This is a genomic window from Escherichia sp. MOD1-EC6842 (assembly GCF_002965705.1).
In the GTDB taxonomy this organism is placed as follows: Bacteria; Pseudomonadota; Gammaproteobacteria; order Enterobacterales; family Enterobacteriaceae; genus Escherichia; species Escherichia ruysiae.
In genome coordinates this window covers 1-57,671 of the sequence record NZ_PTRF01000014.1, presented here as the reverse complement: position 1 = coordinate 57,671, position 57,671 = coordinate 1, and the positions used below count along the sequence as shown (strand labels likewise).

Annotated in this window: 54 protein-coding genes, 1 tRNA gene and 1 rRNA gene (1 of these 56 running past the window's edge); 28 read left to right on the top strand and 28 right to left on the bottom strand. The window is 50.1% G+C overall.

Translation table 11 applies throughout. The features are described 5' to 3' along the window. From nanR to zapE, 6 genes are all read right to left on the bottom strand, one after another. Positions 1–739 carry the 5' portion of a transcriptional regulator NanR gene (gene nanR / locus A7Z29_RS16680; RefSeq protein ID WP_000990910.1) on the bottom strand. It extends 44 nt beyond the left edge of the window, so 739 of the gene's 783 nt are visible here — the first part of the coding sequence; its start codon is at positions 737–739; the stop codon falls past the left edge of the window. Between the two features lie 117 nt (positions 740–856). Beyond that, on the bottom strand, positions 857–1,354 hold the full coding sequence (sspB, locus tag A7Z29_RS16675) for a ClpXP protease specificity-enhancing factor (protein WP_000366123.1): 498 nt from the start codon (positions 1,352–1,354) through the stop codon (positions 857–859). Between the two features lie 5 nt (positions 1,355–1,359). Then, the gene (sspA, locus tag A7Z29_RS16670; protein WP_000257293.1) at positions 1,360–1,998 is read right to left on the bottom strand and encodes a stringent starvation protein SspA; all 639 of its coding nucleotides are present in this window, start codon (positions 1,996–1,998) and stop codon (positions 1,360–1,362) included. 394 nt (positions 1,999–2,392) lie between these two features. Next, complete coding sequence (gene rpsI / locus A7Z29_RS16660; protein ID WP_000829818.1) at positions 2,393–2,785, bottom strand: 30S ribosomal protein S9; 393 nt, start codon at positions 2,783–2,785, stop codon at positions 2,393–2,395. A gap of 15 nt (positions 2,786–2,800) precedes the next feature. Further along, positions 2,801–3,229, bottom strand: a complete 429-nt coding sequence (rplM, locus tag A7Z29_RS16655; RefSeq protein WP_001517180.1) for a 50S ribosomal protein L13 — start codon at positions 3,227–3,229, stop codon at positions 2,801–2,803. A 218-nt stretch (positions 3,230–3,447) separates the two neighbouring features. Continuing rightward, positions 3,448–4,575: a cell division protein ZapE gene (zapE, locus tag A7Z29_RS16650; RefSeq protein ID WP_032226564.1), complete on the bottom strand. Its 1,128-nt coding sequence runs from the start codon at positions 4,573–4,575 to the stop codon at positions 3,448–3,450. A gap of 193 nt (positions 4,576–4,768) precedes the next feature. Between zapE and zapG the strand changes: the two genes are divergently transcribed. From zapG to degS, 3 genes are all read left to right on the top strand, one after another. Beyond that, positions 4,769–5,167, top strand: a complete 399-nt coding sequence (gene zapG, locus A7Z29_RS16645; protein WP_010345273.1) for a Z-ring associated protein ZapG — start codon at positions 4,769–4,771, stop codon at positions 5,165–5,167. 155 nt (positions 5,168–5,322) lie between these two features. Beyond that, a complete protein-coding gene (degQ, locus tag A7Z29_RS16640) occupies positions 5,323–6,690 on the top strand; it encodes a serine endoprotease DegQ (protein ID WP_000745039.1) in 1,368 nt (455 codons plus the stop codon). A gap of 89 nt (positions 6,691–6,779) precedes the next feature. Beyond that, complete coding sequence (degS, locus tag A7Z29_RS16635; protein ID WP_000497715.1) at positions 6,780–7,847, top strand: outer membrane-stress sensor serine endopeptidase DegS; 1,068 nt, start codon at positions 6,780–6,782, stop codon at positions 7,845–7,847. A gap of 61 nt (positions 7,848–7,908) precedes the next feature. Here degS and mdh read toward each other — a convergent pair whose 3' ends face one another. Continuing rightward, complete coding sequence (gene mdh, locus A7Z29_RS16630) at positions 7,909–8,847, bottom strand: malate dehydrogenase (protein WP_001295272.1); 939 nt, start codon at positions 8,845–8,847, stop codon at positions 7,909–7,911. A 434-nt stretch (positions 8,848–9,281) separates the two neighbouring features. Between mdh and argR the strand changes: the two genes are divergently transcribed. Both argR and yhcN read left to right on the top strand, forming a co-directional pair. Then, the gene (gene argR / locus A7Z29_RS16625) at positions 9,282–9,752 is read left to right on the top strand and encodes a transcriptional regulator ArgR (protein WP_001257843.1); all 471 of its coding nucleotides are present in this window, start codon (positions 9,282–9,284) and stop codon (positions 9,750–9,752) included. Between the two features lie 365 nt (positions 9,753–10,117). After that, positions 10,118–10,381: a peroxide/acid stress response protein YhcN gene (gene yhcN / locus A7Z29_RS16620; RefSeq protein ID WP_010345287.1), complete on the top strand. Its 264-nt coding sequence runs from the start codon at positions 10,118–10,120 to the stop codon at positions 10,379–10,381. A gap of 55 nt (positions 10,382–10,436) precedes the next feature. On the opposite strand, the gene A7Z29_RS16615 is transcribed toward yhcN, so the two are convergent. The 4 genes from A7Z29_RS16615 to aaeX all read right to left on the bottom strand — a co-directional run bounded on the left by A7Z29_RS16615 (position 10,437) and on the right by aaeX (position 13,917). Beyond that, the gene (locus A7Z29_RS16615; RefSeq protein WP_001029011.1) at positions 10,437–10,709 is read right to left on the bottom strand and encodes a barstar family protein; all 273 of its coding nucleotides are present in this window, start codon (positions 10,707–10,709) and stop codon (positions 10,437–10,439) included. Positions 10,710–10,800: 91 nt separating this feature from the next. Further along, positions 10,801–12,768, bottom strand: coding sequence for a p-hydroxybenzoic acid efflux pump subunit AaeB (gene aaeB / locus A7Z29_RS16610; RefSeq protein ID WP_000510934.1), 1,968 nt, complete (start codon positions 12,766–12,768; stop codon positions 10,801–10,803). Positions 12,769–12,773: 5 nt separating this feature from the next. Next, positions 12,774–13,706 (bottom strand): p-hydroxybenzoic acid efflux pump subunit AaeA, encoded by a 933-nt coding sequence (gene aaeA, locus A7Z29_RS16605; RefSeq protein ID WP_000854026.1) that lies wholly within the window; start codon positions 13,704–13,706, stop codon positions 12,774–12,776. 7 nt (positions 13,707–13,713) lie between these two features. Beyond that, the gene (gene aaeX / locus A7Z29_RS16600; RefSeq protein WP_000051841.1) at positions 13,714–13,917 is read right to left on the bottom strand and encodes a p-hydroxybenzoic acid efflux pump operon protein AaeX; all 204 of its coding nucleotides are present in this window, start codon (positions 13,915–13,917) and stop codon (positions 13,714–13,716) included. Between the two features lie 182 nt (positions 13,918–14,099). On the opposite strand from aaeX, the gene aaeR reads away from it, so the two are divergent. Next, positions 14,100–15,029, top strand: coding sequence for an HTH-type transcriptional activator AaeR (aaeR, locus tag A7Z29_RS16595; RefSeq protein WP_000440317.1), 930 nt, complete (start codon positions 14,100–14,102; stop codon positions 15,027–15,029). A gap of 73 nt (positions 15,030–15,102) precedes the next feature. Here aaeR and tldD read toward each other — a convergent pair whose 3' ends face one another. The 7 genes from tldD to mreB all read right to left on the bottom strand — a co-directional run bounded on the left by tldD (position 15,103) and on the right by mreB (position 25,333). Beyond that, positions 15,103–16,548 (bottom strand): metalloprotease TldD, encoded by a 1,446-nt coding sequence (gene tldD, locus A7Z29_RS16590; protein WP_000055925.1) that lies wholly within the window; start codon positions 16,546–16,548, stop codon positions 15,103–15,105. Between the two features lie 155 nt (positions 16,549–16,703). Continuing rightward, positions 16,704–20,504: an AsmA2 domain-containing protein YhdP gene (gene yhdP, locus A7Z29_RS16585; protein WP_105290497.1), complete on the bottom strand. Its 3,801-nt coding sequence runs from the start codon at positions 20,502–20,504 to the stop codon at positions 16,704–16,706. A 67-nt stretch (positions 20,505–20,571) separates the two neighbouring features. Further along, positions 20,572–22,041, bottom strand: coding sequence for a ribonuclease G (gene rng / locus A7Z29_RS16580; protein WP_000123197.1), 1,470 nt, complete (start codon positions 22,039–22,041; stop codon positions 20,572–20,574). Continuing rightward, complete coding sequence (yhdE, locus tag A7Z29_RS16575) at positions 22,031–22,624, bottom strand: nucleoside triphosphate pyrophosphatase YhdE (protein WP_000203083.1); 594 nt, start codon at positions 22,622–22,624, stop codon at positions 22,031–22,033. Before yhdE ends, rng begins: the two co-directional genes overlap by 11 nt. 8 nt (positions 22,625–22,632) lie before the next feature. Beyond that, complete coding sequence (gene mreD, locus A7Z29_RS16570; protein ID WP_000135265.1) at positions 22,633–23,121, bottom strand: rod shape-determining protein MreD; 489 nt, start codon at positions 23,119–23,121, stop codon at positions 22,633–22,635. Further along, positions 23,121–24,224: a rod shape-determining protein MreC gene (gene mreC / locus A7Z29_RS16565; RefSeq protein ID WP_105290496.1), complete on the bottom strand. Its 1,104-nt coding sequence runs from the start codon at positions 24,222–24,224 to the stop codon at positions 23,121–23,123. Before mreC ends, mreD begins: the two co-directional genes overlap by 1 nt. A 65-nt stretch (positions 24,225–24,289) precedes the next feature. Then, a complete protein-coding gene (gene mreB, locus A7Z29_RS16560) occupies positions 24,290–25,333 on the bottom strand; it encodes a rod shape-determining protein MreB (protein WP_000913396.1) in 1,044 nt (347 codons plus the stop codon). Positions 25,334–25,492: 159 nt separating this feature from the next. On the opposite strand from mreB, the gene A7Z29_RS16550 reads away from it, so the two are divergent. Next, positions 25,493–25,642, top strand: coding sequence for a hypothetical protein (locus tag A7Z29_RS16550; RefSeq protein WP_016159494.1), 150 nt, complete (start codon positions 25,493–25,495; stop codon positions 25,640–25,642). On the opposite strand, the gene csrD is transcribed toward A7Z29_RS16550, so the two are convergent. Further along, positions 25,639–27,579 (bottom strand): RNase E specificity factor CsrD, encoded by a 1,941-nt coding sequence (csrD, locus tag A7Z29_RS16545; RefSeq protein ID WP_001241425.1) that lies wholly within the window; start codon positions 27,577–27,579, stop codon positions 25,639–25,641. The genes A7Z29_RS16550 and csrD overlap by 4 nt on opposite strands. Positions 27,580–27,730: 151 nt before the next feature. Here csrD and acuI point away from each other — a divergent pair, with 151 nt between their 5' ends. From acuI to accC, 5 genes are all read left to right on the top strand, one after another. After that, positions 27,731–28,705, top strand: a complete 975-nt coding sequence (acuI, locus tag A7Z29_RS16540) for an acrylyl-CoA reductase (NADPH) (protein ID WP_001148446.1) — start codon at positions 27,731–27,733, stop codon at positions 28,703–28,705. Between the two features lie 97 nt (positions 28,706–28,802). Then, on the top strand, positions 28,803–29,807 hold the full coding sequence (gene msrP, locus A7Z29_RS16535; RefSeq protein WP_105290495.1) for a protein-methionine-sulfoxide reductase catalytic subunit MsrP: 1,005 nt from the start codon (positions 28,803–28,805) through the stop codon (positions 29,805–29,807). After that, on the top strand, positions 29,808–30,407 hold the full coding sequence (msrQ, locus tag A7Z29_RS16530; RefSeq protein WP_001240072.1) for a protein-methionine-sulfoxide reductase heme-binding subunit MsrQ: 600 nt from the start codon (positions 29,808–29,810) through the stop codon (positions 30,405–30,407). A 395-nt stretch (positions 30,408–30,802) separates the two neighbouring features. Beyond that, positions 30,803–31,273, top strand: a complete 471-nt coding sequence (gene accB / locus A7Z29_RS16525; protein WP_000354618.1) for an acetyl-CoA carboxylase biotin carboxyl carrier protein — start codon at positions 30,803–30,805, stop codon at positions 31,271–31,273. Positions 31,274–31,283: 10 nt separating this feature from the next. After that, entirely contained in the window at positions 31,284–32,633 is a 1,350-nt protein-coding gene (gene accC / locus A7Z29_RS16520; protein WP_000884623.1) for an acetyl-CoA carboxylase biotin carboxylase subunit, read from the top strand. An 85-nt stretch (positions 32,634–32,718) separates the two neighbouring features. On the opposite strand, the gene A7Z29_RS16515 is transcribed toward accC, so the two are convergent. Genes A7Z29_RS16515 through A7Z29_RS16490 form a run of 6 tightly spaced genes read right to left on the bottom strand, consistent with a single transcriptional unit; the run spans position 32,719 to position 39,076 of the window. Then, positions 32,719–33,765 carry an aldose 1-epimerase family protein gene (locus A7Z29_RS16515; protein ID WP_105290494.1) on the bottom strand — a complete coding sequence of 349 codons (1,047 nt, stop codon included), beginning with the start codon at positions 33,763–33,765 and terminating at the stop codon, positions 32,719–32,721. Then, entirely contained in the window at positions 33,762–34,724 is a 963-nt protein-coding gene (locus A7Z29_RS16510) for a sugar kinase (RefSeq protein WP_105290493.1), read from the bottom strand. Before A7Z29_RS16510 ends, A7Z29_RS16515 begins: the two co-directional genes overlap by 4 nt. Before the next feature lie 21 nt (positions 34,725–34,745). After that, on the bottom strand, positions 34,746–35,735 hold the full coding sequence (locus A7Z29_RS16505) for an ABC transporter permease (RefSeq protein ID WP_105290492.1): 990 nt from the start codon (positions 35,733–35,735) through the stop codon (positions 34,746–34,748). Continuing rightward, the gene (locus A7Z29_RS16500) at positions 35,736–37,235 is read right to left on the bottom strand and encodes a sugar ABC transporter ATP-binding protein (RefSeq protein WP_105290491.1); all 1,500 of its coding nucleotides are present in this window, start codon (positions 37,233–37,235) and stop codon (positions 35,736–35,738) included. Positions 37,236–37,295: 60 nt separating this feature from the next. Beyond that, positions 37,296–38,186 carry a substrate-binding domain-containing protein gene (locus tag A7Z29_RS16495; RefSeq protein WP_105290490.1) on the bottom strand — a complete coding sequence of 297 codons (891 nt, stop codon included), beginning with the start codon at positions 38,184–38,186 and terminating at the stop codon, positions 37,296–37,298. 35 nt (positions 38,187–38,221) lie between these two features. Further along, positions 38,222–39,076 carry a tagatose bisphosphate family class II aldolase gene (locus A7Z29_RS16490; protein WP_032226582.1) on the bottom strand — a complete coding sequence of 285 codons (855 nt, stop codon included), beginning with the start codon at positions 39,074–39,076 and terminating at the stop codon, positions 38,222–38,224. Between the two features lie 340 nt (positions 39,077–39,416). On the opposite strand from A7Z29_RS16490, the gene A7Z29_RS16485 reads away from it, so the two are divergent. The 9 genes from A7Z29_RS16485 to A7Z29_RS16445 all read left to right on the top strand — a co-directional run bounded on the left by A7Z29_RS16485 (position 39,417) and on the right by A7Z29_RS16445 (position 46,732). Then, positions 39,417–40,247: a DeoR/GlpR family DNA-binding transcription regulator gene (locus A7Z29_RS16485; protein WP_105290489.1), complete on the top strand. Its 831-nt coding sequence runs from the start codon at positions 39,417–39,419 to the stop codon at positions 40,245–40,247. A 31-nt stretch (positions 40,248–40,278) separates the two neighbouring features. Continuing rightward, positions 40,279–41,214, top strand: a complete 936-nt coding sequence (locus A7Z29_RS16480) for a sugar kinase (RefSeq protein WP_032226583.1) — start codon at positions 40,279–40,281, stop codon at positions 41,212–41,214. A gap of 92 nt (positions 41,215–41,306) precedes the next feature. Beyond that, positions 41,307–41,549 (top strand): YhdT family protein, encoded by a 243-nt coding sequence (locus tag A7Z29_RS16475; RefSeq protein WP_000381170.1) that lies wholly within the window; start codon positions 41,307–41,309, stop codon positions 41,547–41,549. Then, on the top strand, positions 41,539–42,990 hold the full coding sequence (gene panF / locus A7Z29_RS16470; RefSeq protein WP_001175701.1) for a sodium/pantothenate symporter: 1,452 nt from the start codon (positions 41,539–41,541) through the stop codon (positions 42,988–42,990). Before A7Z29_RS16475 ends, panF begins: the two co-directional genes overlap by 11 nt. Before the next feature lie 11 nt (positions 42,991–43,001). After that, positions 43,002–43,883, top strand: a complete 882-nt coding sequence (prmA, locus tag A7Z29_RS16465) for a 50S ribosomal protein L11 methyltransferase (RefSeq protein WP_105290488.1) — start codon at positions 43,002–43,004, stop codon at positions 43,881–43,883. A gap of 328 nt (positions 43,884–44,211) precedes the next feature. Then, positions 44,212–45,177, top strand: coding sequence for a tRNA dihydrouridine synthase DusB (gene dusB, locus A7Z29_RS16460; RefSeq protein ID WP_001219652.1), 966 nt, complete (start codon positions 44,212–44,214; stop codon positions 45,175–45,177). Between the two features lie 25 nt (positions 45,178–45,202). Further along, complete coding sequence (gene fis, locus A7Z29_RS16455; RefSeq protein ID WP_000462905.1) at positions 45,203–45,499, top strand: DNA-binding transcriptional regulator Fis; 297 nt, start codon at positions 45,203–45,205, stop codon at positions 45,497–45,499. Between the two features lie 85 nt (positions 45,500–45,584). After that, positions 45,585–46,469, top strand: a complete 885-nt coding sequence (gene yhdJ / locus A7Z29_RS16450) for an adenine-specific DNA-methyltransferase (protein ID WP_105290487.1) — start codon at positions 45,585–45,587, stop codon at positions 46,467–46,469. An 83-nt stretch (positions 46,470–46,552) separates the two neighbouring features. Beyond that, entirely contained in the window at positions 46,553–46,732 is a 180-nt protein-coding gene (locus tag A7Z29_RS16445; RefSeq protein ID WP_010345321.1) for a DUF2556 family protein, read from the top strand. Positions 46,733–46,734: 2 nt separating this feature from the next. Here A7Z29_RS16445 and envR read toward each other — a convergent pair whose 3' ends face one another. After that, positions 46,735–47,397, bottom strand: coding sequence for an acrEF/envCD operon transcriptional regulator (gene envR / locus A7Z29_RS16440; RefSeq protein ID WP_105290486.1), 663 nt, complete (start codon positions 47,395–47,397; stop codon positions 46,735–46,737). Between the two features lie 397 nt (positions 47,398–47,794). On the opposite strand from envR, the gene acrE reads away from it, so the two are divergent. The 7 genes from acrE (at position 47,795) to A7Z29_RS16395 (ending at position 57,125) form a co-directional block, all read left to right on the top strand. After that, a complete protein-coding gene (acrE, locus tag A7Z29_RS16430; RefSeq protein ID WP_105290485.1) occupies positions 47,795–48,952 on the top strand; it encodes a multidrug efflux RND transporter periplasmic adaptor subunit AcrE in 1,158 nt (385 codons plus the stop codon). Positions 48,953–48,963: 11 nt separating this feature from the next. Then, a complete protein-coding gene (gene acrF, locus A7Z29_RS16425) occupies positions 48,964–52,068 on the top strand; it encodes a multidrug efflux RND transporter permease subunit AcrF (RefSeq protein WP_032226586.1) in 3,105 nt (1,034 codons plus the stop codon). A 251-nt stretch (positions 52,069–52,319) separates the two neighbouring features. After that, the gene (locus tag A7Z29_RS16420; RefSeq protein WP_000825639.1) at positions 52,320–52,541 is read left to right on the top strand and encodes a putative periplasmic lipoprotein; all 222 of its coding nucleotides are present in this window, start codon (positions 52,320–52,322) and stop codon (positions 52,539–52,541) included. A 430-nt stretch (positions 52,542–52,971) separates the two neighbouring features. Continuing rightward, positions 52,972–53,997, top strand: coding sequence for an amino acid ABC transporter substrate-binding protein (locus A7Z29_RS16410; protein ID WP_000738598.1), 1,026 nt, complete (start codon positions 52,972–52,974; stop codon positions 53,995–53,997). Between the two features lie 67 nt (positions 53,998–54,064). Continuing rightward, positions 54,065–55,246 (top strand): amino acid ABC transporter permease, encoded by a 1,182-nt coding sequence (locus A7Z29_RS16405; protein WP_010345327.1) that lies wholly within the window; start codon positions 54,065–54,067, stop codon positions 55,244–55,246. Between the two features lie 9 nt (positions 55,247–55,255). Then, on the top strand, positions 55,256–56,359 hold the full coding sequence (locus tag A7Z29_RS16400; RefSeq protein WP_032226589.1) for an amino acid ABC transporter permease: 1,104 nt from the start codon (positions 55,256–55,258) through the stop codon (positions 56,357–56,359). Between the two features lie 7 nt (positions 56,360–56,366). Continuing rightward, entirely contained in the window at positions 56,367–57,125 is a 759-nt protein-coding gene (locus A7Z29_RS16395; RefSeq protein ID WP_000078344.1) for an amino acid ABC transporter ATP-binding protein, read from the top strand. A 231-nt stretch (positions 57,126–57,356) separates the two neighbouring features. On the opposite strand, the gene rrf is transcribed toward A7Z29_RS16395, so the two are convergent. After that, positions 57,357–57,472 (bottom strand): 5S ribosomal RNA (rrf, locus tag A7Z29_RS16390). Between the two features lie 39 nt (positions 57,473–57,511). Next, positions 57,512–57,587: transfer RNA gene (locus tag A7Z29_RS16385), tRNA-Thr, on the bottom strand. Positions 57,588–57,671 lie beyond the last annotated feature (84 nt).

Here is a 57,671-nt window from a genome sequence, read left to right as displayed (position 1 = left end):
CAGAAACGCTGTTGAGGTGCGATTGCAATGCGCGATCGGCTTCATCGGGATCGTGACGACGGATCGCATCAACGATCGCAATATGCTGCTGATAACTAACGTTGTTATGCTCGTGCAGCGCCTGATCGGCGACTGTCGGACGGGCGGCGATCAGCCAGTCGAGCAGAGCAACGTGGATCGCCATAAAGATCGGGTTCCCAGGGATCTCTGCCAGCACACGGTGGAAATCAACATCTGAACGAATAAACGCGGCGTTGTTATCCAGCGACTGACTGTTGATTTCCAGTGCTTTGGCCAGCAAATCAATTTGTTCATCGGTGGCATGTTCAGCCGCATAGCGCACCAGGCTGGACTCAAAGAACAGACGTAACTGTTCGAAATGGGCTATCCCGCCAGGATGGGAAAGAAAATCTTTTGCCATGCCGGAAAGCTCGCCGATGATGGTGTCCGCAGAAGGACGCGAGACACGAGCGCGTTCACCATTATTAATTTGTACCAGACCTTTGCGCTTTAACGCCGCCAACGCTTCACGTACCGAAGGACGCCCAACGTTAAAGAACGCCATAAGTTCGCGTTCAGATGGCAGTTGCTCACCTTCGCCAAATTCACGACGGCGGATCATCTGCTCCAGCTCTTCCTCCACCATTTCGGAGAGTTTTTTGCGCGCCAGTGGACGACGACGCAAGTTACGACCGATAGTAGCCGGAGAATCTTCTGCTTGCGGATCAAATGCGTTCATAGAGCTCTTTCTGGGAAAATATGTTGACGGATAATAGCGAAGTTATCGTAACACAGTATTAAAATCAGGCGAAAAGAAGGTAGATAGCAAAACAGGCCACATGGGCCTGTTTATCATTTATTTCACAACCCGCAATGCCGGGCGTCCACCGCGTGGAGGCTGTGGCGGTTCATCGTCAGGATGATGGTCATCATCGTGATCGGGCTTATCGCCATCAATAACCGACATAACGGTTTCATTATCTGCCGACGCTTCATCATCATTCATGATACTGGCATCTTCATCGTAGGCAGCTTCAGGCTCGAACATTGTTCCTGCGCCATTTTCGCGGGCGTAGATAGCCAGCACGGCAGCCAGCGGTACTGAAACCTGACGCGGAATGCCACCAAAGCGCGCGTTAAAACGCACTTCATCATTCGCCAGTTCCAGATTGCCAACCGCACGCGGCGCAATGTTGAGTACGATTTGCCCATCACGTGCATATTCCATAGGAACCTGCACGCCAGGGAGCGTCACATCCACCACCAGGTGCGGCGTGAGCTGGTTATCCAGCAACCACTCATAGAATGCACGCAGCAGATAGGGACGACGTGGTGTTAGCTGTGACAAATCCATACAGATTAACTCCGGCCCAGACGCATTTCACGTTCTGCTTCAGTTAAAGAAGCAAGGAAAGAGTCACGCTCAAAGACGCGGGTCATATAGCCTTTCAGCTCTTTCGCACCCGGGCCGCTAAACTCGATGCCCAGTTGCGGCAGACGCCACAGCAGCGGAGCAAGGTAGCAATCGACCAGGCTGAACTCATCGCTCAGGAAGTACGGCTTCTGACCGAAGACCGGCGCAATCGCCAGCAGTTCTTCGCGCAGTTGCTTACGTGCGGCATCGGCTTCAGAGGCTGAACCGTTGATGATGGTGTTCATCAGCGTGTACCAGTCTTTTTCGATACGGTGCATGTACAGACGGCTTTCACCGCGAGCTACCGGGTAAACAGGCATCAGTGGCGGATGCGGGAAACGCTCATCCAGATATTCCATAATGATGCGAGATTCCCACAGGGTCAGTTCACGATCCACCAGGGTCGGAACGCTCTGATTCGGGTTGAGGTCAATCAGATCCTGAGGCGGATTGTCCTTTTCCACGTGTTCGATCTCGAAACTTACACCTTTCTCAGCCAGCACAATGCGGACCTGATGGCTATAGATGTCAGTAGGACCGGAAAACAGCGTCATTACCGAACGTTTGTTGGCAGCGACAGCCATGAAAACCTCCAGGTATAGTCAGAATTTTTACTGCTACCAGCCACCAGGTGGCCAGTCAGAAGTTATGTTACCCAGTAAGGAACGACTCTCTTTGTTCGAAAATCAAACAAAAAATGAGCAATACCCGACATTTGGGCAGAAAATTGGATGATAGTTTACCAGATTTTGCGACCTTTGTGGTAAGTCGATACCAGAAATGGGGAAAAAGAGATGCGCTTTAGTCTGAAATGGTTGACTTAATCCCTTATCGGCGATGTTGTTTTTGTTTTACCTGCCTGTCAGGCGGTAGCAAAAAGCACCTTTCCATTTTTACGCTGATTCAGATTTTAGCCATAAAAAAACCCGCCGAAGCGGGTTTTTTTCGCAAATTGTATTCTGCCGGAGCAGAAAGCAATTAACGTTTGGAGAACTGCGGACGACGACGTGCTTTACGCAGACCGACTTTCTTACGTTCAACCTGACGAGCGTCACGAGTAACGAAGCCAGCTTTACGCAGTTCAGAACGCAGGGACTCGTCGTACTCCATCAGAGCGCGGGTGATACCGTGACGGATCGCACCAGCCTGACCAGAGATACCACCACCTTTAACGGTGATGTACAGATCCAGTTTCTCAACCATGTCGACCAGTTCCAGCGGCTGACGAACTACCATGCGGGCAGTTTCACGACCGAAGTACTGTTCCAGAGAACGTTGGTTGATAACGATTTTGCCGTTGCCCGGTTTGATGAAAACGCGAGCTGCGGAACTTTTGCGGCGACCAGTGCCGTAGTATTGATTTTCAGCCATTGCCTATAATCCCGATTAGATGTCAAGAACTTGCGGTTGCTGTGCCGCGTGGTTGTGCTCGTTACCCGCGTAAACTTTCAGTTTACGGAACATAGCACGACCCAGCGGGCCTTTTGGCAACATGCCTTTAACCGCGATTTCAATCACACGCTCAGGACGGCGAGCAATCATCTCTTCAAAGGTCGCTTGTTTGATACCACCGATGTGACCGGTGTGATGATAGTACACTTTGTCAGTACGCTTGTTGCCGGTTACAGCAACTTTGTCAGCGTTCAGAACGATGATGTAATCACCAGTATCTACGTGCGGAGTGTATTCCGCTTTATGCTTACCGCGCAGGCGCAGAGCCAGTTCGGAAGCCAGACGGCCCAGAGTTTTACCGGTCGCGTCAACAACATACCAGTCGCGTTTTACGGTTTCTGGTTTAGCTGTAAAAGTTTTCATTAAAAGCTTACCCAATAAATAGTTACACGTTGGTGAACACCCAAACGTCTTCAATTGTTGAGGTTCACACGACAAAGTCCGGCAAACCTACCCCTTCGAATAGCCTATGCCAGCACACAAAAAGTTTTGGGAAAAAAACTTTCTTGTAACGTGGGGTCGCAAGATTATAGAGAAGTCGGGGTCAAAGATCGACCCCTTTTTGTGATTTGTGACAGGTTTTAACCCGCCAAATGCTCGCGCTTCAAATACTCTTCGCTTTGCATCTCTTGCAGACGTGACAGGCAACGCTGGAACTCAAACTTCAGCCGCTCGCCCTGATAAATCTCATACAAAGGTACTTCCGCGCTCACCACCAGCTTGACATGGCGCTCGTAAAATTCATCCACCAGCGCAATGAAACGCCGCGCTTCACTCTCCATCAACCGCGTCATGACGGGCACATCAAACAACATCACCGTGTGAAACAGACGTGAGAGCGCAATATAGTCATGCTGGCTGCGGGCATCAACGCACAGCGTGGTAAATGACACCGCCAGCGTCTGGTTTTCTACGCCCATCGTCGCCAGCGGTCGATGATTGATTTCCAGCGTAGGGGCTTGTTCTCGTTTTGCACCTGCCAGCGCCAGCCACAGCTTATCCATCTGCTCACGCGTTTCATCATTAAGCGGCGACAGCCACAGATGCGCCTGAGTAAGGGTACGCAGCCGATAATCAACACCGGCGTCCACGTTCATAACATCACAATACTGTTTAATGGCATCAATTGCAGGAAGAAAACGCGCACGTTGCAGGCCATTGCGATAAAGCTCATCCGGTGGAATATTTGACGTCGCCACCAGCGTTATGCCGCGAGCAAACAATGCTTTCATCAGGCCACCCAGCAGCATGGCGTCGGTAATATCAGAAACAAAAAATTCATCAAAACAGAGCACGTCAGTTTCTGCTTTGAAACGATCAGCAATAATTTCCAGCGGATCGCTCTGCCCTTGCAATGCGGTTAATTCTTCATGCACCCGCAGCATAAAACGGTGAAAATGCAGCCGCTGTTTTCGCTCCCCAGGCAAACTTTGATAGAAAAGATCCATCAACCAGGTTTTTCCGCGCCCTACACCGCCCCACATATATAAGCCACGCACCGGCGCGTTGCTTGTATCTTCGCGCTTACCCCACAGCTTACCGACCCGTGCCATTAGCCCGTTAGCCCTGGCGACTGGCGGCGTGCTGTTGATTAATTCCTGGTAGATAATCTCCAGCCGACTGACGGCCTCTTTTTGTACGTCGTCGGGTTGATGGCTACCTTCATTGAGCGCCTTCAGGTATTGCGATGTTGGGGTAACGCTTTGCATGATGTTCTTGTTATTCCTTGAATAATCGGTGTGCCGTTGTTCACGGTTGACGAAAAAAAGGCCGTTCTACACTACGCGATATGCAGTCGGGATTCCACTTCTGTGGAATTAACGGTTATAGTGGCATAATCAGCCGCAGGCATGGAGCCTGAAGCCAACACCCTACGGAAACAAAAGACAACGGGAGATGTTCATGACCTGGGAATATGCGCTAATTGGGTTAGTCGTCGGCATCATTATTGGTGCTGTGGCCATGCGTTTTGGTAATCGTAAACTGCGCCAGCAACAGGCGTTGCAGTACGAACTTGAAAAAAATAAAGCTGAACTGGACGAGTATCGCGAAGAGCTGGTTAACCACTTTGCCCGCAGCGCGGAATTACTGGATACTATGGCGCACGACTATCGCCAGCTGTATCAACACATGGCGAAAAGCTCCAGCAGCCTGCTGCCGGAACTGTCTGCTGAAGCCAACCCGTTCCGCAATCGTCTGGCAGAATCTGAAGCCAGCAACGATCAGGCTCCGGTGCAGATGCCGCGTGACTATTCTGAAGGCGCATCCGGCCTGTTACGTACCGGCGCGAAGCGCGACTAATTTATTTTGCGGGCGCAGCCATTGCGCCCTCCTCTTCTCTTCTTCCCCCGACTATCATTTAATCTGGTGTCTCATTGTTTACCATCTGAAAATTCAATAACATCAAACTGTTTTGAATCTCTTTTTCTTATCATTCAGGTACGAGAGCAGGAATAATGAAAAAGCAAACCCAGCTGTTGAGTGCATTAGCGTTAAGTGTCGGGTTAACTCTCTCGGCGCCGTTTCAGGCCATCGCATCGATTCCCGGCCAGGTTGCCGGTCAAGCGCCACTGCCCAGTCTGGCGCCGATGCTGGAAAAAGTGCTTCCCGCAGTGGTCAGTGTTCGAGTCGAAGGAACCGCCAGCCAGGAGCAGAAAATTCCGGAAGAATTCAAAAAGTTTTTTGGTGATGATTTACCGGATCAGCCAGCGCAACCCTTCGAAGGTTTAGGTTCCGGCGTCATAATCAATGCCAATAAAGGTTATGTGCTGACCAACAATCACGTCATTAATCAGGCACAGAAAATCAGTATTCAGCTCAATGACGGGCGTGAGTTTGATGCGAAGCTGATTGGCGGTGATGAGCAGAGCGATATTGCCCTGTTGCAAATTCAGAATCCCGGCAAATTAACGCAAATTGCCATTGCCGACTCCGATAAACTGCGCGTCGGTGATTTTGCCGTCGCGGTCGGCAACCCGTTTGGTCTTGGGCAAACCGCCACCTCCGGGATTGTTTCCGCATTAGGCCGCAGCGGGTTAAATCTCGAAGGTCTGGAAAACTTTATTCAGACCGATGCCTCTATTAACCGTGGTAACTCCGGCGGTGCACTGTTAAACCTTAACGGTGAATTAATTGGCATCAACACCGCAATCCTTGCCCCGGGCGGCGGTAGCGTAGGAATTGGTTTTGCCATTCCGAGTAATATGGCGCGTACCCTGGCGCAGCAACTTATCGACTTTGGTGAAATCAAACGCGGCCTGTTAGGCATTAAAGGCACCGAAATGAGTGCCGATATCGCCAAAGCATTTAATTTAGACGTTCAGCGCGGCGCGTTTGTCAGCGAAGTGCTGCCAGGTTCTGGCTCGGCAAAAGCAGGCGTGAAAGCAGGCGATATTATTACCAGTCTCAACGGCAAACCGCTGAATAGCTTTGCTGAGTTGCGTTCCCGTATCGCGACCACCGAGCCGGGCACGAAAGTGAAACTCGGCCTGCTGCGTAACGGCAAACCGCTGGAAGTAGAAGTGACGCTCGATACCAGCACCTCATCGTCAGCCAGTGCCGAGATGATCACACCTGCGCTGGAAGGCGCGACGTTGAGTGACGGTCAGCTAAAAGATGGCGGCAAAGGTATTAAGATCGATGAGGTTGTCAAAGGAAGCCCCGCCGCTCAGGCTGGCTTGCAAAAAGATGATGTGATCATTGGCGTCAACCGCGATCGGGTGAATTCGATCGCTGAAATGCGCAAAGTGCTGGCGACAAAACCGGCCATCATCGCCCTGCAGATCGTACGTGGCAATGAGAGCATTTACCTGCTAATGCGTTAATGTCGTAAACCGGGCATCAGGCTGACGTGTGATGTCCGGTTAACTCGTGGTATGCTGCTGCCGTTCCCTTTTTTAATGACGCCTCCATCATGTTTGTGAAGCTCTTACGTTCCGTTGCGATTGGATTAATTGTCGGCGCTATTCTGCTGGTTGCCATGCCTTCGCTGCGCAGCATTAACCCGCTTTCCACACCGCAATTCGACAGTACCGATGAGACGCCTGCCAGCTATAATCTGGCGGTTCGCCGCGCCGCGCCAGCGGTAGTCAACGTTTATAACCGTGGTTTGAACACCGCCTCACACAATCAGCTTGAGATCCGTACACTGGGATCTGGCGTGATCATGGATCAACGCGGTTATATCATCACCAATAAACACGTGATCAACGACGCCGATCAGATCATCGTCGCCTTACAGGATGGTCGTGTTTTTGAAGCATTACTGGTGGGATCTGACTCTCTAACCGATCTGGCGGTGCTTAAAATTAATGCCACTGGTGGTTTACCCACTATTCCTATCAATTCACGACGCGTACCGCACATTGGCGATGTGGTGCTGGCGATCGGTAACCCGTATAACCTTGGGCAGACCATTACCCAGGGCATTATCAGTGCCACAGGTCGAATCGGCCTGAACCCGACCGGGCGGCAAAACTTCCTGCAAACTGATGCTTCCATTAACCACGGTAACTCCGGCGGCGCGCTGGTGAACTCGCTGGGTGAGCTTATGGGCATTAACACGCTGTCGTTTGATAAGAGTAACGATGGCGAAACGCCGGAAGGTATCGGCTTTGCGATTCCTTTCCAGTTAGCAACCAAAATTATGGATAAGCTGATCCGCGATGGTCGCGTGATCCGTGGATACATTGGCATTGGTGGACGAGAAATCGCACCTCTGCACGCGCAGGGCGGCGGTATCGATCAACTGCAAGGAATTGTGGTTAACGAAGTGTCACCTGATGGTCCGGCGGCTAACGCGGGTATCCAGGTCAACGATCTGATTATCTCGGTGGATAACAAACCAGCCATCTCCGCACTGGAGACGATGGATCAGGTTGCGGAAATCCGACCTGGCTCAGTGATCCCAGTTGTAGTGATGCGTGACGATAAGCAGCTAACGTTGCAGGTCACCATTCAGGAATATCCAGCGACTAATTAAGTCGTGCGCTCAAAACAAAAAACCGGAGTCTGTGCTCCGGTTTTTATTATCCGCTAATCAATTATTTATTAACGAACTCTTCGCCCAGGGCGATATCTTTCTTCAGCGTATCCAGCATACCTTCCAGCGCGTTCTGTTCAAATGCGCTCAGGGTGCCGATAGATTTACGCTCTTCCACGCCGTTTTTACCCAGCAGCAGCGGTTGAGAGAAGAAACGTGCGTACTGACCGTCGCCTTCAACGTAGGCACATTCTACAACGCCTTGTTCGCCCTGCAGTGCGCGAACCAGAGACAGACCAAAACGTGCAGCGGCCTGGCCCATAGACAGGGTTGCAGACCCGCCACCTGCTTTCGCTTCAACCACTTCAGTACCCGCGTTCTGGATACGTTTGGTCAAATCAGCCACTTCTTGTTCGGTGAAGCTTACGCCAGGAACCTGAGACAGCAGCGGCAGAATGGTAACACCAGAGTGACCGCCAATAACCGGCACTTCAACTTCGCCCGGCTGTTTGCCTTTCAGTTCCGCAACAAAGGTGTTGGAACGAATGATATCCAACGTGGTAACGCCGAACAGTTTGTTTTTGTCATAAACACCGGCTTTTTTCAGCACTTCTGCAGCGATAGCCACAGTGGTGTTCACCGGGTTAGTGATAATACCAATGCACGCTTTCGGGCAAGTTTTCGCAACTTGCTGTACCAGGTTTTTCACGATACCGGCGTTAACGTTAAACAGGTCAGAACGATCCATACCCGGTTTACGCGCAACACCAGCAGAAATAAGAACGACATCTGCGCCTTCCAGAGCAGGGGTCGCATCTTCACCAGAAAAACCTTTGATTTTCACAGCAGTAGGGATATGGCTCAGGTCGACGGCCACACCGGGAGTGACTGGAGCGATATCATACAGGGAGAGTTCTGAACCTGAAGGCAGTTGGGTTTTTAACAGTAGTGCAAGCGCCTGGCCGATACCACCAGCAGCGCCGAGGACTGCGACTTTCATCCTAAACTCCTTATTATATTGATAAACTAAGATATGTTGCTCCGCTGCCGCGACCTTAATCCACAAATTCCCTGTTTACAATGACCACTTCTCAAGAATGTGTAGTCACGCAAATTTGGCGTTTATGCATTTAATTGACGTAATCAGGGAGCTAACTTACGTAATTAACAGTCGCTTATGCATTAGGGCAACATTCCAACAGGTGGTGACAATATACCCTACCGTTCAGCCAAAACAACATCATTTTGATAACAATTAATTTACTTTTAAGCGAAATTTACATGCCGTGACGCAGGCATGTTTCTCAATAACGAAATTTGATAAAATCCCGCTCTTTCATAACATTATTTCAGCCTTCTCCAGGGCAGACTGTTTGCATAAAAATTCATCTGTATGCACAATAATGTTGTATCAACCACCATATCGGGTGACTTATGCGAAGCTCGGCTAAGCAAGAAGAATTAGTTAAAGCGTTTAAAGCGTTACTTAAAGAAGAGAAATTTAGCTCCCAGGGCGAAATTGTCGCCGCATTGCAGGAGCAAGGCTTTGACAATATTAACCAGTCTAAAGTCTCGCGGATGTTAACCAAGTTTGGTGCTGTACGTACCCGCAATGCCAAGATGGAAATGGTTTACTGCCTGCCAGCTGAACTGGGCGTACCAACCACCTCCAGTCCGCTGAAAAATCTGGTGCTGGATATCGACTACAATGACGCTGTTGTGGTGATTCATACCAGCCCTGGCGCGGCACAATTAATTGCGCGTCTGCTGGACTCTCTGGGCAAAGCAGAAGGTATTCTTGGCACCATTGCCGGTGATGACACCATCTTTACCACCCCTGCTAAAGGTTTTACCGTCAAAGACCTGTACGAAGCGATTTTAGAGCTGTTCGACCAGGAGCTTTAATCTCTACCCCGCCGCTTCTGGCGGCGGGAAAAATGCTGCATTCTCCTCTTATCCCCCTGCTTTCCCCTGTCATCTATTAACGAATAGTGCGCTTTGCTGCGACAAAACATTCACATATCGAATACATAGGGTAATAATCGCACATTATGCAAAAAAACGATATCATATTGAAATTAATGACATTTATAATGGTGCCCTATGTTTTTAATTCCACTTTGTTATAAAAATTAATATTTTTAACACTTTAAATCCAATAGAAACAGTTAGCGTGGTATTAATTAGCTAAATAATTAGTGTATACTTGATTTTGTGATATGGGTCACGAAACAAAGGCCCAGCTAAAAGATTATGTCGAGGTAAAAATCATGAAAATCAAAACCACTGTTGCTGTATTAAGCGTACTTTCTGTTCTCTCTTTCGGTGCCTTCGCTGCCGATTCCATTAATGCTGCACAAGCGCAAAACCGTGAAGCTATCGGTACAGTGTCCGTCAGCGGGGTGGCGTCTTCGCCGATGGATATGCGTGAAATGTTGAATAAAAAAGCGGAAGAAAAAGGCGCAACGGCCTACCAGATTACTGAAGCTCGTAGCGGTGACACCTGGCACGCTACGGCTGAACTGTACAAATAAACCCTCATCGTCTTGTCCGACGATATTGCCCCCGGTTCGGGGGCTTTTTTTTGCGCTAATGACGAACATTAAAACGCAAATGCCCTTCCAGCTCTTCCTCTGCCTCATCAAACAGCAATATTAACGCGCCAAAACGGCGACGCATTTTCTCTCCCAGATGAACGAATTCGATCTCCAGCGGTAGCGGCAGGACATCATTCATTAACACATCCCATAGAGAGTCGAGATCGCGTACCTTATCTTTCGCCAGGCCAAAGGTTTGGCTAAAGTCGCGATAAAAATCCTCCTGACTCTCAATCTCATCAAAATCAAATGTATAGATATTCATCTGTTGCCACCGTCACGTTTCGCGGCGAGTTCTGCCGTTCATCGCTAAGTATAGACATGAAAAAACCGACGCTTTTGGCGTCGGTTTTAACTTAACTATCGGTCAGCGCATGTTGATACTTATGGAGCATACCGGTAAGCCGATGCACCGGTTCCGTCACCTGCGGTGGCGCTTGCCAGATGCGTAGCTTTTCCTGGTAGATTTCCAGTTCTTCCAGCAACTGCCCAAAGTACCGACGACGTTTATCATCGCTACGGGCAGATATCACATGGTCTGCTGTGCGGCGCATTTGTCGGTGAAACGCCGATAAATCCTCGTTAACCGGGATCGGCGCATCACGCAGGCGCTGGTGCGCGATAATCATCGTCAGCGCCAGGCGAAATTTCGGCAAATCTCCGGGAAATTTATTCATCAGCAAAAACAACTGCTGATAAAGTGCCGGAAGATGGTTCTCTTTACGACGCGCGACATTGGTGGTCATCGCGGAAACAGCAGCAGAAACAAATTGATTAAGCAATACACGTCCGGTTCTGTCGCGTGATTTATCCCGCACTAACAGAATAACAATAAACGCCAATACACAGCCAACGATTTGCCCTAATGCACTGTCGAGAAACTGACTGAAATGGAACGTCATCGGGTTATCCAGCACGATAATATTGATGGTGCTGGCCAGCGCCCCCATTGAACCCAGTCGCCGTTTCTGTACTTCAATGCCAAGGAAGAATCCCAGCACGGCAAGGCTGATACACAGCAGCAACATACTCTGTTGGGTATTTGGGATAATCACCAAAAAGTAGAGCAGCCCTAACGGCAACGCCGCCAGCGTCCCGTAGATAAAGTCGATCGCCACCATGCGTGGATTCGGCAAACGCATCGCCAGTGACGTCACTACCGCAATCATCACCATTGCGCCACTGCCGGAAGTCCAACCCGTCCACAGCCAGAAAAGCGTGCCCAGAATGCAGGAAAGTGTGGTTCGCCAGAAGTTAACCATCGCATGATGACGTTCGGCTGACTCTACTTTTACTTCCGGCTCGCCTTGCAGGATCTCTTCTTCGGTGGCGTTGATTTTTGTATTACTGATAACGCCGCGTTTGAGCAATTGATAACGCGTTGCCGCCGCGACCCAGCTATAAATGGTGACAGGTGTTTCCCGTTCCCCGGTCCAGGCAATAACTCTTCGCAGGCGTTTGAGCTGCTTGTGGACGTCCTGCGCGGTTTCTACCGGCGTATCAAAAAATTCGCGGAAAGTATCAGTGATCAATTCCGGGCGCGAATTCTGAATCAAATAGGTTTCGCAGGACTGGGTAATCAGCGTCAGCGATAGCGTATTAATCGCTTTTAAACGTCGATTAGCTCGCGCCCAACGGGAAGATTCCATATTCAGGTTGCTGCGCATACCTTGTAGCGCCGTGGTGCGTCGAACCAGGTCGCCCCAGGCCTTATCGACAACTTCACCATCGCCATGCTTGATACAGAGTTGCATTAATTGATATTGCGCGACCAACAAACTTTCCAGCTCTCGATCCACTTCTTGTTTGATCGATCGCGGAGAAAAGAGCAGATCCGCCATAATCGCACACACAATACCGATAACGATCTCACTACAACGTTCGACGGCAAACTGCGGCGTCAGCAACGGTTCCGGCTGAATGGTGATCACAATGATCAGCGCGGTATAACCAGCCAGTCCCCACGCATAGGAGTTTTCTATTCGTACCAGTGAAGAAATCCAGGTACAAAAACCGGCCCAGATACAGCACACCAGAATCATCAGCAAAGGGGCGCGGATCATCGCAATAATGATCACCAGCCCGGCAATACAGCCGATAAATGTGCCGATGATGCGTAAAAAGCCACGATAGCGTATCGCGCCAGAATACGGTTCGCCACCGGCAGCAAAGGCCGGGCCGGCGGCAACAATCGCCGCTGTCAGTACCGCCCAGCGTGGCGTTTCCAGCTGAAAGTGAAAGCCAACAAACAGCGCCAGCACAATGGCGGTCGCCAGTTTTACCGCAAAGCGAATATGTTGGTTAGCAATGGAGAAAATACCCATCGTGATTAACCAAACTCACGCAGGCGATGAGCCATTTTACGGAAGAACGAATCCTGGCTTTCGTCACGATCCTGTTTGCCAGTGACCACCACCGTCGCGGTGGTGCCCGCAGGCCAGATGTTCTCTTGCTGATTATCGAGACGAATACGTACCGGAACTCGTTGCGCCAGACGCACCCACTCCAGGTTAGAGTCGATAGTCGCCATTCCTTTATCATCGCGCGTACTGCTGGCGTTGGTGACCCCGGCAGCGACGCTATCAACCGTACCTTTCAGCACTTTGTTACTGCCAAGCGGCGTGATCTCTGCGCGATACCCAGGGCGCACCCCTTCCAGCTTGGTTTCTTCCATATAGGCCAGCACATAGAAGGAGTTCTGTTTCACCAGCGCAACCGCCGTTGAGCCACGGGTAATAAACTCACCGGTATAGACGTTGAGGTTGGTCACCCAGCCATCCGCCGGTGCGCGGATCACCGTGCGTTCAAGATCCAGTTTTGCCAGATCGCGGGTCGCCTGTGCTTTCGCTAACTGATGCAGAACCGTTTGTAGTACGTTGTTGGCCTGGTCTATCTCTTCGCGGGACATCGCCTGTATGCCGAGACGGTTACGACGTCCGGCCTCCTGGCGTTTTTCCTGTGCCAGCACCTGATAATAAGCAACATCGGCTTGCGCTTCCTCGAGCGCCTTTTGATAGCGCGGCTGATCGATGGTGAACAGTACCTGTCCTTTTTTCACCAGCTGGTTATCATGAACATTTACCTGAGTAATGAGTCCGGATACGTCCGGCGCGATCGCAACGACGTCGGCGCTAAAGCGTGCGTCACGCGTCCACGGGGATTCGGTGTAATAGACCCAGGCATTAAAAATTGCGATGAAGGCCAGAATGACTAATACGACCGTGATGGCCGTACGGGAGAATTTTCTTATTAGTGTTTTCACTTCAACCTCAAACGAACAGTCGCGATATCAAATAAAACAAGCAGCAATAGAGCGCAGTGTTGAACAACGCCGGATGCCAGACAAAGTCGTAGATACCTGTTGGCACAAGTACCCGGCGCACCAGCCAGAAAATCGCCAGTGATAAAAGCAATTCGAAAAATATCGGTGGGAAGGACAGCCCAAACACCACGATAACGGGAAACAGACTCATGTTGACCTTGGTTGTATAGAGAGAGCAGGCGTTATTATTTTCAGCATCTGTCGCCGCAGAGAAGGGCATGGAAAGCCGGGCGAGAGCAACATTGCTGTAGATTGATATTTAATATATTAGCGTAACTGTTATGCTGTTATCTATATTATGTGATCTAAATCACTTTTAAGTCAGAGTGAATAATGGAACGACTAAAACGCATGTCGGTGTTTGCCAAAGTAGTTGAATTTGGCTCTTTTACCGCCGCCGCCAGACAGCTACAGATGAGCGTTTCGTCCATCAGTCAGACGGTGTCAAAACTGGAAGATGAGTTGCAGGTAAAGCTGTTAAACCGCAGCACACGCAGCATTGGCTTGACTGAAGCCGGTAGAATTTACTACCAGGGCTGCCGTCGGATGCTCCATGAAGTGCAGGATGTCCATGAGCAATTGTATGCCTTCAATAACACCCCCATCGGGACGCTGCGCATTGGCTGTTCTTCAACTATGGCACAAAATGTTCTCGCCGGGCTGACAGCAAAAATGCTGAAAGAGTACCCAGGTCTGAGCGTGAATCTGGTCACAGGTATACCTGCACCCGACCTGATCGCTGATGGTCTGGATGTGGTGATCCGCGTCGGCGCATTGCAGGATTCCAGCCTGTTTTCCCGCCGTCTGGGCGCGATGCCAATGGTGGTGTGCGCAGCTAAAAGCTATCTCACACAATACGGCATACCGGAAAAACCCGCCGATTTAAGTAGTCATTCATGGCTGGAATACAGCGTGCGCCCGGACAATGAATTTGAACTGATCGCGCCAGAAGGGATCTCAACACGACTGATCCCGCAAGGACGGTTTGTCACAAATGATCCGATGACGCTGGTGCGCTGGCTGACGGCAGGCGCCGGCATCGCCTACGTGCCGCTGATGTGGGTGATCAACGAGATCAATCGCGGGGAACTGGAGATCCTGCTGCCGCGTTACCAGTCAGATCCACGCCCGGTTTATGCGTTATATACCGAAAAAGATAAGCTGCCACTGAAGGTGCAGGTCGTGATCAACTCACTGACAGATTATTTTGTTGAGGTCGGTAAGCTGTTTCAGGAGATGCACGGGCGCGGGAAAGAAAAGTAATTTATGTGCGTAAGTCGGTAAGCACCGCATCCGGCAACCAATACCTGATGCGACGCTTACCGGCCTGGATAGATTACGCAGTACCGCCAACGGTCAGGTTATCGACTTTAAGCGTCGGCTGACCCACGCCAACCGGCAAACTCTGCCCTTCTTTGCCGCAGACACCCACGCCGTTATCCAGTTTCAGGTCGTTGCCCACCATCGAAATCTGCTGCATGGTTTCGATGCCGGAACCAATCAACGTTGCCCCTTTCACCGGCTTCGTTACTTTACCGTTTTCAATCAGATACGCTTCTGAGGTGGAGAAGACAAATTTGCCGGAGGTGATATCCACCTGGCCGCCACCGAAGTTCGGCGCATAGATGCCATACTCAACGGATTCAATAATTTCCTGCGGGGTCGATTTACCCGGCAGCATGTAGGTGTTGGTCATACGCGGCATTGGCAGGTGAGCGTACGATTCACGGCGACCATTGCCAGTCGGCTTCATACCCATTAAGCGCGCGTTGAGTTTATCCTGCATGTAACCTTTCAGGATGCCGTTCTCAATCAGCACATTGTACTGACCTGGCGTACCTTCATCATCAATCGCTACCGAACCACGGCGATCAACCATCGTGCCATCATCAACCACGGTACACAGTTCAGAAGCCACCAGCTCCCCGACCTGTCCACTAAAGACCGAAGTACCACGGCGGTTGAAGTCGCCTTCCAGGCCGTGACCGACCGCTTCATGCAACAGCACGCCGGGCCAGCCAGCGCCGAGAACTACCGGCATGGTGCCCGCAGGTGCGGCAACAGCAGAAAGATTGACCAGCGCCATACGCACGGCTTCTTTTGCCCATGCATCCGCACGGACTTCGCCATCGAGATCGGCAAGGAAGAACTCATAACCAAAACGACCGCCGCCGCCACTGGCGCCGCGTTCGCGTTTGCCATCTTCTTCGACCAGAACGCTCACAGAAAGACGCACCAGAGGGCGCACATCCGCTGCCAGCGTGCCGTCAGTCGCCGCAACCAGAATTAATTCATAGACGCCACTGAGGCTGGCAGTCACTTCCTGTACGCGCTTGTCCGCTTCGCGAGCAACCTTATCGACACGACGCAGGATATCCAGCTTCTCTTCACGGCTCATGCTTTGCAGCGGGTCAACCGAGGTATACAGCGGGCTATGCTCTACCGCGCCCAGCGTCTGTACTTTGCCATCGCCGTTGTCACGCACAATGGTACGCGCCGCTTGCGCACTCTGTTCCAGCGCCAGCAGGCTGATTTGGTCAGCGTAAGCAAATCCGGTTTTTTCACCGCTGATTGCACGCACGCCAACGCCCTGATCGATGTTGTAAGAACCATCTTTAATAATGCGGTCTTCTAAAACCCAGGATTCGTGATAGCTCGACTGAAAATAGAGATCGCCATAATCAAGGCGACGTTCGGTCAGTTGACCGAGGATCGCGAACAAGTCCTGATGTTTCAGGCCGTTCGCCGCTAGCAATTGTTCACTTACCAGGTTCAGACTCATCGTTTTTGCTACTCGTTAGTTACTGCGGTAGAGGATTTTTTACGGCTGCCGGACGCGGCGTGAACGCCTTATCCGGCCTACGGTTATGTTCCGGCTCGTTGGCCTTTGGCAACGATTATCATATGAGATTGGGGCAATTACGCGCCCTCGTCAAATCATTGCGCTTTTTCTTTACGCGGTTGGCGCAACACTTCGTTGATTTGCGGATCGTCCAGCGGACCCGAAATGTGATAACGCAAAATGGAAACTTTGCTCCACAGCGGCCCCAGCACTTTACTGGCGGCAAATACTGCCGCGCCGACAATGGGGTTAACCGCAAAGGCCGCAGCCACGCCCACTGTCGCAGAAATCTCTGGTGCGACAACAGCTTCCATATTCAGATCGCGACGCACCAGATTTACCGACCCTTTCATGGCGATATCCGCTTCCAGGCCATCCACCAGCGTGTCATCGGTGTGCATAACGCCGTCTTTAATCCACGCGGTGCTGCGAATGGAGTCAAAATAGAACCCTTCGCCAAAAGTGTCTCTGAAATCAAAACGCAGCTTACGCATCAGGGCATCTACGCTCAATAAGCGCAGCAATTGCCCGGCATGTCCGGTGCTGATTTCGGTAATTTCGCCTTTGCCCAGTTGGGTATGAATGATGCCATTCAACGTCGCTTCATCCGGCTGCCACGGTGCTTTACGCCAGTGTAAATCGTAATCCACATTAAATGACGACTGGCGTATGGGCGTCGTGACACCAAAAAATTCTGCGGCGGCATCAATTTTCTGGCCGCGCAGTTTTCCTTTCAGCGAGGTGCGTTCATTCCCCGGATTGTTAACCCATTCACCATCGGCAGTGAGTCGCGAGAAACCAGTATCAATCAGTCCATTGGTCAGCGTTAACGTATCGCCGGAAATGGTGATATCGCTGTCGATGCGACCGAATTTTTGCCCCCAGAACCAGCACTCTGCGCAACGTATTTGTGCGTCCGGCCAGCCACGGAAGCTGATGCGCTCCGTAGTCGGGAAAGGTGATGAATTCGTTGATTCACCACCGGTTTTCGTCACGTTCGGGTTGTAATAGAGATATTTAATATTCGCCAGCCACGGCGCGTTATTACGCATCGCCAGCGTAGCGTTGATTTCACGCCCTTGCGCCTCAACCTGCGTACCGTTTGCCATCGGCTGCGAGACGATGCTCAGGTTATTCCACTGCTGATTCCCCAATGACAACGCCGGTGTACGTAACGTAATGTGCTGAGGGAAACTCGCCGCGCTGCCAACCTTTTCCGTCGCGCCTTTCTGGAAAAGCGCCAGCCACTCGGCACCATCCATCGGTGGCATATTTAACTCAACACCACTTTGTTCCGGTAACGGTGGAAGCGTTTTACTGTCTGCCGCCCAGATAGCGCGATCGAGCGTCAGCTTTTGACCGAGCAACCAGCGGCTGTTGAAATGGTTATCCGCACCAGCCTGTCCGGTTAATTCAAAGCTATTGAGGCTGCCATCGACCTTAATGTTAACCGGCAGCGATTCGCCAGCGGGTTTGGCTAACGGCGAAGGTAAGTGACTACTCACATTCTTCAGATCGCCGTTCAGCTCTACGTTATAGGTCGCGCCAGCATGATAAGGCAGCTCAATGCCCACTTTACCATCCCACGCCACGCTGCCGCTTAACGCTTCGTTCACCGCTTCAGGCAGAACGCCGGTTTTCGCTGGTTGCCAGTTACCGTTGAGATTCACCGCAACCTGATAGGCTTTTGTCCCTTCTTTGGTGGAAAAATCCACGTTCAGTGGCTGGTTAAACCAGCTTGCAGTCAGTGGTTCACTTTGCAGATCACCATTGATAAAGCTGAATTTACCGCTCAAATTTTTCAGGGTGCTGTCGAGGGGTTTGATAAACAGGCTGTTGTTGCGCAGCGCCACTTCACCTTTCGCTGTAACCAGTTCGCCGTTCAGCGGGATATCGAGATGTAAGCGAGCATTCACATCGCCGTCGAGCTGGAGTTCTTGTAGGGTCGCCCCCAGAGAATCCTTCAGCGGCGTCTCATCAAAGTAAGGACCAACGGCTTTACCCGAACCTTTAATGTCAGCGTCAATAAGCAACTTTTCTTTCGAGTAGTCAGGGATCACCGCAGTGAGGTTACTGGCGTGCACACCGCCCAGATTAACGCCATCGGTTTTCATCCATAAACCGTCGTTAATAAAGTCCAGTTCAATATCAAGGTTAGTTAATGCAGGCCAGTCCGGCTGGAAGGCAAACTTCGCGTTACGCAGCGGCACCAGCACTTCAAACTGACCTTCGTTGTGTTTGTAAGGGAAAAGATGTGGATTGCCGCCATAAACCAGGGTCGCGTTATCCGCTTTACCGCCCTGAATTGCGCCACTTAGATAATCGACTAACTCTTTCCCCATCAGGTTTTCCGGGAAATAGCGCCAGGCTTGTGAACCATCATCGGTACTGATGCCAGCCAGAATCCCCAGCCAGGGTTCATCGTTAGCAGGTTGCAGGTAACGAAAACCGCCGCGCGCATGGACGGCTTTGGCTTTAACGTCGATGTTACGCCCATCCAGCTGGAAACCTTTATCATTATTCAACCAGCTTATGGTTGCCTTGCCGTCGGCAATTTCCAGCGGTGCGCGAAATACCGTTTCATAAGGCATTTTCGCCTGCTTCATGGAAGCCGTCAGCAAACCATTTTCTACGCTTCCTGAAAGCGTCCCGGAGAAATGTTCCGCACCCGGCAGTAATTTCCATTGTTTCCAGGCCAAATCGCTCCACGACGCCTGAAAGCGGGTTTTCTCTGCCGCCTGAAGCGGGATATCCAGCGCCAGCGTGTTGATCTTGCCGCTCGGCTGGGTTGAACGCCAGATATCACCCAGCGCAGGTGAAAGTTTCGCTGCTAATGGGCGTATGCCTTCCAGCCCCGCCAGCTCCAGATTGCTGGCGCGAATCCGTAGTTCGTCACTACGTTTATTGTTTTTGCCGCCAACGTCCTGTTCTGGTATCCAGGCCAGCGTCAAAGCTCCACTCGGCCAGGGTTTGCCGTCCATGGTGATCCGCGTATCAGGAATGGAAAACTGCCAGCCCGAATGTTCGCGCGTTATGTGCGCGGTCAGATTATCCACCGACAGCGAATGCGTTTTTTTCTCGCCCAGCCAGCTTGCACCGCCCTGTTTCAGCCAGACATCGCCTCCGCTCACATCGCCTTTGTCGATGGTCATCCAGCCTTCAAGGGAGAACTGTGCCGTTTCCAGCGCAATATTGTCCTGCATCCATTTACCGAGCCACGGCTTCAGGTCAATGTCATCAGCCTGAAGCCAGACGCGACCATTACTTAACAGTCCCTCATCATCACGCAGATCCATGCGCACCTGCATCACGCCGTGTTGTCCGGTCAGACTGGAGAGACTTACCTGACCTTCCGCACGGTGTCTACGTGGATCGTTAAGCCAGGTGAGTTGCGGGATCGCCAGTTCAGCGCGCTGACCGGATGGTGTCAGGAAGCTGATTTCGCTATCGCGGAGATCGAAGTGATCGAACTGACGAAGAAACAGATCGCTGATATGGCTGGCTTCCAGGCTATCATTGCTACCACCACTGGTGATGGGTGTATTGGTGCGAAAGCGCAGTTGCCAGAAAGTGAGGTCACGAAACTGCCAGCGCATATGCAGCAGGCTCTGCCAGACATCCAGCGCCAGGGTGACGCGTTTAACTGAAAATTCACCGCCATCTTTCAACTCAGCGCGGATGTCGTGCGCTTCGAGTGTTGGGCCAAAATTTTGCCAACTGGCGGAGAGCTGACTGGCTGCCACCGGCATACCCGTCGCGGATTCAATTTTGTTAAGGATTTCCGGGCGCCAGGCGTCGAGGTGCGGTAAAGCAATACGCAGGCCGCTGACCAGCAGCGCAGCGATCACTACGAGCGCGGCTCCAGTAAGCAGTAAAATCCCCGGCAATCGCCTCACCCGTCACTCCTTGTCTGCTAAAAATGTGACTCAAAAACCCTTTGCCGGATGGCGGCCCAGCATCTGTTTACATCATTACGACGTCAAACTGCTCCTGGTTGTAGAGCGGTTCAATTTGTACTTTAACCTGTTTGCCAACGAAAATTTCCACTTCCGCCAGCGAGTGCGATTCTTCGCCTTTCAAGGCTTCAGCTACTGCCGGGGAAGCATAGACCAGGAAACGGTCAGAGTCGTAAGCATGGTGCACGCGAACGATCTCACGCATGATTTCATAGCATACGGTTTCCACGGTTTTAACCGTTCCGCGACCGTGACAGGTTGGGCATTCATTACACAGTACGTGCTCAATGCTTTCGCGGGTGCGTTTACGCGTCATCTCCACCAGCCCCAGCGCCGAAAAACCATTAACGCTGGTTTTCACCCGGTCTTTGCTCAACGCCTGTTCCAGCGAATGCAGTACGCGGCGACGGTGATCTTCATTATTCATGTCGATGAAATCAATAATGATAATCCCGCCCAGATTACGCAACCGTAACTGGCGAGCGATAGCCTGCGTCGCTTCAATATTGGTATTGAAGATGGTGTCGTCCAGATTGCGATGACCGACAAACGCCCCGGTATTGATGTCCACGGTGGTCATTGCTTCGGTCTGGTCGATAATCAGATAGCCGCCGGATTTCAGTTCTACTTTGCGTTCCAGCGCCCGCTGGATTTCGTTTTCGACATCAAAGAGATCGAAAATTGGCTGGCGTCCGGTGTAATGTTCCAGCTTACTGGTCATCTCGGGAATGTATTCCGAAGTGAACTCAAGCAACGCTTCGTAAGTCAGGCGCGAGTCAACGCGAATACGATCCAGCTCAGCGTCGGCGAAATCACGCAGAACACGCTGCGCCAGCGCCAGTTCGCCGTACAGTTGATAACGGGTCTGTGGACGCTTTTTACGTTCCATCACTTTGGTCCAGACGCGTTTCAGGTAGGCAGCATCGGAGGCCAGCTCCGCTTCGCCAACCCCTTCCGCCGCAGTACGGATGATAAATCCGCCCTGCTCGTCGCAATACTCTGCGACCACTTTTTTCAGGCGTTCACGTTCAGATTCACTTTCAATGCGTTGGGAAACCCCAACGTGAGAAGCCCCTGGCATAAACACCAGATAGCGAGACGGCAGCGTGATATCGGTGGTCAGACGCGCACCTTTGGTGCCAAGCGGATCTTTCACCACCTGCACCATCAGATCTTGTCCCTGACGCACCAGCTCCGAAATATCGCGCACCGTGAACTGCTTTTGTTCTTCACCCGCCACACATTCGGTGTGTGGCATGATGTCGGATGCATGAAGAAACGCGGCTTTATCCAGCCCAATATCTACAAAAGCCGCCTGCATACCCGGAAGTACACGACTTACACGACCCTTGTAGATATTGCCTACTATTCCGCGTCGCGCCTCACGTTCAATATGAATTTCCTGCAGAATACCGCCATCAATATACGCCACTCGTGTTTCCGAAGGCGTTACGTTTACCAACAATTCAGCCGTCATGTTTATCCCTTTTGTCACGCAGTGCGTTAAAATTACTTAATAATTCATACGTTTCAACCAGCGGTAAGCCGACTACGGCGTGATAGCTGCCATTTATCTTCCTGACAAAACAACCACCCAGCCCCTGAATACCGTATGCACCTGCTTTATCTAACGGTTCACCGCTGGCAACATAGCCCGCGATGTCTTCGTCTGTTAACGTTCTGAACGTCACATCGGTGACCACCAGACAATCGAGAATGTACTGGCTGTCTGCCAGCGCCACCGCCGTCATTACCTGATGAGTCTGTCCCGATAATTTGCGCAACATCTGCGCCGCATGTTCTGCATCGCGCGGTTTCTCTAACACTTCCCCATTCAGGACAACAATGGTATCCGCTCCCAGTACCGGGAGATCCTGCGCAGTATGAGCAACACCTGCTTGCGCTTTCTCACGCGCCAGACGCATAACATACTGCTGCGCGCTCTCCTGCGGATGGCGCTGTTCCTCAATGCCCGTAACAATACGTTCAAAGGTCACGCCAAGTTGCGCAAGTAACTCCTGACGACGCGGAGAACCGGAAGCTAAATACAGAGAAGTCATAGAAACCTTTATTGCACTGCAAACTGCTGACGGATTTTGCGCATCAGCAAGAAAATCCACGGCCAGAGCACACCATTGACTACACTACTCCAGAACACTTCGGGTCTGAAAGAGACGTTGATCACTAAAAACTCTGCCCAGAAAACAATAATATCCACTACCAGCGAAAGCAACATGACGACCAGCGCCTGCTGCCATAATGCCAGGTTGCGGAAAAGCTGGAATTTCAGTGCTACCAGATAAGCAATGATACTCATCGACAACGCCCGGACACCGAGCGTAGAGCCACTGATCAGATCCAGTATGGCACCCATCACAAAACCTGTGCCCACATTTACGCGATGGGGCAAGGCCAGGATCCAATACAGCAAGATGAGCAATACCCAGTTTGGCCGGAAAACGATGAGATTATCCGGCCAGGGCATAATTTGTAGTAACAAGGCGATGAGGAAAGAGAGCCAGATAACCCAGCGCCCCTGGCTACGATATCTCGCCACTATTGCCCTCCTGGCGCACGTGCAGGCGGTTGAGCACCACTTTGCGGCGGCGTAGCCCTTTGTGGAGAGCGGTTAGCAGCGGGCTGTGTCGGCGCAGCAGGCGCCGTAGCTGAATTTCCTGTCGTCGGTTGCTGCGGAGTCGGCTGAGCGATCCCCGTTGCCGGTTCAGGTAACTTTGGCCCCATCGCGTCTGGCGAAGGCAATACCTGCGGCATCATCTGCATCAGACGTTCATTAGCAACGCGATGCACCTCTTCCGGCGTCATCGGGTTAGCGCCGTTACGATCTGCGCCCCACAGCAGCAGCAGATAACGCAAACGTTGCAGTCCCGCAGTCGGACGCGCCTGGATCACGGTATAAGCGCGCTGGGTATCGAGTTTCACAGAAGAGACGACCGCCACCGGATAACCTTCCGGGAAGCGTCCACCAAGACCAGATGTCACCAATACATCGCCAACACGAATATCAGTATTCGCTGGCAGGTGCTCAAGTTGTAAATCATCAGTACAACCGTTACCCGCAGCAATTACGCGGATATCATTACGGAGAACCTGAATTGGCAGTGCATGGGTCGCGTCGCAAATCAGCAACACGCGGCTGGTCAGTTTGGCGACCGCCACCACCTGGCCAACAACACCTTTGTCACTGATGACCGGCTGGCCTTCATAAACTCCGTTAACGCTGCCTTTGTCGATAACGACTTGATCGCTATACGGATCGTTAACCGTAGAGATAACCTGGGTCACCATCTTTTGCTCATCCTGGCGCAACGGAGAACCCAGCAGCTCGCGCAGGCGCGCGTTCTCCTGTTTGTATTGTCCAAGCATCAGCAGTTCGCTGTTTTTCAACAGCAATTCCTGACGTAACGCCCGGTTTTCAAGTTCTAGTTGATCACGCGAGGCCAGCGTCTGTGATACGCCATCCAGCAATTCTCGAGGAGCATTGGAAACAAAGTAGAAAGGACTGACGGCGGTATCCATATAGGTACGGATTTGACTAAACATCCCCAGGCGACTGTCGGCAATAATAACGCCGAGCGCCACCAGCACCGCCAGAATAAGGCGAATCTGTAGCGACGGGCCACGGCTAAAAATTGGCTTCATAAGTTATGCGTATTCTCGTATCAGACCAGGCAGGGCAAACAGATGTTCCCCCTGCCTGCATCCGATTACTCTTCGCTGAACAGGTCGCCGCCGTGCATGTCGATCATTTCCAGTGCTTTGCCGCCACCGCGTGCCACACAGGTCAGCGGGTCTTCAGCAACAACAACTGGAATGCCGGTTTCTTCCATTAACAAACGGTCAAGGTTACGCAGCAGCGCACCACCGCCAGTGAGCACCATTCCGCGCTCGGAAATGTCGGAAGCGAGTTCCGGCGGGCACTGCTCCAGCGCAACCATCACCGCGCTAACGATGCCGGTCAGCGGTTCTTGCAGCGCTTCGAGGATTTCGTTGGAATTCAATGTAAAGCCGCGTGGCACGCCTTCTGCCAGGTTACGGCCACGAACTTCGATTTCACGGACTTCATCGCCCGGATAAGCAGAACCGATTTCGTGTTTGATACGTTCTGCAGTCGCTTCACCGATCAGAGAACCGTAGTTACGACGAACGTAGTTGATGATCGCTTCGTCGAAGCGGTCACCGCCAATACGTACAGAAGAGGAGTAAACTACACCGTTCAGAGAGATAACGGCAACTTCAGTAGTACCACCACCGATATCAACCACCATGGAGCCGGTTGCTTCAGATACCGGCAAGCCGGCACCGATTGCTGCTGCCATCGGCTCTTCAATCAGGAATACTTCGCGGGCGCCTGCGCCCTGCGCGGATTCACGAATAGCACGACGCTCAACCTGGGTAGCGCCAACCGGCACACAAACCAGAACTCGCGGGCTTGGACGCATAAAGCTGTTGCTGTGCACTTGTTTGATAAAGTGCTGGAGCATCTTTTCAGTCACGAAGAAATCAGCGATAACGCCATCTTTCATTGGGCGAATGGCAGCAATATTGCCCGGCGTACGGCCCAGCATCTGCTTCGCGTCATGACCTACTGCAGCTACGCTTTTCGGTGAACCGGCACGATCCTGACGAATAGCCACCACAGAAGGCTCATTCAATACGATGCCTTGTCCTTTTACATAAATGAGGGTATTCGCAGTACCCAGGTCAATGGACAAGTCATTGGAAAACATGCCACGAAATTTTTTCAACATACTAAGGGATAATCCTGAAAGCTGGGGCGGAAAAGAAAATCCGCTTACTTTACCAACCACACGCAGCAGCGACAAGGCGCAAAAATCATCTGCTACGGTGAAAATTAGTGCAGTTTGTTTCCTTTGTTACAAATCTCTACCTGAGTCCAGAGAGGCTAAATGCATCAGCATGCATTCCTCGCCTGTTTGCAACTGCGTAAGGTCATTAATCTGCATATGTGCTGCAACAATCTGGCGAACAGACAAGCACGCTCCCGTGAAACGCAGCGCGCGTTATTCTACGTGAAAACGGATCAAACGGCAGGTTAAACCGAGTATCTTTGTGAATATTTTTTCACGTTAGTATCAAGTGGCTGTGAGGACGCAAAAAAATCTCCCTGCCCCCCCAAAACCCCACGCTGAATCAGGGTCTGCCACTCGCTTCGCGAACGTACACCAGTAGCGTAAACCTGGGTGTTGGTCCCGGAACACGCTTCTACCATGCTCTGAACCAACAATTGATTCTCTGTTCGCTTCTCAATGTTTCTTACCAGCCCCGGATGGAGCTTGAGTAATTCAACATTAAGTTCTTTGATCCAACGGGTACTTACCAGCGTCAAACCAGCCTGGTTGACAGCGACCCGAGCCCCTAAAGCATTCATCAAACGAATGACAGGTTGCAAGCGACCGATATGTTGACCAACATCAGCCTCTGCAAGTTCAATAATTATGCGTTTTCGCTGTGATTTTTCACACTGCATCAGCGTATCACGTAGCCAACGCTGGAAACGCGGTCGAATCAACGACTCAACGGTGACCTGAATCGCCAGATTTTCTTGTGGCCAATAGCGTAACAGCGGGATGAGGCGACTGACTTGCAGACGGTCATACTCTTCCGATAAGCCAAACTGCAACACCATCGGCATATATTCCGCCGAACTGACCTCTTCGTTACCATCAAAGATACGACACATCAGTTCGCGATGATGAACCAGCCCTTCACGAGTAACCGCCGGTTTTTGATAAAGACGCGGGCCTCCGCGACTCAGCATTTGCTCGATGAGCGTCCGCCAGCGAACGTTACCGCGTCCTTTTTCAGGTAACGAGTCATCGTAAATAGCCCAGCTATTGCCGCCCTGTAATCCCGCATTGCGCGTGGCGGATTCCGCATGTTCCATCACCTGTTCGGTATCCTGCCCGCTACGCCAGGCACAGATGCCGATGTGAATCATATCATCACGATCGAGCATTTTATTCGTCGGTAAGGTATCGACCGCCTTGATCAATTGCCCGGCAATGCTCTCCGCCTCTTTTAATGTCCGATGTGGCAACAGCACGGCGAAATCGCTACGGTGATAACGCGCCAATAGCGCCCCGGGATAACGCATCATAAATGTCGATAACAGATTTGTCAGGGTGAAGAGTTGTTCTTCAACCTGGCTGTGCCCCCAAGTGTCGCTCAACATATTGAAATCCGGCAGTCGGATCATCATCACGATCCCGTGAGTACCCACTTTCTCCTGATCTTCCAGTAACGTTGCTAACTGATTATCGAAAAAAAGTCGGTTATTGAGGCCGGTTTTGATGTCCTGAGCAGCATAGGAGCGGATCAGTGTATCAAGACGACTGTGCTGTTCGCGTGCGTTCTGAATTTCACAAAGCAGCGTATCCAGCGCACTGCTGGTTCTGGGCGGCCATTCATAGATGGTTCCCAACACATTCGAGCCACGCTCGCCATTTAAAATACGTGTGGCGCGGGTTTCCAGCAATTCTTGCCCGGCAAGTTGTCGTTGTAACCAGCGTACTGCCAGGAAGAGCATAATAATGATAAATCCAATCGCACCGGTGAGCGGTGCGGTGGTCATCAACGAGTGGAAATAGTTGCCCATCGGGTCCTGATAAACCAAACGCAGCGACATCCCCGGATGTTTAATCAACGGCACAGTCAGTTCGCGAAACAGATCGCTGGTTCCCACCGGACGGTAACTACCATTGCGAGACTGGGTATAAACCTGTTTTTTATCGTGCAAAAGATCCACGCGAACGATATCCGCAGACATCATCAGTTCGCTGATTTGTGGCCTCAATGTGCTGAAGTCATTCGATACAAGGTGAGTATCGATCGCCGTCGCCACTGCCTGAACACGATGACTAAACTTATACTGAATGGCGTTATAGAAACTAAGCGAGCAGCCCAGCAGGGTCACAAAAATTGTTAACCCGGTGAGCAGCGTGACAAAGGCCGAAAATTTCGTCGTTAATCTCATCCTTGTGTTAACTCCGATAGTGAGGACGCGGGCATACTAGCAAATCAGATTTATCTCGCAATTTATTGCGCTTCATCGGCTTTGCTTTTCCATTAGCGAGTATAGTCTTCAGAAATTATTTTCCAATCCATCATGCACATGAGGATCTCTTATGCAGGCGTTACTTTTAGAACAGCAGGACGGTAAAACCCTCGCATCTGTACAGACTCTGGACGCAAGTCGCCTGCCGGAAGGCGATGTGACGGTCGATGTCCACTGGTCGAGTCTGAATTATAAAGATGCGCTGGCGATTACCGGTAAAGGAAAAATCATCCGTAATTTTCCGATGATTCCTGGTATTGACTTCGCCGGAACTGTACGCGCCAGTGAAGATCCTCGTTTTCATGCCGGTCAGGAAGTGTTACTGACGGGTTGGGGCGTCGGTGAAAACCACTGGGGCGGGCTGGCACAACAGGCGCGCGTAAAAGGTGACTGGCTGGTTGCGATGCCGCAGGGTCTGGACGCGCGTAAAGCGATGGTTATCGGTACTGCCGGGTTTACCGCCATGCTGTGCGTACTGGCACTGGAAGATGCCGGTATTCGTCCGCAGGATGGCGAGATTGTGGTGACGGGCGCCAGCGGCGGCGTCGGCAGTACGGCTGTGGCGCTGCTGCATAAGTTGGGTTATCAGGTCGTTGCTGTATCTGGTCGCGAAAGTACCCATGAATATCTGAAAAGTTTAGGAGCCAGCCGTATTCTGCCCCGCGATGAGTTTGCTGAGTCCCGTCCCCTGGAAAAGCAACTCTGGGCAGGCGCAATTGACACTGTTGGTGACAAAGTACTGGCGAAAGTGCTGGCACAAATGAACTACGGCGGCTGCGTGGCGGCTTGTGGTCTGGCGGGTGGCTTTGCTCTGCCAACCACGGTAATGCCGTTTATTCTGCGCAACGTTCGTCTGCAAGGAGTGGATTCAGTCATGACGCCACCAGCTCGTCGGGCGCAGGCCTGGCAGCGTCTGGTCGCCGATCTACCGGAATCATTCTATTCACAAGCAGCAAAAGAAATCTCACTGACAGAGGCACCGAAGTTTGCCGAAGCCATTATTAATAACCAGGTGCAGGGGCGCACTCTGGTAAAAATAAGTTAAGATTTCGTACAAAATAATTTACATATAACTAACGAATTTTAGCAGCACTTTGACATTCTCCCTGCCATAGTAATCAGGAGCATACCGGGAGTCTGTTATGAAAAAAATTCGTCAATTTACAGAAGCCGATGTCACTGCCGAATCGGCTTTTTTTATGCAACGTCGGCAGATTCTGAAAACGTTAGGCATCAGCGCAGCTGCACTTTCTCTGCCAACCACTACACATGCCGACCTGCTTAGCTGGTTTAAGGGCAACGATCGTCCGCCCGCGCCAGCCGGGAGGCCGCTGGAGTTTAGTAAACCTGCCGCCTGGCAAAATAACCTGCCGCTCACGCCGGAAGATAAAGTTTCCGGCTATAACAACTACTATGAGTTCGGGCTGGATAAAGCGGATCCAGCGGCAAATGCCGGCAGCCTGAAAACCGATCCGTGGACGTTGAACATCAGTGGTGAAGTCGCCAAACCATTAACGCTCGACCATGACGCCTTAACCCATCGTTTCCCGCTGGAAGAGCGGATTTACCGTATGCGCTGTGTGGAAGCGTGGTCGATGGTAGTACCGTGGATTGGTTTCCCGCTGCACAAATTACTGGCACTGGCGGAACCAACCAGTAACGCGAAATACGTCGCCTTCGAAACCATTTATGCGCCGGAACAGATGCCAGGCCAGCAGGATCGGTTTATTGGCGGCGGCCTGAAATATCCTTATATAGAAGGATTACGTCTCGACGAAGCGATGCATCCACTCACGCTGATGACCGTCGGTGTCTATGGCAAGGCGCTACCGCCACAAAATGGCGCACCGGTGCGGCTGATTGTGCCGTGGAAATATGGCTTTAAAGGGATTAAATCGATTGTCAGCATTAAGCTGACCCGTGAACGTCCGCCAACCACCTGGAATCTGGCAGCGCCCAATGAATATGGCTTTTACGCCAACGTCAATCCGCATGTTGATCATCCCCGTTGGTCGCAGGCCACCGAACGTTTTATTGGTTCAGGTGGCATTCTGGATGTACAACGCCAGCCAACGCTGCTGTTTAACGGATACGCCGATCAAGTGGCGTCGCTTTATCGTGGCCTGGATTTACGGGAGAATTTTTAAGTGCGGCTGACAGCAAAACAAGTGACATGGTTGAAAGTTTGCCTGCATCTTGCCGGATTTTTGCCGTTTGTCTGGCTGGTATGGGCCATCAATCATGGTGGATTAAGCGCCGACCCGGTGAAAGATATTCAGCATTTTACCGGTCGGACTGCGCTGAAATTCTTGCTGGCAACCTTATTAATTACGCCATTAGCGCGCTATGCTAAACAGCCCTTATTGATACGCACCCGCCGCCTGCTGGGTTTATGGTGTTTCGTCTGGGCAACGCTGCACTTAACCAGTTATGCCTTACTGGAACTGGGCGTGAATAACCTGACGTTATTCGGTCAGGAATTAATCACCCGACCTTATTTAACGCTCGGAATTGTCAGTTGGCTGATTTTACTGGCTTTAGCATTGACTTCCACGCAGGCGATGCAGCGAAAATTAGGCAAACGCTGGCAACAGTTGCATAACTTCGTCTATCTGGTCGCGATCCTGGCTCCCATACATTATCTGTGGTCAGTGAAGATTATCTCACCACAGCCGGTTATCTACGCCGGGCTGGCTTTATTACTTTTAGCCTTACGTTTTAAGAAGTTCCGTCAATGGTGGCGCTAATTTCATGAACTGTGCGGCTTGTTGCAAAATGCGCGGCGTTGAAAGTTATTTACATGTTAGCTGTTGATTATCTTCCCTGATAAGACCAGTATTTAGCTGCCAATTGCTACGAAATCGTTATAATGTGCGACTTCGTTCTCCCTAACGCGGTTTTTAAGCTGCGGAAAAGGTGACAATGGCGCAACGAAGGTATATTTTGTTTTTTGCCGGAGGATAGCAGCAGATCGCTGCACAATGTCCGTCAAGTCTCACATTGACGCTCTGGGGCAAAATAGACCGGCGTCCCGGTCAGCTGGAATTTATCGCTATGCATACAGCTGTCGGGGCATACGCTTTACAGACGGCGGTGAAACGCCTGTCACAATCACACTAAACAAAGAGTACGGAACCCACTCATGGATATTCGTAAGATTAAAAAACTGATCGAGCTGGTTGAAGAATCAGGCATCTCTGAACTGGAAATTTCTGAAGGCGAAGAGTCAGTACGCATCAGCCGTGCAGCACCTGCCGCTAGTTTCCCGATGATGCAACAAGCTTACGCTGCACCGATGATGCAGCAGCCAGCTCAATCTAACGCAGCCGCTCCGGCGACCGTTCCTTCCATGGAAGCGCCAGCAGCAGCGGAAATCAGTGGTCACATCGTACGTTCCCCAATGGTTGGTACTTTCTATCGCACCCCAAGCCCGGACGCGAAAGCGTTCATCGAAGTGGGTCAGAAAGTGAACGTGGGCGATACCCTGTGCATCGTTGAAGCCATGAAAATGATGAACCAGATCGAAGCAGACAAATCCGGTACTGTGAAAGCAATTCTGGTCGAAAGTGGACAACCGGTAGAATTTGACGAGCCGCTGGTCGTCATCGAGTAACGAGGCGAACATGCTGGATAAAATTGTTATTGCCAACCGTGGCGAGATTGCATTGCGTATTCTTCGTGCCTGTAAAGAACTGGGCATTAAGACTGTCGCTGTGCACTCCAGCGCGGATCGCGATTTAAAACACGTATTACTGGCAGATGAAACGGTCTGTATTGGCCCGGCTCCGTCAGTAAAAAGTTATCTGAACATCCCGGCTATCATCAGCGCCGCTGAAATCACCGGCGCAGTAGCAATCCATCCGGGTTACGGCTTCCTTTCCGAAAACGCCAATTTTGCCGAGCAGGTTGAACGCTCTGGCTTTATCTTCATCGGCCCGAAAGCAGACACTATTCGCCTGATGGGCGACAAAGTGTCTGCAATTGCAGCAATGAAAAAAGCTGGCGTTCCTTGCGTACCGGGTTCTGACGGCCCGCTGGGCGACGATATGGATAAAAACCGCGCCATTGCAAAACGCATTGGTTATCCGGTGATTATCAAAGCCTCCGGTGGCGGCGGCGGTCGCGGTATGCGCGTTGTGCGCAGCGACGCTGAACTGGCGCAGTCTATCTCCATGACCCGTGCGGAAGCAAAAGCTGCTTTTAGCAATGATATGGTTTACATGGAGAAATACCTGGAAAATCCTCGCCACGTCGAGATCCAGGTACTGGCGGACGGTCAGGGCAACGCTATCTATCTGGCGGAACGTGACTGCTCCATGCAGCGCCGCCACCAGAAAGTGGTCGAAGAAGCACCAGCACCGGGCATTACCCCAGAACTGCGTCGTTACATCGGCGAACGTTGCGCTAAAGCGTGTGTTGATATCGGCTATCGCGGTGCAGGTACTTTCGAGTTCCTGTTCGAAAACGGCGAGTTCTATTTCATCGAAATGAACACCCGTATTCAGGTAGAACACCCGGTTACTGAAATGATCACCGGCGTTGACCTGATCAAAGAACAGCTGCGTATCGCGGCAGGTCAACCGCTGTCGATCAAGCAAGAAGAAGTTCACGTTCGCGGCCATGCGGTGGAATGCCGTATCAACGCCGAAGATCCGAATACCTTCCTGCCAAGCCCGGGCAAAATCACCCGTTTCCACGCACCTGGCGGTTTTGGCGTGCGTTGGGAGTCTCATATCTACGCTGGCTACACCGTGCCGCCGTACTATGACTCAATGATCGGTAAACTGATTTGCTACGGTGAAAACCGTGACGTGGCGATTGCTCGCATGAAGAATGCGCTGCAGGAGCTGATCATCGACGGTATCAAAACCAACGTTGATCTGCAGATCCGCATCATGAACGACGAGAACTTCCAGCATGGTGGCACTAACATCCACTATCTGGAGAAAAAACTCGGTCTTCAGGAAAAATAATTGTGATGCGCGGTGCTTTCATCGCGTTTAACAATGAATGCATTCACACCGGGCCTGTTAACACTGCCCGGTGTTTTTATTGCCGCTAACGGTAGCCTGCAATTTCCGCTTTCAACGCACTAATTTCAGCATCGCCATCAACAATTCCCAGCTCAAAGCTGTATTTCTTTGTTTCCCCTGGCTCAATAAAGGGCAGACGCCCCTGCGCTCGTTCTTTATCACGCCCGTCAGGAAAACTATTACTGACCTCCAGTCCCATAACATATTCACCCGCGCCTAAATTTTTCCACTGGATAAAATTGGGTAGCTGCCGGGTGTCGAATTTTTCGTAAATTCCCCATCCCAGTTCGGCATTCACCAACGCAACCTTACTCATTCCGTCATCGTCACTATTCAACGTGAGATAGTAAACCTGCTCGTCAAAACCTGGCTGCGGGGCACAAATCTCCAGATGGTTGGCTAACCCTTCCACCGCGCGCGGAGTCCGTGGCGTCACGCCTTTCGCTGACAGCAATATTTCGGCCCGTGGCGATAATAAAGGCCAGCCATAATTAAAGTGATAGAGAATTTGTAGCGGCTGGCGGGTGAAACCTTGATTAGTAACCCTGTCTTCAATGCGCAGCACATTTTCGCCATAGCGGCAGCGAATGGTTCTCTCAAGCGTCAGATTTTCACCGAACAGCCGCGTTTCCCGCACTTTGCCATTGATGATAAATTCAATACCGTCGTCGGTTCGTTCTGTGCGATACCCCACCTCTTCAGCTGGTGTCGCAGCCAGGCGCCCATGTAATCCTAACGTTTCACCATTATCCTCACAGGGCGTACCGATGTAGCTTAACCCGCAGGTGGTTAATAATCCCGCATAGAAGCTACGCAAAAAACCGTTGCCATGCGGCTCAAAAAAAGCTGGCGCGACGATGCCGTTGGGGGTGATGAAAGAAAGCGCCATGTCTTTATAGCTGGCCCAGGCAATGTCCAGCGCACGATCTTTTACCACCGTAAACGCCAGCCCCCCACCTGTGCGGACATCAAACGCTTCCGTGCCCTTTGCTCTGCCACTACGTAATTCATAGTGTTTAATCCCGGCAACCTGCGAGAGATCGCCTATCCACGACCATATTTCATTATTCATTGCGCGGCTTCCCGAATAGTCATGCTATGGCACTGGATAAACGCTTCGATCTCCGCCAACCGGGAAGTCCCTTCCATCGGGCCGCGTCGGGTTACCGCCAGTGCACCGCAGGCGTTGGCGTATTGCAATGCCCGATGGGCATCAAACCCTAGCTGGCGGCAGGCAATCCACGCACCACCAAAGCAGTCTCCCGCACCGGTTGGGTCGACTTCTTCCACCGGATAGCTCTCAACATGAAACTGCTCATTCTCGGAGTAGTAACTGGCACCTTGATTGCCGCGCTTCACAATCACCTCTTTAACACCTTCTTCAAGAAAACCAGCGATTGCACGCTCCGGCGTCGAATGTGGCGACAAGAGCAACACTTCGCCCTCGCTGGGCATATAGATATCCGTTAACTCAAGAACAAAGTGGAGGGCGTCGCGCATTTCTGGAATATCGAGCATCTCTTTCCGAATATTAGGGTCGAAAGAAATAACACCACCATTCTCTTTTACGATAGTTACCGCTTTCTTTACCGCATCGACCATATGAAATGAAAACAGTGATGAGCCCATAATATGGAAATGAGTACAATCTTTCAGGATATCTTCATCAACATGTTGCGCTGATAATTTACCGCACGCGGCATTCTTAATATTAAAAATAAAATCACGGTCGCCTGACTTATGATACGTCACAAAAGCACTACCGGTAGCTTCCAGAGGTAAGATGGAAATTCCCCGGATATCAACACCATCAGCCGCCAGGCGATGAATATTAATATCGCCAAAACCATCATTCCCCACACAGCTAATGATACCGCATGGAACCCCCAGACGTGTTACCTGGTCAATAAAAATAGCAGGCGCGCCACTGGGATAAGGGCCGTTCCAGACACCCGGTTGGTCAAATGGCTGGCCGATTTTACTCGCCATAATTTCAACCAGAATTTCTCCAATTGTGAAGACCTTATTCATATGATTAATTCCTTGAAATAATTAGCTGCGTTTTCTTTTATTTCTTACGTCAAAATAAACGGCTACCAGAATGACTAATCCTTTAACCACCATCTGGTAGAAATAAGGAACGTTCATTAAGTTCATACCATTATTAATAACGCCTATGGTTAATGCGCCGATCACCGTACCCACCACCGTGCCATAACCACCGTTGAGACTGGTGCCCCCCAATACGGCAGCAGCAATGGCATCCAACTCGTAGCTAAGTGCGGAATTCGGCTGCCCTGAGTAAAGGCGCGAGGCGAGGATCATCCCACTAATGCCTGCCAACACCGCCGTAATCATAAAGACTTTAATTTTTAGGCGAGTTACATTAATACCCGAATAGATTGCCGCTTCTTTATTACCGCCGGTAATATATATTTTCCGACCAAAGGTTGTTTTAGTAAGAATAAAATGATTAACCAGCAATAAGATTATTAATATCCAGATAGGAATAGGTATATAGAGAAATTCACCGTTCCCCAGCGCCAGAAAGGCATCATCTTTAATCATGACAGGCATACCGTCAGTCACTATATAAGCGATCCCACGGAAGATCCCCATAGTAGCAACGGTGACAATAAACGAAGGGATACCCGCTATAGCCGTCAAGCCACCATTTATCATCCCCAGAGCCAGTGCTGCAATAATGGATAATGGAACCAATAAAATAAATGGAATTCCCCATGAAGCCCCAAGAGCAGCAAATGTACCAATCAATGCAATAGTTGAACCGACCGATAAATCAATATCGCCAAGTAAAAGAACATAAGTCATTCCATAGGCGGTAATTGCAATTATCGACACCTGAAGAATGATGTTGGTGATGTTATTGGTGGTAAAAAAACTGTCATTAATAAAACTGAACAGAATGATTAACACCACCATTCCACTGAGGATACCGCCATATTGCCTGAAGACTTTTTTAAAGCTATTTGCGATGGGAATTTCAGAACGTTTTGGACTGGAGAGAGTTTTCTCTGTCATTTAGCGCACTCCTGTTGCAGCGGTCATTACTTGCGTCTGCGTTAAATTTTCACATGAATAAATATCGGCAATTGTTTTATTACGCATCACCACCAGACGATCGCTTAGCGCCATAACCTCTGGCAGTTCAGAAGACACCAGAATAATGGCCGTCCCCGCCGCCGCCAGTTGGCGTATCACGTTATAAATTTCAAATTTTGCGCCGACATCCACACCGCGCGTTGGCTCATCAAGCAATAAAATTCGCGGGGTTTTCTCCAGCCATTTCGATAACACGATTTTTTGTTGATTGCCGCCGCTCAGCGCCCCCACAGCCTGATGTACGGAACTCACTTTTGTGTTCATTCTGGCGACAGATTTAACCGTTCTCGCCTCTTCTTGCCGGTGATTAATGAGTCCCATCCGCGAAGCGTTATATTGAAACGCCACATGGTGCGTGTTCATATTGACGTCGTGCATCAGCACCAACCCTTCTTCCTTGCGGTTTTCCGTTACGAAAGCAATTCCATGATCAATGGCCTGTTTGGGATTAGCGATCCTGACCTCTTTGCCATCAATCAACACTGTTCCGTGGTACGGAATAAGGCCAAACAGCGCCTTCATAACATCAGAACGCCCGGCACCTACAAGGCCAAAAAATCCCAGCACTTCCCCCGGGCGAACAGCAAAATTAACCCCCTTAAAGAGCGAAGGATGGGAAAGATTTTTTACTTCCAGTTTTGCAGGAACATTTTCATCCGGCTTTTCCCCAAGACGTGCTGGCCAGATATTTTTCATTTCCCGCCCAACCATCTGGGCAATCAAATGCTGGATATCACTGTTTTTCTTTTCATGCGTTGCAATATATTCACCATCGCGGATCACTGAAATATCATCCGAAATCCGCATAATTTCATCCATGCGGTGAGAGATGTAAATAATCGCACATCCTCGCTGTTTTAACTTTTCAATAATATTAAACAAAATCTCTGCTTCGTTATCACTGAGCGAAGATGTCGGCTCATCCATAATCACGACATCCGCCGCGTAGCTTAATGCTTTGGCGATTTCTACCAGTTGACGATGCGCCATCGACATATTGCCGACCATTTCCAGCGGATCCAGTGGGATGCCCAGTTCCGCGAGCAGACTCTGGCAATCTGCGAGCATTTTTTTATCGTTAATAATGCCAAAACGGCGTGGTTCATTATTGGCATAAATGTTTTCCGCCACTGTCATATTGTTGCTCAGGCTTAATTCCTGAAAAATAATAGCAATCCCTAACTGGCGTGAATGTTGTGGATTATTAATGGTGATGGTTTCACCACGTAGTTTTATCGTTCCCTGAGTTGGCGGATAAACTCCAGCGAGTATTTTCATTAATGTCGACTTACCCGCTCCATTCTCGCCTAATAAAGTATGCACCCGCCCTTTGCGTAAGGAGAGTGTAATATCTTTTAACGCCTGAACATGACCAAATGTCTTCGCAATATGCGAAACATCAAGAATAACATCCGTCATAATGACCTCGGTGTCACAACAAAACGCCGATGACGTTTTGTTGTGAGTTTAAGATGTTTATTATTTACCTGTATAAACGCCGGGTTGTACCGGGATCATTTTTTCTACCGGTTTACCATTGAGATGATCCACAGCGGCATCAATCGCTTTAGCGCCCATTTGATCCGGGTATTGTCGAATCACTGCGGCAAAGGTTTTTTCACTGTCTACGGCATCGCGCGCTTCTTTCATGCCATCAAAACCGATAATTTTGATATTGTCGTTATGCGCAGATTTCGCCGCTATAACCGCTGCCAGTGCGGCATCATCACCAAAACCAAACAGCCCATCCAGGTTGGCGTTTGCCTGCATAATATTTTGTGCCGTCGTTAACGCTTCAGCACGCGTAATACCCGGTTGCTCAGCAACAATTTTAATCTCCGGTGTATCGCTTAACCCTTTTTTAAAACCATCGACGCGCGCAACTACCGATTGCAGTGCCGGGTAAGAAATAATGGCTACAGACCCTTTGCCGTTCAATAGTTTTCCCATTAACTTGCCCGCTTCAACACCTCCCGCGTAGTTATCGGTCGCAACATGCGATACTACCGGAACACCTTCCGCAGCAACATCAACAGTGATAACAGGGATACCAGCTTTGTCGGCTTTAATTATCGCAGCCTGTACACCTTTAGAGTCCACTGGAGAGATAATAATGGCATCCACTTTTTTAGTAATAAAATCTTCGACATCTGAAAGTTGCTTATTTAAATCCTGGTTGGCAATAGAAACGCTTAAATTGATATTATCTTTTTTAGCTTCTTCTTTCATTGCATTCGCAAGATCGATATAAAAAGGATGTTGTTGCGTTAATAATGATGCACCAATTTTATACTCTTTTGCTAATGAACTTTGTGAGAACAACGCCAGACTCACCAACATTGCCGAGCCAAGTAATTTAATATTTTTCATAAACAGTCCTCATTGTTTTTGTAGGGTACAACGTATTAAATTTTTCCTTCACTGCCGCAAACGCCGATAATGCGCGTAACGACTTCCTTCATAGCGGCTTTTGCTGGCTGCATATAATGGCGAGGATCATTTGCCGCCGGGTTGTTGTAGAAATATCCTTTTAACGCATCGGCAAAAGCAATTTTCAGTTCTGTCGCAACATTCACTTTGCAGATACCGCTGCGGATACAGTGCTGAATGTCCTGTTCCGATAACCCCGAAGCGCCATGCAACACCAACGGAACATCCACTAACTGACGAATTTGTTCCAGCCGGGCAAAATCCAGACGTGGTTCATTCGCATACAAGCCATGTGCAGTGCCTATTGCTACCGCCAGGGAGTCAATTTGTGTGCGTTGTATAAACTCTGCGGCTGCAACAGGTGAGGTATAAGCCGAATCTTTTTCATCCACCAGCAGATCATCCTCCTGCCCGCCAAGGCGGCCCAGTTCAGCCTCGACGCTGACATCAAGGCTGTGGCAAAACGTAGTGACTTCTTTCACCCGCGCTATATTTTCTTCAAACGGCAGATGAGAACCATCAATCATGACTGAGCGAATTCCTGCGCGTACTTTATTAAAAATGTCATCGCTCTCTTCATGGTGGTCGAGATGCAGGACTAATGGCAGGCGGTACTCATGAGCCAGAGATTGTACTAACGAAATTAAACTTCCCACTCCGCCATAACGATAAGTACCGGGTGTTCCCGCCAGCATAACGGGAGAGCGAAGTTGTGCGGCGCTCTCAACGACAACCTGTAATGTTTCAAGGTTATGAATATTGAAAGCGGGGACGGCATATTCCTCTGACTGGGCTTTTTTCAGCATATTTTTGCTTGAAATGATGTACATCGCGGCTCCTGTTTTTCGGCGTTCTTCTTACAAAACGAAGAAAGAGAATTATTACTTTCATTTTGAAAGCAAAGTAGCACAGCAAAAGCGCCAAAAAGCGTGATGCATGTCGAATATCGTCAAAACAACTTACAAGATATAACTAAAATTGGTTTTTACTTTATAAACGAAACCATCACAAAAATATCTCAATAAAAATATTTCTTATTAATTTCAATAAATTAAATACATTGCGTTGCTGTTTTTTTATCCAGTGTTTTATTTTCAAAATGTAGATAACGTTGAAGGGTAACTTTCAAAGAAAAATACAAGGGGCTATAGTGTTACGCATTAAAGGCCAATGATGAGTGTTAACGTGCCGAGAAAATCATCTAACCTACTGAAACGAAGATTAAAAATTGCAGAAATTGTTGCTACCCAGGGTGAAATCAAAGTTGATGACTTATCTGCTCAACTTGGCGTCTCTGGCGTGACAATCCGTGGCGATCTCAGTTATCTGGAGCAACAGGGGTATTTAAAGCGTTCTTTTGGTGGTGCCATTGCGACACCACTCGCTCCTGAACCTGATTCGGCACCACCCATTACGATATTGTCTCTGACCCAACAAATGGAAATTGCGCGGCATTGTGCCCGCCTTATCAGCGATCGTGACACGCTATTTCTTGGACATGGAACAATCTGCCGCAAGATCATTCCATTACTCAGCGAAGTAAAAAAACTGCGTCTGATCACTAACGATCCCGAACATGCGCTGCTGGCAAATCAGTTTATTGATGGCGAAATAATTCTGGCTGGCAGTGAAATGCTGCGCCCTGACACCGCACTGGCGGGAAAACCGCTCGAACAGGCGCTTCAGCATTTCACCATTACCCATAGCATTCTGGAAATCAGTCATCTGGATGCAGATGGTACTCTGAATATCAATACCCCCAGAGTTGCCGCCGCCTGGCAACTCTGTTTTGACAATGCCCAGAATAAGACAGTAATCGTCACTGCCAATACCGATTCATCGACGGCTGCTATCGGACATCTTCATCAGGCAGAAAATGTGATTGTCAGTCGCAGCATGAACGAACGATATCAGCAGCAATTGCAGTCTGCAGATTTCGTTATTCTTTATACCAGCAATGACTGCTTTACCTGGTCCAATCGCGAAAGACTTCAGGAATGAGAGGGGTTTTGTGACAATAACCATCTGCGCTATGGGAGAATTGCTGGCCGAGTTTTTGTCCCGCAACCCACAACAAAAATTCACTCAGCCAGGGGAGTTTATCGGGCCATTTCCCAGCGGCGCACCAGCAATCTTTGCTGCACAGGTGGCAAAATTGTCCCGGCGGGCTATTTTCTTCGGTTGCGTTGGTAACGATGATTTTGGCCGTCTCATTATTGAACGCCTGCGTCATGAAGGTGTCATTACCGATGGTATCCACATAATGAACAATGCTGTAACAGGCACAGCGTTTGTCAGTTATCAAAATCCGCTGAAACGGGATTTCGTCTTTAATATTCCTAATAGTGCCTGCGGTTTGTTTACTGCCGGGCACATTGATAAGGATTTGCTAAGACAGTGTAATCATCTGCACATTGTGGGTTCATCACTGTTCTCATTTCGTATGATCGATGTCATGCGCAAAGCGATAACAACGATCAAATCTGCTGGCGGCACCGTCTCTTTCGACCCCAATATTCGCAAAGAGATGCTGAGTATTCCCGAAATGGCGCAGGCTCTCGATTATTTAATTGAATATACAGATATCTTTATCCCAAGCGAAAGCGAACTCCCTTTCTTCGCCCGTCACAAAAATCTGTCAGAAGAACAGATTGTTAGCGATCTTCTCCACGGCGGCGTAAAACATGTGGCGATAAAACGCGCCCAGCGTGGAGCCAGCTATTACCAACTAAAAAACGGGACATTACACGCCCAGCATATTGCAGGCCACGATAGCGAAATCATCGATCCAACCGGTGCTGGCGACTGCTTTGGCGCTACTTTTGTCACTCTTTTCTTGTCGGGTTTCCCGGCACACAAGGCGTTACAATATGCTAACGCCAGCGGCGCACTCGCCGTAATGCAGCAAGGCCCGATGGAAGGGATATCCTCACTGGCTGACATTGAAGACTTTTTACAACGGCACTGAACGGCAATTTTCTGTCAGATTGTTTTCCCTGCCTGAAGACTTGCCGTAGAATTGCCCGTTTCTCGTATCCCCCCATGAGGAGGACCCCTTCCGTGGACACTCGTTTTGTTCAGGCCCATAAAGAGGCGCGCTGGGCGCTGGGGCTGACCCTTTTGTATCTGGCAGTATGGTTAGTAGCCGCTTACTTACCTGGCGTTGCCCCCGGTTTTACCGGCTTTCCGCGCTGGTTTGAGATGGCCTGCATCCTGACGCCGCTGCTGTTTATTGGACTGTGCTGGGCAATGGTAAAATTTATCTATCGCGATATCCCGCTGGAGGATGACGATGCAGCTTGAAGTAATTCTACCGCTGGTCGCCTATCTGGTGGTGGTGTTCGGGATCTCTGTCTACGCGATGCGTAAACGGAGCGCGGGCACGTTCCTTAATGAGTATTTCCTCGGCAGCCGTTCTATGGGCGGTATTGTGCTGGCGATGACGCTCACCGCAACCTATATCAGTGCCAGTTCGTTTATCGGCGGGCCAGGTGCTGCTTATAAATACGGGCTGGGCTGGGTGTTGCTGGCGATGATCCAGTTGCCTGCGGTATGGCTTTCACTCGGTATTCTTGGCAAAAAGTTCGCGATTCTCGCGCGCCGCTACAATGCGGTGACGCTGAACGATATGCTGTTTGCCCGCTACCAGAGCCGTCTTCTGGTATGGCTGGCAAGTTTGAGTTTGTTGGTTGCATTCGTTGGTGCGATGACCGTGCAGTTTATCGGCGGTGCACGTCTGCTGGAAACCGCTGCGGGTATTCCTTATGAAACCGGGCTGCTGATTTTCGGTATTAGTATTGCGTTGTATACCGCCTTTGGCGGCTTTCGCGCCAGCGTGCTGAACGACACCATGCAAGGACTGGTGATGCTGATTGGCACCATTGTGCTGCTGGTCGGCGTGGTTCATGCTGCTGGCGGCTTAAGCAACGCAGTAGAGACGCTGCAAACCATCGATCCACAACTGGTTACGCCACAAGGTGCTGACGATATTCTGTCACCTGCCTTTATGACGTCGTTCTGGGTGCTGGTGTGCTTTGGCGTGATTGGTCTGCCACATACTGCGGTACGCTGCATCTCTTATAAAGACAGTAAAGCAGTACATCGTGGGATCATCATTGGTACGGTTGTAGTGGCGATCCTGATGTTTGGAATGCACCTTGCCGGAGCGTTAGGTCGTGCAGTGATCCCCGATCTCACCGTGCCGGATCTGGTGATCCCGACGCTGATGGTAAAAGTGCTGCCACCGTTTGCTGCCGGGATCTTCCTTGCTGCACCAATGGCTGCGATCATGTCAACAATCAACGCCCAATTGCTGCAAAGTTCCGCTACGATCATTAAAGATCTCTATCTGAATATCCGTCCGGATCAAATGCAAAATGAGACGCGTCTGAAGCGGATGTCGGCAGTAATTACGTTAGTTCTCGGCGCGTTGCTGCTGCTTGCCGCCTGGAAGCCGCCAGAAATGATCATCTGGCTGAATTTGCTGGCCTTCGGTGGACTGGAAGCCGTTTTCCTGTGGCCGCTGGTGCTAGGTCTTTATTGGGAACGCGCCAACGCCAAAGGCGCGCTAAGTGCGATGATCGTCGGCGGCGTGCTGTATGCCGTACTTGCGACGCTGAATATTCAGTACCTGGGCTTCCACCCTATCGTGCCCTCGTTACTGCTAAGTTTGCTGGCTTTCCTGGTCGGAAACCGTTTCGGTACATCCGTCCCGCAAGCTACCGTTTTGACTACTGATAAATAAAGAGTTTTGCCATGCCTTGGATCCAACTGAAACTGAACACCACCGGCGCGAACGCAGAAGATCTTAGCGATGCGCTGATGGAAGCAGGTGCCGTTTCTATCACTTTTCAGGACACCCACGATACGCCGGTGTTTGAGCCTCTGCCTGGCGAAACTCGCCTGTGGGGCGATACCGATGTGATAGGTCTGTTCGACGCTGAAACCGATATGAACGACGTGGTGGCGATTCTGGAAAACCATCCGCTGCTCGGCGCAGGCTTCGCGCATAAAATCGAACAACTGGAAGATAAAGACTGGGAGCGCGAATGGATGGATAATTTCCACCCGATGCGCTTTGGTGAACGTCTGTGGATCTGCCCAAGCTGGCGTGATGTGCCGGACGAAAATGCGGTTAACGTGATGTTAGACCCAGGGCTGGCGTTTGGTACAGGGACTCATCCAACAACCTCTCTGTGCCTGCAATGGCTCGACAGCCTCGATTTAACCGGTAAAACAGTCATCGACTTTGGTTGTGGTTCCGGCATTCTGGCTATCGCGGCGCTGAAGCTGGGTGCAGCAAAAGCCATTGGTATTGATATCGATCCGCAGGCGATTCAGGCCAGCCGCGACAACGCCGAACGTAATGGCGTTTCTGACCGTCTGGAACTCTATCTCCCGAAAGATCAGCCAGAAGAAATGAAAGCCGACGTGGTGGTCGCTAATATCCTGGCAGGCCCATTACGTGAACTGGCACCGTTAATCAGCGTCCTGCCGGTTTCAGGCGGTTTGCTGGGCCTTTCCGGTATTCTGGCAAGCCAGGCAGAGAGCGTTTGTGAGGCTTATGTAGCGAACTTCACGCTCGACCCGGTTGTGGAAAAAGAAGAGTGGTGTCGCATTACCGGTCGTAAGAATTAACCTTCGCATCACCGCATGGTGATGCAGAGCAAAGTGCGAGCAAGGTCACAAAAGGCACGTAAATTTGCTGATTATTTACGCAATTTTGCGTGCCAAAATTTTCATTCATAAAGAAAAATTGAGAACTTACTCAAATTTCTTGGAGTGTAAATTTTAGTCACTATTTTCTAATATGATGATTTTTATGAGTAATTATCGCGCCACGCTCATTTTAAATGCAATTCTTTGATCCATCTCAGAGGATTGGTCAAAGTTTGGCCTTTCATCTCGTGCAAAAAATGCGTAATATACGCCGCCTTGCAGTCACAGTATGGTCATTTCTTAACTCATGCGCATCGGACAATATCAGCTCAGAAATCGCCTGATCGCAGCGCCCATGGCTGGCATTACAGACAGACCTTTTCGGACGTTGTGCTACGAGATGGGAGCCGGATTGACAGTATCCGAGATGATGTCTTCTAACCCTCAGGTTTGGGAAAGCGACAAATCTCGTTTACGGATGGTGCACATTGATGAACCCGGTATTCGTACCGTGCAAATTGCCGGTAGCGATCCGAAAGAAATGGCAGATGCAGCACGTATTAACGTGGAAAGCGGTGCCCAGATTATTGATATCAATATGGGTTGCCCGGCTAAAAAAGTGAATCGCAAGCTCGCAGGTTCAGCCCTCTTGCAGTACCCGGATGTCGTTAAATCGATCCTTACCGAGGTCGTCAATGCAGTGGACGTTCCTGTTACCCTGAAGATTCGCACCGGCTGGGCGCCGGAACACCGTAACTGTGAAGAGATTGCCCAACTGGCTGAAGACTGTGGCATTCAGGCTCTGACCATTCATGGCCGTACACGCGCCTGTTTGTTCAATGGAGAAGCTGAGTACGACAGTATTCGGGCAGTTAAGCAGAAAGTTTCCATTCCGGTTATCGCGAATGGCGACATTACTGACCCGCTTAAAGCCAGAGCTGTGCTCGACTATACAGGGGCGGATGCTCTGATGATAGGCCGTGCAGCTCAGGGAAGACCCTGGATCTTTCGGGAAATCCAGCATTATCTGGACACTGGGGAGTTGCTGCCCCCGCTGCCTTTGGCAGAGGTTAAGCGCTTGCTTTGCGCGCACGTTCGGGAACTGCATGACTTTTATGGTCCGGCAAAAGGATACCGAATTGCACGTAAACACGTTTCCTGGTATCTCCAGGAACACGCTCCAAATGACCAGTTTCGGCGCACATTCAACGCCATTGAGGATGCCAGCGAACAGCTGGAGGCGTTGGAGGCATACTTCGAAAATTTTGCGTAAACAGAAATAAAGAGCTGACAGAACTATGTTCGAACAACGCGTAAATTCTGACGTACTGACCGTTTCTACCGTTAACTCTCAGGATCAGGTAACCCAAAAACCCCTGCGTGACTCGGTTAAACAGGCACTGAAGAACTATTTTGCTCAACTGAATGGTCAGGATGTGAATGACCTCTATGAGCTGGTACTGGCTGAAGTAGAACAGCCCCTGTTGGACATGGTGATGCAATACACCCGTGGTAACCAGACCCGTGCTGCGCTGATGATGGGCATCAACCGTGGTACGCTGCGTAAAAAATTGAAAAAGTACGGCATGAACTAATTCAGGTTAGCTAAATGCTTGATTAAAAAGGCGCTACTCGGCATGGGGAAGCGCCTTTTTTATAGGTGTCACAAAGGGAGTGACCATGAGAACAGGATGTGAACCGACCCGGTTTGGTAATGAAGCTAAGACCATTATTCACGGTGATGCGCTTGCCGAGCTTAAAAAACTACCCACCGAAAGCATCGATCTGATCTTTGCCGACCCACCTTATAACATCGGTAAAAATTTTGATGGTCTGATCGAAGCCTGGAAAGAAGATCTGTTTATCGACTGGCTGTTTGAAGTGATTGCAGAGTGCCACCGCGTTCTGAAAAAACAGGGCAGCATGTACATCATGAACAGCACGGAAAACATGCCCTTTATCGATATCCAGTGCCGCAAGTTCTTTACCATCAAAAGTCGCATCGTCTGGTCATATGACAGTTCTGGGGTGCAGGCGAAGAAACACTATGGCTCCATGTACGAACCCATCCTGATGATGGTGAAAGATGCAAAGAACTACACGTTCAACGGTGATGCTATTCTGGTTGAAGCTAAAACCGGTGCGCAACGCGCGTTGATCGATTATCGCAAAAATCCTCCACAGCCTTACAATCATCAAAAAGTACCGGGTAATGTCTGGGATTTTCCGCGCGTGCGTTATTTGATGGATGAATATGAAAACCATCCGACGCAAAAACCGGAAGCATTACTGAAGCGCATAATTCTCGCTTCTTCCAACCCTGGCGATGTCGTTCTCGATCCGTTTGCCGGTAGCTTTACTACCGGCGCCGTAGCCGTCGCCAGCGGGCGAAAATTCATTGGTATTGAGATTAACAGCGAGTACATCAAGATGGGACTTCGACGGCTGGATGTCGTGTCACATTACTCCGTGGAAGATCTGGCGAAAGTGAAAAAAAGAAAGACCGGCAATCTGTCAAAACGAAGTCGGTTAAGCGAAGTTGACCCCGCTCTCATTGCAAAGTAAAGGAAGTGTAAGCCTGGTTTTCAGATTATTCATTTCGTGTATATTTCCTGCCAGACTTGGTTAAACATGCACAGGCTCAGGTAATGATTCGCAAGTATTGGTGGCTCGTCGTTTTCGCTGTCTCCGTTTTTCTGTTTGATACCTTACTGATGCAGTGGATTGAACTACTGGCAACAGAAACAGACAAATGTCGCAATATGAACTCGGTTAATCCGCTAAAACTGGTTAACTGTGACGAACTGGATTTTCACAATAGAATGTAACTTTATACGATACCTAATTCATTTGTTTTATGAATTAATTTCGTTGTGTTTTCATCTGGCATAAACATTCTTAATACATTATCGACTAATGCGGGTGCTTGTTTATAAAGATCGTAACCCGCTATATTCATTAACCAGTTTTGAACAATACCGCTGAAGGCACCATCAATAATAATCATTACGACGTCTAAGTCGAGGCTTTTAGCTACATACCCTTGTTGCTGACATGATTGCAATACTTCGCGCAGAGTCTGCGGATTAAAGCCCATCTTCTCGCGTATTACTGCCTCTTCCAGCATCTCATCATTAAATTCACATTTGTGATATAAGATTTGTAGTAATGCCTGTTGGCGGGGAATTTCGGCAATATATTGCAAGCCAACAATCAGTTTTTCACGCAATTGCTGGTACGGGTTATGGTCTGACCCTGCCGCCAGTCGCTCCTGGATTAACTCCCGCAATGATGGTTGTTGCAGCCACATCTCATTAAACAATTGGGTCTTGTTTTCGAAGTGCCAGTAGATAGCGCCACGTGTGACGTTAGCGGCGTCGGCAATGTCGTTGAGTGTCGTCTTGCTTACACCATGCTGCGCAAACTGGGCGATGGCAGTTTCAATCAGTTCTTGCCGGGTCTTCAGGGCTTCGGCTTTGGTTCTTTTTGCCATGATTAATTATTCAGAAAATAAATATATTCGACACAGGGTGAGAAAATAGCGAAGGGTAATCTATCACCTAACGCATATTTATACGAGAGGCTAATATTGAGTTGCTATAAATCGTCAAATAATTCAAGCCTATCATTTATCCACTATGCATTCATTTAATGAATGCATATTTCATTTTAAGTGAAAATAATTCATCTCATTTCAATTAGCGGCAAAACAAAACATTAGAATATTAATCTTTTTTTGTGTTTATGTGCCTTAGACGCCAGTATTCATAACTATTCCTTACATCGACGAATGATAATTTGTAGGATAGCGAACTGTATTTTTCTTTCTGCGAGTTAACGCGTTGCCTTTTCGGGTAAATAACGCGCTTTTGGTTTTTTGAGGAATAGTAATGACGAAACATGCCAGGTTTTTCCTCCTGCCCTCCTTTATCCTGTTCTCCGCTGCTTTAATCGCAGGTTGTAACGATAAGGGAGAAGAGAAAGCTCACGTCGGTGAACCGCAGGTTACCGTTCATGTTGTGAAAACGGCCCCGCTAGAAGTTAAGACTGAATTACCAGGCCGCACCAACGCTTTCCGTATCGCTGAAGTTCGCCCACAGGTTAGTGGGATCGTACTGAATCGTAATTTCACTGAAGGTAGCGATGTGCTGGCAGGACAGTCCCTGTACCAGATCGATCCAGCGACCTATCAGGCAAGTTATGACAGCGCGAAGGGCGAACTGGCGAAAAGTGAAGCCGCCGCCGCCATCGCGCATTTGACGGTAAAACGTTACGTTCCACTCGTGGGAACGAAATACATTAGCCAGCAGGAGTACGATCAAGCCATTGCTGATGCTCGCCAGGCCGATGCCGCCGTGATTGCGGCAAAAGCCACCGTCGAAAGCGCCCGAATCAATCTCGCTTATACCAAAGTGACTGCGCCAATTAGCGGACGTATCGGCAAATCTACTGTGACCGAAGGTGCGCTCGTCACTAACGGGCAAACGACCGAACTGGCAACTGTCCAGCAGCTCGATCCTATCTACGTCGATGTTACCCAATCCAGCAACGATTTTATAAGGCTGAAGCAGTCCGTAGTGCAAGGGAATTTGCATAAGGAAAACGCCACCAGCAACGTAGAGTTGGTCATGGAAAACGGTCAAACCTATCCCCTGAAAGGCACACTGCAATTCTCCGATGTGACCGTTGATGAAAGCACCGGCTCCATAACCCTACGTGCCGTCTTCCCTAACCCACAACATACGCTTTTGCCGGGTATGTTTGTGCGCGCACGGATTAATGAAGGTGTACAACCCGATGCCATTCTTATCCCGCAACAAGGCGTTAGCCGCACACCGCGTGGTGACGCAACCGTGCTGATTGTTAACGATAAAAGTCAGGTTGAAGCGCGTCCTGTCGTTGCCAGCCAGGCGATTGGCGATAAATGGTTGATTAGCGAAGGGCTGAAATATGGCGATCAAGTCATTGTCAGCGGCCTGCAAAAAGCGCGCCCGGGAGAGCAGGTTAAAGCCACTACCGATACCCCCGCAGATACTGCATCGAAGTAAGGCAATCTGACATGGCAAACTTTTTTATTCGACGACCGATATTTGCATGGGTGCTGGCCATTATTCTGATGATGGCGGGCGCACTGGCGATCCTACAATTGCCCGTCGCCCAGTACCCAACCATTGCGCCGCCTGCGGTTTCTGTTTCGGCAAACTATCCGGGCGCTGATGCGCAGACCGTACAGGATACGGTGACGCAGGTTATCGAACAGAATATGAATGGTATCGATAACCTGATGTATATGTCCTCGACCAGCGATTCCGCCGGTAGCGTGACAATTACCCTCACCTTCCAGTCCGGAACCGATCCAGATATCGCGCAAGTGCAGGTGCAGAACAAACTCCAGCTCGCTACGCCGTTGCTGCCGCAGGAAGTTCAACAGCAGGGGATCAGCGTTGAAAAGTCCAGTAGCAGCTATCTCATGGTGGCGGGCTTTGTCTCTGATAACCCAGACACCACACAGGACGATATCTCGGACTATGTGGCCTCTAACGTTAAAGATACGCTTAGCCGCCTGAATGGCGTTGGTGACGTGCAACTCTTTGGCGCACAGTATGCGATGCGTATCTGGCTGGACGCCGATCTGCTGAACAAATATAAGCTGACACCGGTTGATGTAATTAACCAGTTGAAAGTGCAGAACGATCAGATTGCTGCCGGACAGTTGGGCGGAACGCCTGCTTTACCAGGGCAACAGTTGAACGCCTCAATTATTGCTCAGACGCGGTTAAAAAATCCGGAAGAGTTCGGCAAAGTTACCCTGCGCGTGAACAGCGACGGTTCGGTTGTGCGCCTGAAAGATGTCGCACGGGTTGAACTTGGCGGTGAAAACTATAACGTTATCGCTCGCATCAACGGTAAACCGGCGGCGGGCCTGGGTATTAAGCTGGCAACCGGTGCGAACGCTCTCGATACCGCAAAAGCCATCAAGGCAAAACTGGCGGAATTACAGCCATTCTTCCCGCAGGGAATGAAGGTTCTCTACCCTTATGACACCACGCCATTCGTCCAGCTTTCTATTCACGAAGTGGTAAAAACGCTGTTCGAAGCCATTATGCTGGTATTCCTGGTGATGTATCTGTTCTTGCAGAATATGCGAGCAACGCTGATCCCCACCATTGCTGTGCCCGTGGTGTTGTTAGGGACGTTTGCCATCCTCGCCGCTTTTGGTTACTCCATCAACACACTAACGATGTTCGGGATGGTGCTTGCTATTGGGCTGCTCGTCGATGATGCGATAGTGGTGGTGGAGAACGTCGAGCGCGTAATGATGGAGGATAAGCTCCCGCCAAAAGAAGCGACGGAAAAATCAATGTCGCAAATTCAGGGCGCACTGGTGGGTATCGCGATGGTGCTGTCAGCGGTATTTATTCCGATGGCATTCTTCGGCGGCTCTACCGGGGCAATTTATCGCCAGTTCTCTATCACCATCGTTTCGGCAATGGCGCTTTCTGTTCTGGTGGCATTGATTCTCACCCCGGCGTTATGTGCAACGCTGCTCAAACCCGTCTCTGCTGAGCATCACGAAAATAAGGGCGGTTTCTTCGGCTGGTTTAATACCACCTTCGATCATAGCGTTAATCACTACACCAACAGCGTCGGCAAAATCCTCGGTTCCACAGGACGATATTTACTGATCTATGCGCTAATAGTTGCCGGAATGGTGGTGTTGTTTTTACGTCTCCCCTCTTCTTTCTTGCCAGAAGAAGACCAGGGTGTCTTTCTGACCATGATTCAGCTACCCGCTGGCGCGACGCAAGAGCGGACGCAAAAAGTGTTGGATCAGGTGACGGATTACTACCTGCACAATGAAAAAGCAAACGTTGAAAGTGTCTTTACGGTTAACGGGTTTAGCTTCAGCGGCCAGGCGCAAAACGCCGGGATGGCCTTCGTCAGCCTGAAACCATGGGAAGAACGTAGTGGTGAGGAAAACAGCGCGGAAGCGGTTATCCATCGCGCCAAAATGGAATTGGGTAAGATCCGCGACGGTTTTGTCATTCCGTTTAATATGCCTGCTATTGTTGAACTGGGCACGGCAACGGGTTTTGACTTTGAGTTAATTGATCAGGCAGGGCTGGGTCACGATGCCCTAACCCAGGCTCGTAACCAGCTGCTTGGCATGGCGGCGCAACATCCTGGCAGCTTAGTCAGTGTGCGCCCTAATGGCCTGGAAGATACCGCGCAATTCAAACTTGAAGTTGACCAGGAAAAGGCGCAGGCATTAGGCGTTTCGCTTTCTGACATCAATCAGACCATTTCTACGGCGTTGGGTGGGACTTATGTTAACGACTTCATCGACCGTGGCCGTGTGAAAAAGGTTTATGTTCAGGCGGATGCCAAATTCCGTATGCTGCCAGAAGATGTCGATAAACTTTACGTCCGCAGCGCCAATGGTGAAATGGTGCCATTCTCTTCCTTTACCACTTCACATTGGGTGTATGGTTCTCCACGACTGGAACGCTACAACGGTCTGCCGTCAATGGAGATTCAGGGGGAAGCTGCGCCAGGAACCAGTTCCGGCGATGCCATGGCGTTGATGGAAAACCTTGCGTCAAAATTACCGGCAGGCATTGGTTATGACTGGACAGGTATGTCGTATCAGGAACGCTTATCGGGCAACCAGGCTCCTGCTTTGGTGGCAATCTCCTTCGTGGTTGTTTTCCTGTGCCTTGCTGCGCTCTATGAAAGCTGGTCAATACCTGTATCGGTTATGTTGGTCGTGCCGTTAGGGATTGTCGGCGTGCTGCTGGCAGCGACAATCTTTAATCAAAAAAATGACGTTTACTTTATGGTGGGTTTGTTAACGACAATTGGCTTGTCGGCCAAAAACGCCATATTGATTGTTGAGTTCGCTAAGGATCTGATGGAGAAAGAGGGAAAAGGTGTTGTCGAAGCGACGCTGATGGCAGTACGTATGCGCCTGCGTCCTATCCTGATGACCTCTCTCGCCTTTATTCTCGGCGTATTACCACTGGCTATCAGTAATGGTGCCGGCAGTGGTGCGCAGAACGCAGTGGGTATCGGTGTAATGGGCGGAATGGTCTCTGCAACATTGCTGGCTATTTTCTTCGTACCGGTGTTCTTTGTCGTGATCCGCCGTTGCTTTAAAGGGTAAATCAGAAACATAAAGGCGCTTTCGGGCGCCTTTATTATTTTTAGTGAAAACCATAAAAATTAATAAGATAAACTTCTGCTCACTCTTTAAAAACTTTTCGTAGCCCATGTTCCCTTCACTATTTTTACAATTCACATAATTTGTCATTATTCATTCCGCAAGATTTATAACCTCCAGTGATAAAATGGCACTCAGCTCGTTAATAAGAGAGTTAACTTATTAAGCGTTAGCGTTATTACTGAGGTAACACCATGAAAAGATTAATTCCTGTGGCATTGCTCACTGCATTGCTGGCGGGCTGTGCTCACGATTCCCCCTGCGTTCCGGTTTATGACGATCAGGGACGCCTGGTTCACACCAATACCTGTATGAAAGGTACAACACAGGATAACTGGGAAACTGCCGGGGCTATTGCTGGCGGAGCAGCGGCTGTCGCCGGCCTTACGATGGGGATCATTGCTCTGTCAAAATAACTGAACAGAGCGCGGACTTTCGCGCTCTGTTTAACGATACAGAATCTACCAATACGTTAAACACCGCTATATTTCGCTGGCTAATCCCATTTTAATTAAGCATTTTATCTCGCAGCATTATCTCAATGTCGAAATAACGCATTAATTTATTTTTTAATCACATCCTCCCCACCGATACTCACGCCAATAATCATTATTCTGCTTAGCAAAATACGAGTAAATATTTTGCGCCAAAATGTGGCGCATGTTTCATTTTCGCACCATTGCGGGGCGCTGTTTTTATTATTTCCTGTCTACACTCAGCTTATTGCGACGCGAAATCGTGCGCAAAAGCTGGCACTACTTTTGCTTATAAGAGGATGGCCACAGACAGGTAAAAGGCGTTTCCCAAACGTCCTATAACGATAATTTTCGCCTCACAGGAAGCATTATGAAAAAGATGATGATAGCCACACTGGCTGCCGCCAGCGTGCTGCTTGCCGTTGCAAATCAGGCACAGGCTGGCGCGACACTCGATGCTGTAAAGAAAAAAGGTTTTGTGCAATGCGGGATCAGTGACGGATTGCCTGGATTCTCTTATGCCGATGCTGACGGTAAGTTTTCTGGTATTGATGTTGATGTTTGTCGTGGCGTCGCCGCCGCTGTATTTGGCGATGATACAAAAGTGAAATACACCCCGCTCACTGCAAAAGAGCGTTTCACTGCATTGCAATCTGGCGAAGTGGATTTACTCTCTCGTAATACAACCTGGACTTCATCTCGTGACGCAGGCATGGGAATGGCATTTACTGGTGTCACTTATTACGATGGCATTGGTTTCCTGACGCACGATAAAGCGGGGCTAAAAAGCGCGAAAGAGCTGGACGGTGCAACGGTCTGTATTCAGGCTGGTACAGACACCGAGCTCAACGTCGCCGATTACTTCAAGGCGAACAAAATGAAGTACACGCCCGTGACCTTCGATCGCTCTGACGAATCCGCGAAGGCACTGGAATCTGGTCGCTGCGATACGCTGGCCTCGGATCAGTCACAACTGTATGCATTGCGAATCAAATTAAGCAACCCTGCCGAATGGATCGTGCTGCCAGAAGTTATCTCTAAAGAACCGCTTGGGCCGGTAGTCCGCCGTGGAGATGACGAATGGTTCTCAATTGTACGCTGGACGCTTTTCGCCATGCTGAATGCTGAAGAGATGGGCATCAATTCCCAGAACGTCGATGAAAAAGCGGCGAATCCGGCAACGCCTGATATGGCGCATCTACTGGGTAAAGAGGGCGATTACGGCAAGGATCTGAAGCTGGATAATAAATGGGCTTACAACATCATCAAACAGGTGGGTAACTACTCGGAAATTTTTGAGCGTAACGTAGGTTCAGAAAGCCCGCTGAAAATTAAACGTGGGCAAAATAATCTCTGGAACAACGGAGGTATTCAGTATGCGTCGCCCGTGCGTTAAGTCGATATGAGGTAACGAGCGTCGCCACGGCGGCGCTCTCTTTAGCGTTATGGTTTCCGAGGTTCCTATGTCTCATCGCCGCACAACCGTTAAAGGTTCACTTTCATTTGCCAATCCTACAGTGCGCGCCTGGCTTTTCCAGATCCTTGCCGTTGTCGCCGTCGTCGGCATTGTAGGCTGGCTATTCCATAACACCGTAACGAATCTCAGTAATCGCGGCATTACTTCAGGTTTTGCCTTCCTGGATCGCGGCGCTGGCTTCGGTATCGTCCAGCATTTGATCGATTACCAGCAGGGCGATACCTACGGACGCGTTTTTATTGTTGGCTTACTCAACACGTTACTGGTTTCAGCATTGTGTATTGTGTTCGCTTCTGTTCTGGGCTTCTTTATCGGTCTGGCGAGACTTTCGGATAACTGGCTACTACGAAAGCTTTCCACTATTTATATTGAGATCTTCCGTAATATTCCGCCGCTGCTGCAAATCTTCTTCTGGTATTTTGCCGTGTTGCGCAATTTACCCGGACCACGCCAGGCGGTGAGTGCGTTAGATCTGATCTTTTTGAGCAATCGTGGGCTTTATATTCCGTCACCGCAGCTGGGAGATGGGTTTCTTGCATTTATCCTGGCTGTTGTTATGGCTATAGCCCTTTCTGTTAGGCTATTCCGCTTTAATAAAACACACCAGATAAAGACCGGACAACTGCGCCGAACCTGGCCTGTCGCCGTTGGGTTGATCATTGGTTTGCCTTTACTGGCACACTGGCTTTTCGGTGCAGCAGTGCACTGGAATATCCCGGCGCTACAAGGGTTTAACTTCCGTGGCGGTATGGTTCTCATACCCGAACTGGCAGCCTTAACGCTGGCTCTTTCAGTTTATACCTCTGCATTTATCGCTGAGATTATCCGCGCCGGGATTCAGGCAGTGCCTTATGGTCAACATGAAGCTGCCCGCTCGCTGGGATTACCCAACCCGGTTACGCTACGCCAGGTGATTATTCCCCAGGCGCTGCGGGTGATTATTCCACCACTTACCAGCCAGTATCTCAACATCGTCAAAAACTCCTCTCTTGCCGCCGCTATTGGCTATCCGGATATGGTTTCGCTGTTTGCTGGCACCGTGCTGAACCAGACGGGGCAAGCCATCGAAACGATAGCCATGACCATGTCGGTATATCTGATTATCAGCCTGACTATCTCGCTGCTGATGAATATCTATAACCGCCGCATCGCGATCGTTGAACGCTAAGGAGTCATGATGACAAAAGTATTACTGGCTCATCCCCCGCGCCCGGCGAGCCATAACTCAAGCCGCGCTATGGTGTGGGTGCGAAAAAATCTGTTCTCCAGCTGGGGCAATAGCCTGCTGACTATTGGCTGCTTGTGGTTGATGTGGGAATTGATTCCACCGTTGCTGAACTGGGCATTTTTGCAGGCTAACTGGGTTGGCTCAACGCGTGCCGACTGCACAAAAGCCGGTGCCTGTTGGGTTTTCATCCACGAACGATTTGGTCAATTTATGTATGGGCTTTACCCACACGACCAACGCTGGCGAATTAATCTGGCATTACTGATTGGCCTGGTTTCGATTGCGCCGATGTTCTGGAAAATATTCCCACATCGCGGTCGCTATATTGCGGTCTGGGCGGTGATTTATCCACTTATCGTCTGGTGGCTGATGTATGGCGGTTTTCTTGGTCTTGAGCGGGTTGAAACCCGGCAATGGGGCGGGCTGACGCTAACTTTAATTATTGCATCAGTTGGAATTGCGGGGGCGCTGCCGTGGGGGATCTTACTGGCGTTAGGTCGCCGCTCCCATATGCCGATTGTGCGTATCTTATCAGTCATTTTTATCGAGTTCTGGCGCGGCGTACCGCTAATCACCGTCTTGTTTATGTCTTCGGTCATGCTGCCGCTGTTTATGGCAGAAGGCACCAGTATCGACAAACTGATCCGCGCGCTGGTTGGCGTGATCCTGTTTCAGTCAGCATATGTTGCGGAAGTCGTGCGAGGCGGATTACAGGCACTGCCTAAAGGGCAATATGAAGCGGCGGAATCACTGGCGTTGGGTTACTGGAAAACTCAGGGGCTGGTTATTCTGCCACAGGCGTTGAAGCTGGTAATCCCTGGGCTGGTAAATACCATCATCGCACTCTTCAAAGATACCAGCCTGGTGATCATCATCGGGTTGTTCGATCTTTTCAGTAGCGTTCAGCAGGCAACCGTTGATCCCGCCTGGTTGGGTATGTCGACGGAAGGGTATGTTTTCGCCGCGCTGATCTACTGGATCTTCTGTTTCAGCATGTCACGTTATAGCCAGCATCTGGAAAAACGTTTTAACACCGGGCGTACACCGCATTGAGGACACTATGAGCCAAATTTTACTGCAACCTGCTAACGCGATGATTACGCTTGAAAATGTTAACAAGTGGTATGGGCAATTCCATGTACTGAAAAATATAAATTTAACCGTGCAACCGGGAGAACGAATCGTTCTGTGTGGCCCATCTGGTTCCGGGAAATCGACAACCATTCGTTGTATTAATCATCTGGAAGAACATCAACAGGGACGGATCGTGGTGGATGGGATCGAACTTAACGAAGATATCCGCAATATTGAGCGTGTCAGACAGGAAGTGGGAATGGTCTTTCAGCATTTTAATCTTTTCCCACATCTGACCGTTTTACAGAACTGTACCCTTGCACCTATTTGGGTACGCAAGATGCCAAAGAAAGAGGCTGAAGCTCTGGCGATGCATTACCTTGAGCGGGTGAGAATTGCCGAACATGCACAGAAGTTTCCCGGACAGATCTCCGGTGGTCAGCAGCAACGCGTTGCTATAGCACGTTCACTTTGTATGAAGCCCAAGATTATGCTGTTTGATGAACCAACATCCGCGCTCGATCCGGAGATGGTAAAAGAAGTACTGGATACGATGATTGGGCTGGCGCAATCGGGTATGACGATGTTGTGCGTAACGCATGAGATGGGATTTGCGCGAACCGTCGCTGACCGGGTGATTTTTATGGATCGCGGAGAGATAGTGGAACAAGCTGCACCAGATGAGTTTTTTGCGCATCCTAAATCAGAGCGTACTAGGGCATTTTTATCGCAGGTAATCCATTAATTGAATGTTAGTTCGAAAAGCAAAAAGGCCATCCGAAAGGATGGCCTTTTTGCTTGATTTGATGTCTGGCAGTTTATGGCGGGCGTCCTGCCCGCCACCCTCCGGGCCGTTGCTTCGCAACGTTCAAATCCGCTCCCGGCGGATTTGTCCTGCTCAGGAGAGTGTTCACCGACAAACAACAGATAAAACAAAAGGCCCAGTCTTCCGACTGAGCCTTTTGTTTTATTTGATGCCTGGCAGTTCCCTACTCTCGCATGGGGAGACCCCACACTACCATCGGCGCTACGGCGTTTCACTTCTGAGTTCGGCATGGGGTCAGGTGGGACCACCGCGCTACTGCCGCCAGACAAATTCTTTTCTAATCTGCCGAACTTTAACCTAAAAAGTGGTGCTGATACCCAGAGTCGAACTGGGGACCTCACCCTTACCAAGGGTGCGCTCTACCAACTGAGCCATATCAGCACGCTAAATTTGATGCCTGGCAGTTCCCTACTCTCGCATGGGGAGACCCCACACTACCATCGGCGCTACGGCGTTTCACTTCTG

Coding starts and splice junctions, on each gene's coding strand:
- sspB (WP_000366123.1), bottom strand. CDS start 1,354: ATGGATTTGTCACAGCTAACACCACGTCGTCCCTATCTGCTGCGTGCA.
- sspA (WP_000257293.1), bottom strand. CDS start 1,998: ATGGCTGTCGCTGCCAACAAACGTTCGGTAATGACGCTGTTTTCCGGT.
- rpsI (WP_000829818.1), bottom strand. CDS start 2,785: ATGGCTGAAAATCAATACTACGGCACTGGTCGCCGCAAAAGTTCCGCA.
- rplM (WP_001517180.1), bottom strand. CDS start 3,229: ATGAAAACTTTTACAGCTAAACCAGAAACCGTAAAACGCGACTGGTAT.
- zapE (WP_032226564.1), bottom strand. CDS start 4,575: ATGCAAAGCGTTACCCCAACATCGCAATACCTGAAGGCGCTCAATGAA.
- zapG (WP_010345273.1), top strand. CDS start 4,769: ATGACCTGGGAATATGCGCTAATTGGGTTAGTCGTCGGCATCATTATT.
- degQ (WP_000745039.1), top strand. CDS start 5,323: ATGAAAAAGCAAACCCAGCTGTTGAGTGCATTAGCGTTAAGTGTCGGG.
- degS (WP_000497715.1), top strand. CDS start 6,780: ATGTTTGTGAAGCTCTTACGTTCCGTTGCGATTGGATTAATTGTCGGC.
- mdh (WP_001295272.1), bottom strand. CDS start 8,847: ATGAAAGTCGCAGTCCTCGGCGCTGCTGGTGGTATCGGCCAGGCGCTT.
- argR (WP_001257843.1), top strand. CDS start 9,282: ATGCGAAGCTCGGCTAAGCAAGAAGAATTAGTTAAAGCGTTTAAAGCG.
- yhcN (WP_010345287.1), top strand. CDS start 10,118: ATGAAAATCAAAACCACTGTTGCTGTATTAAGCGTACTTTCTGTTCTC.
- A7Z29_RS16615 (WP_001029011.1), bottom strand. CDS start 10,709: ATGAATATCTATACATTTGATTTTGATGAGATTGAGAGTCAGGAGGAT.
- aaeB (WP_000510934.1), bottom strand. CDS start 12,768: ATGGGTATTTTCTCCATTGCTAACCAACATATTCGCTTTGCGGTAAAA.
- aaeX (WP_000051841.1), bottom strand. CDS start 13,917: ATGAGTCTGTTTCCCGTTATCGTGGTGTTTGGGCTGTCCTTCCCACCG.
- aaeR (WP_000440317.1), top strand. CDS start 14,100: ATGGAACGACTAAAACGCATGTCGGTGTTTGCCAAAGTAGTTGAATTT.
- tldD (WP_000055925.1), bottom strand. CDS start 16,548: ATGAGTCTGAACCTGGTAAGTGAACAATTGCTAGCGGCGAACGGCCTG.
- rng (WP_000123197.1), bottom strand. CDS start 22,041: ATGACGGCTGAATTGTTGGTAAACGTAACGCCTTCGGAAACACGAGTG.
- yhdE (WP_000203083.1), bottom strand. CDS start 22,624: ATGACTTCTCTGTATTTAGCTTCCGGTTCTCCGCGTCGTCAGGAGTTA.
- mreC (WP_105290496.1), bottom strand. CDS start 24,224: ATGAAGCCAATTTTTAGCCGTGGCCCGTCGCTACAGATTCGCCTTATT.
- mreB (WP_000913396.1), bottom strand. CDS start 25,333: ATGTTGAAAAAATTTCGTGGCATGTTTTCCAATGACTTGTCCATTGAC.
- A7Z29_RS16550 (WP_016159494.1), top strand. CDS start 25,493: ATGCATCAGCATGCATTCCTCGCCTGTTTGCAACTGCGTAAGGTCATT.
- csrD (WP_001241425.1), bottom strand. CDS start 27,579: ATGAGATTAACGACGAAATTTTCGGCCTTTGTCACGCTGCTCACCGGG.
- acuI (WP_001148446.1), top strand. CDS start 27,731: ATGCAGGCGTTACTTTTAGAACAGCAGGACGGTAAAACCCTCGCATCT.
- msrP (WP_105290495.1), top strand. CDS start 28,803: ATGAAAAAAATTCGTCAATTTACAGAAGCCGATGTCACTGCCGAATCG.
- accB (WP_000354618.1), top strand. CDS start 30,803: ATGGATATTCGTAAGATTAAAAAACTGATCGAGCTGGTTGAAGAATCA.
- accC (WP_000884623.1), top strand. CDS start 31,284: ATGCTGGATAAAATTGTTATTGCCAACCGTGGCGAGATTGCATTGCGT.
- A7Z29_RS16515 (WP_105290494.1), bottom strand. CDS start 33,765: ATGAATAATGAAATATGGTCGTGGATAGGCGATCTCTCGCAGGTTGCC.
- A7Z29_RS16510 (WP_105290493.1), bottom strand. CDS start 34,724: ATGAATAAGGTCTTCACAATTGGAGAAATTCTGGTTGAAATTATGGCG.
- A7Z29_RS16505 (WP_105290492.1), bottom strand. CDS start 35,735: ATGACAGAGAAAACTCTCTCCAGTCCAAAACGTTCTGAAATTCCCATC.
- A7Z29_RS16500 (WP_105290491.1), bottom strand. CDS start 37,235: ATGACGGATGTTATTCTTGATGTTTCGCATATTGCGAAGACATTTGGT.
- A7Z29_RS16495 (WP_105290490.1), bottom strand. CDS start 38,186: ATGAAAAATATTAAATTACTTGGCTCGGCAATGTTGGTGAGTCTGGCG.
- A7Z29_RS16490 (WP_032226582.1), bottom strand. CDS start 39,076: ATGTACATCATTTCAAGCAAAAATATGCTGAAAAAAGCCCAGTCAGAG.
- A7Z29_RS16485 (WP_105290489.1), top strand. CDS start 39,417: ATGATGAGTGTTAACGTGCCGAGAAAATCATCTAACCTACTGAAACGA.
- A7Z29_RS16480 (WP_032226583.1), top strand. CDS start 40,279: ATGGGAGAATTGCTGGCCGAGTTTTTGTCCCGCAACCCACAACAAAAA.
- panF (WP_001175701.1), top strand. CDS start 41,539: ATGCAGCTTGAAGTAATTCTACCGCTGGTCGCCTATCTGGTGGTGGTG.
- prmA (WP_105290488.1), top strand. CDS start 43,002: ATGCCTTGGATCCAACTGAAACTGAACACCACCGGCGCGAACGCAGAA.
- dusB (WP_001219652.1), top strand. CDS start 44,212: ATGCGCATCGGACAATATCAGCTCAGAAATCGCCTGATCGCAGCGCCC.
- fis (WP_000462905.1), top strand. CDS start 45,203: ATGTTCGAACAACGCGTAAATTCTGACGTACTGACCGTTTCTACCGTT.
- yhdJ (WP_105290487.1), top strand. CDS start 45,585: ATGAGAACAGGATGTGAACCGACCCGGTTTGGTAATGAAGCTAAGACC.
- A7Z29_RS16445 (WP_010345321.1), top strand. CDS start 46,553: ATGATTCGCAAGTATTGGTGGCTCGTCGTTTTCGCTGTCTCCGTTTTT.
- envR (WP_105290486.1), bottom strand. CDS start 47,397: ATGGCAAAAAGAACCAAAGCCGAAGCCCTGAAGACCCGGCAAGAACTG.
- acrE (WP_105290485.1), top strand. CDS start 47,795: ATGACGAAACATGCCAGGTTTTTCCTCCTGCCCTCCTTTATCCTGTTC.
- acrF (WP_032226586.1), top strand. CDS start 48,964: ATGGCAAACTTTTTTATTCGACGACCGATATTTGCATGGGTGCTGGCC.
- A7Z29_RS16420 (WP_000825639.1), top strand. CDS start 52,320: ATGAAAAGATTAATTCCTGTGGCATTGCTCACTGCATTGCTGGCGGGC.
- A7Z29_RS16410 (WP_000738598.1), top strand. CDS start 52,972: ATGAAAAAGATGATGATAGCCACACTGGCTGCCGCCAGCGTGCTGCTT.
- A7Z29_RS16405 (WP_010345327.1), top strand. CDS start 54,065: ATGTCTCATCGCCGCACAACCGTTAAAGGTTCACTTTCATTTGCCAAT.
- A7Z29_RS16400 (WP_032226589.1), top strand. CDS start 55,256: ATGACAAAAGTATTACTGGCTCATCCCCCGCGCCCGGCGAGCCATAAC.
- A7Z29_RS16395 (WP_000078344.1), top strand. CDS start 56,367: ATGAGCCAAATTTTACTGCAACCTGCTAACGCGATGATTACGCTTGAA.